General features: G+C 62.3%; 50 protein-coding genes (2 of these 50 cut by a window edge). 16 read left to right on the top strand and 34 right to left on the bottom strand.

Annotated elements, in window-relative coordinates; all coding sequences use genetic code 11:
* From IAE36_RS03535 to IAE36_RS03560, 6 genes are all read right to left on the bottom strand, one after another.
* Positions 1–555 carry the 5' portion of an alpha/beta hydrolase gene (locus tag IAE36_RS03535; RefSeq protein WP_201210224.1) on the bottom strand. Its footprint begins 300 nt before the window's first position, so the window shows 555 of its 855 coding nt (coding positions 1–555); its start codon is at positions 553–555; its stop codon lies off the left edge, out of view.
* Positions 552–1,340, bottom strand: a complete 789-nt coding sequence (locus tag IAE36_RS03540; protein WP_201162970.1) for an alpha/beta fold hydrolase — start codon at positions 1,338–1,340, stop codon at positions 552–554. Before IAE36_RS03540 ends, IAE36_RS03535 begins: the two co-directional genes overlap by 4 nt.
* Positions 1,341–1,432: 92 nt before the next feature.
* On the bottom strand, positions 1,433–1,816 hold the full coding sequence (locus IAE36_RS03545) for a hypothetical protein (protein ID WP_201210226.1): 384 nt from the start codon (positions 1,814–1,816) through the stop codon (positions 1,433–1,435).
* 112 nt (positions 1,817–1,928) lie between these two features.
* Positions 1,929–2,387 carry a phosphohistidine phosphatase SixA gene (sixA, locus tag IAE36_RS03550; protein WP_060481488.1) on the bottom strand — a complete coding sequence of 153 codons (459 nt, stop codon included), beginning with the start codon at positions 2,385–2,387 and terminating at the stop codon, positions 1,929–1,931.
* Positions 2,384–2,731 carry a DUF4389 domain-containing protein gene (locus IAE36_RS03555; RefSeq protein WP_028632238.1) on the bottom strand — a complete coding sequence of 116 codons (348 nt, stop codon included), beginning with the start codon at positions 2,729–2,731 and terminating at the stop codon, positions 2,384–2,386. The genes sixA and IAE36_RS03555 overlap by 4 nt, the downstream gene beginning before the upstream one ends.
* 36 nt (positions 2,732–2,767) lie before the next feature.
* On the bottom strand, positions 2,768–3,793 hold the full coding sequence (locus tag IAE36_RS03560; RefSeq protein WP_028632237.1) for an NAD(P)H-dependent glycerol-3-phosphate dehydrogenase: 1,026 nt from the start codon (positions 3,791–3,793) through the stop codon (positions 2,768–2,770).
* 181 nt (positions 3,794–3,974) lie between these two features.
* Between IAE36_RS03560 and IAE36_RS03565 the strand changes: the two genes are divergently transcribed.
* From IAE36_RS03565 to fabB, 5 genes are all read left to right on the top strand, one after another.
* Complete coding sequence (locus IAE36_RS03565) at positions 3,975–6,089, top strand: TonB-dependent receptor plug domain-containing protein (protein WP_201210228.1); 2,115 nt, start codon at positions 3,975–3,977, stop codon at positions 6,087–6,089.
* Complete coding sequence (locus tag IAE36_RS03570) at positions 6,089–6,979, top strand: ABC transporter substrate-binding protein (RefSeq protein ID WP_201210230.1); 891 nt, start codon at positions 6,089–6,091, stop codon at positions 6,977–6,979. Before IAE36_RS03565 ends, IAE36_RS03570 begins: the two co-directional genes overlap by 1 nt.
* Positions 6,976–8,907, top strand: coding sequence for an ATP-binding protein (locus IAE36_RS03575; RefSeq protein WP_201210237.1), 1,932 nt, complete (start codon positions 6,976–6,978; stop codon positions 8,905–8,907). Before IAE36_RS03570 ends, IAE36_RS03575 begins: the two co-directional genes overlap by 4 nt.
* 207 nt (positions 8,908–9,114) lie before the next feature.
* Positions 9,115–9,630, top strand: coding sequence for a 3-hydroxyacyl-[acyl-carrier-protein] dehydratase FabA (gene fabA / locus IAE36_RS03580; RefSeq protein WP_008089108.1), 516 nt, complete (start codon positions 9,115–9,117; stop codon positions 9,628–9,630).
* A gap of 11 nt (positions 9,631–9,641) precedes the next feature.
* A complete protein-coding gene (fabB, locus tag IAE36_RS03585) occupies positions 9,642–10,862 on the top strand; it encodes a beta-ketoacyl-ACP synthase I (protein ID WP_060481494.1) in 1,221 nt (406 codons plus the stop codon).
* A 62-nt stretch (positions 10,863–10,924) separates the two neighbouring features.
* On the opposite strand, the gene IAE36_RS03590 is transcribed toward fabB, so the two are convergent.
* The 3 genes from IAE36_RS03590 to htpG form a co-directional block, all read right to left on the bottom strand.
* The gene (locus tag IAE36_RS03590; protein ID WP_201210239.1) at positions 10,925–11,929 is read right to left on the bottom strand and encodes an amidohydrolase family protein; all 1,005 of its coding nucleotides are present in this window, start codon (positions 11,927–11,929) and stop codon (positions 10,925–10,927) included.
* An 85-nt stretch (positions 11,930–12,014) separates the two neighbouring features.
* A complete protein-coding gene (locus IAE36_RS03595; protein WP_201210241.1) occupies positions 12,015–12,740 on the bottom strand; it encodes a dienelactone hydrolase family protein in 726 nt (241 codons plus the stop codon).
* A 64-nt stretch (positions 12,741–12,804) separates the two neighbouring features.
* Positions 12,805–14,709 (bottom strand): molecular chaperone HtpG, encoded by a 1,905-nt coding sequence (gene htpG / locus IAE36_RS03600; protein ID WP_201210243.1) that lies wholly within the window; start codon positions 14,707–14,709, stop codon positions 12,805–12,807.
* A 306-nt stretch (positions 14,710–15,015) separates the two neighbouring features.
* Between htpG and IAE36_RS03605 the strand changes: the two genes are divergently transcribed.
* The gene (locus IAE36_RS03605; protein ID WP_028632229.1) at positions 15,016–15,288 is read left to right on the top strand and encodes a hypothetical protein; all 273 of its coding nucleotides are present in this window, start codon (positions 15,016–15,018) and stop codon (positions 15,286–15,288) included.
* Positions 15,289–15,354: 66 nt separating this feature from the next.
* On the opposite strand, the gene IAE36_RS03610 is transcribed toward IAE36_RS03605, so the two are convergent.
* The 11 genes from IAE36_RS03610 to sdhC form a co-directional block, all read right to left on the bottom strand.
* Positions 15,355–16,104, bottom strand: coding sequence for a DUF599 domain-containing protein (locus tag IAE36_RS03610; RefSeq protein ID WP_028632228.1), 750 nt, complete (start codon positions 16,102–16,104; stop codon positions 15,355–15,357).
* 213 nt (positions 16,105–16,317) lie between these two features.
* A complete protein-coding gene (gene brnQ / locus IAE36_RS03615) occupies positions 16,318–17,631 on the bottom strand; it encodes a branched-chain amino acid transport system II carrier protein (protein ID WP_028632227.1) in 1,314 nt (437 codons plus the stop codon).
* A 383-nt stretch (positions 17,632–18,014) separates the two neighbouring features.
* The gene (gene sucD, locus IAE36_RS03620) at positions 18,015–18,899 is read right to left on the bottom strand and encodes a succinate--CoA ligase subunit alpha (RefSeq protein WP_016393102.1); all 885 of its coding nucleotides are present in this window, start codon (positions 18,897–18,899) and stop codon (positions 18,015–18,017) included.
* Positions 18,899–20,065, bottom strand: a complete 1,167-nt coding sequence (gene sucC / locus IAE36_RS03625) for an ADP-forming succinate--CoA ligase subunit beta (RefSeq protein ID WP_028632226.1) — start codon at positions 20,063–20,065, stop codon at positions 18,899–18,901. Before sucC ends, sucD begins: the two co-directional genes overlap by 1 nt.
* A gap of 172 nt (positions 20,066–20,237) precedes the next feature.
* Positions 20,238–21,674 carry a dihydrolipoyl dehydrogenase gene (gene lpdA / locus IAE36_RS03630; protein ID WP_028632225.1) on the bottom strand — a complete coding sequence of 479 codons (1,437 nt, stop codon included), beginning with the start codon at positions 21,672–21,674 and terminating at the stop codon, positions 20,238–20,240.
* A gap of 96 nt (positions 21,675–21,770) precedes the next feature.
* Positions 21,771–22,991 (bottom strand): 2-oxoglutarate dehydrogenase complex dihydrolipoyllysine-residue succinyltransferase, encoded by a 1,221-nt coding sequence (gene odhB, locus IAE36_RS03635; protein ID WP_201162981.1) that lies wholly within the window; start codon positions 22,989–22,991, stop codon positions 21,771–21,773.
* 42 nt (positions 22,992–23,033) lie between these two features.
* A complete protein-coding gene (locus tag IAE36_RS03640; protein ID WP_201162982.1) occupies positions 23,034–25,865 on the bottom strand; it encodes a 2-oxoglutarate dehydrogenase E1 component in 2,832 nt (943 codons plus the stop codon).
* Positions 25,866–26,108: 243 nt separating this feature from the next.
* Positions 26,109–26,813 carry a succinate dehydrogenase iron-sulfur subunit gene (locus tag IAE36_RS03645; RefSeq protein ID WP_028632222.1) on the bottom strand — a complete coding sequence of 235 codons (705 nt, stop codon included), beginning with the start codon at positions 26,811–26,813 and terminating at the stop codon, positions 26,109–26,111.
* An 11-nt stretch (positions 26,814–26,824) separates the two neighbouring features.
* On the bottom strand, positions 26,825–28,597 hold the full coding sequence (sdhA, locus tag IAE36_RS03650) for a succinate dehydrogenase flavoprotein subunit (protein ID WP_028632221.1): 1,773 nt from the start codon (positions 28,595–28,597) through the stop codon (positions 26,825–26,827).
* A gap of 3 nt (positions 28,598–28,600) precedes the next feature.
* Positions 28,601–28,969 carry a succinate dehydrogenase, hydrophobic membrane anchor protein gene (sdhD, locus tag IAE36_RS03655; RefSeq protein ID WP_028632220.1) on the bottom strand — a complete coding sequence of 123 codons (369 nt, stop codon included), beginning with the start codon at positions 28,967–28,969 and terminating at the stop codon, positions 28,601–28,603.
* Positions 28,963–29,349, bottom strand: coding sequence for a succinate dehydrogenase, cytochrome b556 subunit (sdhC, locus tag IAE36_RS03660; RefSeq protein WP_174435875.1), 387 nt, complete (start codon positions 29,347–29,349; stop codon positions 28,963–28,965). Before sdhC ends, sdhD begins: the two co-directional genes overlap by 7 nt.
* 352 nt (positions 29,350–29,701) lie before the next feature.
* On the opposite strand from sdhC, the gene gltA reads away from it, so the two are divergent.
* A complete protein-coding gene (gene gltA, locus IAE36_RS03665) occupies positions 29,702–30,991 on the top strand; it encodes a citrate synthase (protein WP_028632218.1) in 1,290 nt (429 codons plus the stop codon).
* 103 nt (positions 30,992–31,094) lie between these two features.
* On the opposite strand, the gene IAE36_RS03670 is transcribed toward gltA, so the two are convergent.
* The 9 genes from IAE36_RS03670 to IAE36_RS03710 form a co-directional block, all read right to left on the bottom strand.
* Positions 31,095–31,700, bottom strand: coding sequence for an START domain-containing protein (locus IAE36_RS03670; protein WP_201210305.1), 606 nt, complete (start codon positions 31,698–31,700; stop codon positions 31,095–31,097).
* Positions 31,701–31,733: 33 nt separating this feature from the next.
* Positions 31,734–31,988 carry a YkgJ family cysteine cluster protein gene (locus IAE36_RS03675; RefSeq protein ID WP_201162983.1) on the bottom strand — a complete coding sequence of 85 codons (255 nt, stop codon included), beginning with the start codon at positions 31,986–31,988 and terminating at the stop codon, positions 31,734–31,736.
* A 128-nt stretch (positions 31,989–32,116) separates the two neighbouring features.
* On the bottom strand, positions 32,117–32,569 hold the full coding sequence (locus IAE36_RS03680) for a hypothetical protein (RefSeq protein WP_201162984.1): 453 nt from the start codon (positions 32,567–32,569) through the stop codon (positions 32,117–32,119).
* A 64-nt stretch (positions 32,570–32,633) separates the two neighbouring features.
* Positions 32,634–34,076 (bottom strand): aminotransferase-like domain-containing protein, encoded by a 1,443-nt coding sequence (locus IAE36_RS03685; RefSeq protein WP_201210246.1) that lies wholly within the window; start codon positions 34,074–34,076, stop codon positions 32,634–32,636.
* Between the two features lie 194 nt (positions 34,077–34,270).
* Positions 34,271–35,083: an OmpA family protein gene (locus IAE36_RS03690; protein ID WP_028632213.1), complete on the bottom strand. Its 813-nt coding sequence runs from the start codon at positions 35,081–35,083 to the stop codon at positions 34,271–34,273.
* Entirely contained in the window at positions 35,080–35,433 is a 354-nt protein-coding gene (locus IAE36_RS03695) for a DUF4398 domain-containing protein (protein WP_201210248.1), read from the bottom strand. The genes IAE36_RS03690 and IAE36_RS03695 overlap by 4 nt, the downstream gene beginning before the upstream one ends.
* Before the next feature lie 9 nt (positions 35,434–35,442).
* On the bottom strand, positions 35,443–36,264 hold the full coding sequence (locus IAE36_RS03700; RefSeq protein ID WP_028632211.1) for a substrate-binding periplasmic protein: 822 nt from the start codon (positions 36,262–36,264) through the stop codon (positions 35,443–35,445).
* 73 nt (positions 36,265–36,337) lie between these two features.
* Positions 36,338–37,267, bottom strand: coding sequence for an electron transfer flavoprotein subunit alpha/FixB family protein (locus tag IAE36_RS03705; RefSeq protein WP_201210249.1), 930 nt, complete (start codon positions 37,265–37,267; stop codon positions 36,338–36,340).
* Entirely contained in the window at positions 37,268–38,017 is a 750-nt protein-coding gene (locus IAE36_RS03710; protein ID WP_016498683.1) for an electron transfer flavoprotein subunit beta/FixA family protein, read from the bottom strand. It lies immediately after the preceding gene.
* A 553-nt stretch (positions 38,018–38,570) separates the two neighbouring features.
* Here IAE36_RS03710 and IAE36_RS03715 point away from each other — a divergent pair.
* Positions 38,571–40,235 (top strand): electron transfer flavoprotein-ubiquinone oxidoreductase, encoded by a 1,665-nt coding sequence (locus IAE36_RS03715; RefSeq protein WP_028632209.1) that lies wholly within the window; start codon positions 38,571–38,573, stop codon positions 40,233–40,235.
* A gap of 62 nt (positions 40,236–40,297) precedes the next feature.
* Here IAE36_RS03715 and IAE36_RS03720 read toward each other — a convergent pair whose 3' ends face one another.
* The 3 genes from IAE36_RS03720 to IAE36_RS03730 form a co-directional block, all read right to left on the bottom strand.
* Entirely contained in the window at positions 40,298–41,635 is a 1,338-nt protein-coding gene (locus IAE36_RS03720; protein ID WP_201210251.1) for an MFS transporter, read from the bottom strand.
* Between the two features lie 72 nt (positions 41,636–41,707).
* A complete protein-coding gene (locus IAE36_RS03725) occupies positions 41,708–42,181 on the bottom strand; it encodes a histidine kinase (protein ID WP_201210253.1) in 474 nt (157 codons plus the stop codon).
* Positions 42,182–42,348: 167 nt separating this feature from the next.
* Positions 42,349–42,876 carry a sigma-70 family RNA polymerase sigma factor gene (locus IAE36_RS03730; RefSeq protein ID WP_328822852.1) on the bottom strand — a complete coding sequence of 176 codons (528 nt, stop codon included), beginning with the start codon at positions 42,874–42,876 and terminating at the stop codon, positions 42,349–42,351.
* A gap of 161 nt (positions 42,877–43,037) precedes the next feature.
* Here IAE36_RS03730 and IAE36_RS03735 point away from each other — a divergent pair, with 161 nt between their 5' ends.
* The 3 genes from IAE36_RS03735 to IAE36_RS03745 are packed head-to-tail and all read left to right on the top strand — an operon-like array spanning position 43,038 to position 47,603.
* Positions 43,038–44,216, top strand: a complete 1,179-nt coding sequence (locus tag IAE36_RS03735) for an efflux RND transporter periplasmic adaptor subunit (RefSeq protein WP_201210257.1) — start codon at positions 43,038–43,040, stop codon at positions 44,214–44,216.
* Positions 44,217–46,181, top strand: a complete 1,965-nt coding sequence (locus IAE36_RS03740; RefSeq protein ID WP_201162993.1) for a MacB family efflux pump subunit — start codon at positions 44,217–44,219, stop codon at positions 46,179–46,181.
* A 3-nt stretch (positions 46,182–46,184) separates the two neighbouring features.
* Positions 46,185–47,603 (top strand): efflux transporter outer membrane subunit, encoded by a 1,419-nt coding sequence (locus tag IAE36_RS03745; protein WP_201210259.1) that lies wholly within the window; start codon positions 46,185–46,187, stop codon positions 47,601–47,603.
* 37 nt (positions 47,604–47,640) lie between these two features.
* Here IAE36_RS03745 and pvdP read toward each other — a convergent pair whose 3' ends face one another.
* Positions 47,641–49,263 carry a pyoverdine maturation tyrosinase PvdP gene (pvdP, locus tag IAE36_RS03750; RefSeq protein WP_201210261.1) on the bottom strand — a complete coding sequence of 541 codons (1,623 nt, stop codon included), beginning with the start codon at positions 49,261–49,263 and terminating at the stop codon, positions 47,641–47,643.
* Positions 49,264–49,439: 176 nt separating this feature from the next.
* Here pvdP and pvdM point away from each other — a divergent pair, with 176 nt between their 5' ends.
* From pvdM to IAE36_RS03775, 5 genes are all read left to right on the top strand, one after another.
* The gene (gene pvdM, locus IAE36_RS03755; protein WP_201210269.1) at positions 49,440–50,792 is read left to right on the top strand and encodes a pyoverdine-tailoring dipeptidase-like protein PvdM; all 1,353 of its coding nucleotides are present in this window, start codon (positions 49,440–49,442) and stop codon (positions 50,790–50,792) included.
* Positions 50,793–50,800: 8 nt separating this feature from the next.
* A complete protein-coding gene (pvdN, locus tag IAE36_RS03760) occupies positions 50,801–52,081 on the top strand; it encodes a pyoverdine-tailoring periplasmic protein PvdN (protein ID WP_201210271.1) in 1,281 nt (426 codons plus the stop codon).
* An 82-nt stretch (positions 52,082–52,163) separates the two neighbouring features.
* Positions 52,164–53,030, top strand: coding sequence for a dihydropyoverdine dehydrogenase (gene pvdO, locus IAE36_RS03765; protein WP_201210307.1), 867 nt, complete (start codon positions 52,164–52,166; stop codon positions 53,028–53,030).
* A 113-nt stretch (positions 53,031–53,143) separates the two neighbouring features.
* Positions 53,144–54,805 (top strand): cyclic peptide export ABC transporter, encoded by a 1,662-nt coding sequence (locus IAE36_RS03770; protein ID WP_201210273.1) that lies wholly within the window; start codon positions 53,144–53,146, stop codon positions 54,803–54,805.
* A gap of 103 nt (positions 54,806–54,908) precedes the next feature.
* Positions 54,909–57,383 carry a TonB-dependent siderophore receptor gene (locus tag IAE36_RS03775; protein ID WP_201210275.1) on the top strand — a complete coding sequence of 825 codons (2,475 nt, stop codon included), beginning with the start codon at positions 54,909–54,911 and terminating at the stop codon, positions 57,381–57,383.
* A 198-nt stretch (positions 57,384–57,581) separates the two neighbouring features.
* On the opposite strand, the gene IAE36_RS03780 is transcribed toward IAE36_RS03775, so the two are convergent.
* Positions 57,582–57,671 carry the 3' portion of an alpha/beta hydrolase gene (locus IAE36_RS03780; RefSeq protein WP_201210283.1) on the bottom strand. It continues 882 nt past the right edge of the window, so 90 of the gene's 972 nt are visible here — the last part of the coding sequence; the start codon falls outside the window, past its right edge; it ends in the stop codon at positions 57,582–57,584.

The following is a 57,671-nucleotide window of genomic DNA, read 5'->3' on the forward strand; positions in this document are numbered from 1 at the left end:
GAGCAGCTCGGCGGCCTCGCGGCTGACGGCCACCATGCCTTTCATCCTGGCGTGCACGCCTTGCTCCTGGGTGGCATACACCGACTTGCGCTTGCCATCGAGCCGCAGTTGCGCCTGCAACGCCATGCCCAGTCGCTCGGCGGCATCCTGTTCACCGCCGGTGGGCGGGATTACGCCGTCGATCAGGGCAAGGTGGCTGACCCGGTCGGGCAAGGCAGCGGCCAGTTGCACGCAGATGATGGCCCCCAGCGAATGCCCAAGCAGCGCGAACCGCTGCCAACCCAGCTGCTCAGCCACCCGCAGCACGTCATGGGCGTAGTCTGCCAGCGCATAACCGGCACCCGGGGGGCGATGCTGCGAGTACCCATGGCCTGCCAGGTCCAGCGCCACGATGCGCAGGCCCTTCAGCCGTGGGGCCAGGTGCGCGAAGCTGTTGGCGTTGTCCAGCCACCCATGCAGGGCAATGACCGGCAGGCCGTCCTCGGGGCCGAACAAATGGGCGGCCAGCTCGATATGGCCGAGGCTCAGGCGAACCTCTTCCACCGCCGCGCTCATGCCTGCCCCCAGCGGTCGAATAGCCCCTTCAACAGGCTGGCGGTGTCGGCGGGCCGCTCGAGCGGGAACATGTGCCCACCTGGCACGCTGTGAAACTCCCCCCGCGGCATGCCACGCACGGTGAAGGTATGGTGGCGGCGGATGACGTCGCTGCGCTCACCGCACACCATCGCCAGCGGCACCTGCAGCTGGCGAGCAGGCGCCGGGCTGGTATGGGGGATACTGCGGTAGATGCTGATTTCGGTGGCGGGGTCAAAGCGCAACTGCAGTTTCTGCTGCTGCTCAAGAAGCCCGTGCTCGATGTACGCGTCCAGGCACTCCGGGTCAAACTGGCGGAACAGCGATTTGCCGGCGAAATACTGCCGCGCGCTGTCCCGGTCATCGAACTCCGAACGGCGGCCCAGCGTACGCCCTGCGGGGGTGATGCGGTCGATGAACCCCAACCGCTTGGCGATGCGCAGCAGCCACTGATCGGCACGGGTAAGCACGGGTGAGTCAAGCATGACCACACCGCGGTACAGGTCGGGCCGGCGCAGGGCCGCGTGCAGGTGCAAAACGCCCCCCAGCGAGTGGCCCACCCCCCACACCGGTTGCGGTTGCAACGCCAGGTGATGCAACAGCTCGTCCACCAGGTTCTGCCAGTTGTCATCCACCGGAAAGCGCGGGTCGTGGCCATGCTGGGGCAAGTGCTGCACATGGTAGTCCGGCGCCAGGGCAGCGAACAGCTTGCCGTAGGTGGCCGATGGAAAGCCGTTGGCGTGGGCGAAGAAGATCGGCTGCGACATGGCGCGTATCCGGGCGATGGGTGATGGCCCATTGTCGGCACCCGCGCACGTTCAGGCAACGTTCGGATAGGTCATCGGCAAGGGCAATCAGGTCACGCCGAGCGGTCGAAGCTCGCCAGCGAGCGGCGCAGGCAAGCCTGAATGCAGGCCTGCTGGCTTTCCAGCGCCTCGCGGGCCAGGCGCTGTTCGGCGGCGTCGAGCCCCAGCCGACGCAGTGCTAGGCAGCTGATCTGCAGCAAATGGGCAACATGCAGGCAGGCCTCCTGCAGGGCCCGCAGGTCAGCTTCGATAAGCTCGCGGGTCGCAGGTTCCAGGCTGGCGGCGCTGACCTTGCGCATCAGCTGGTAGAACCTGGCATCGGCCACCTCCCGCAGCAGGCTATGCTGGGCAAAATCAAGCGCAACGCCCTGCTCTACCTTGGCCACGGTGGACTGCAGGTCCAGCGAATTCAACAACTCCCAGATATCGCCTGTCATGCAAGCCGCCTTGAGCGCGAAATGTGCGGCCAAGCTAGCAACAGGCCAGCACTCGGGGCAACTGACAGAAATGCCAGTTGCCGACTCAAGAACGTTCACCCATGGCGCCCGCTCACGCAGGCGAATGGATGCCCTTGAGCGTCATCAGCCCGGCCAGTGGCCAGTCGCCTTCCAGTTCAGCCAGGCTGGCTGTGCTCATGGCCGCGGGACGCTGGTGAGCCCCCTGCTCGAGCATCGTCACCAGGTGGCCGACCAGGGGCTGGTGGCTGACCAGCAACACATGCTGCAAGCCCAGCTGCTCGATTTCGCCGATCACCTGCTGCACGTCGCTTTCAGGGGTCAGCCAAGGCACGGTGCGGACCGGTTCGGTGAAGCCGAGGGTGCCGTGCACCAGCGCAGCAGTTTGCTGGGCCCGTACATACGGGCTGGCGATTATTGCCTGCAAGGGTTTGCCCAACAGGCGTGCGGCGCTGTGCAGCACCTGCTCGCGGCCATGGGCCGTCAGGCGCCGTTCGGCATCCGTGTTGGCCCGTGGTTCGGCTTCGCCGTGGCGCAATACCCACAGGTTCACAGCTTCGGTTCCTCATCGCGAACCGGGTGCGGGGCCGGCGGCACGCTGTGCGCGGCCTCGCCTTCGGGGGCACGCGGGGCTGGCCAGTCAGCGAACGGCCAGGGCTTCTGGTCGGTGTGGAAAGTGCCGAAACGGCCGATCTGGGCCAGGAACTGGCTGAGGCTGTCGCCGAAATTCATCAGGCTGGCGCTGGGGGCACCATAGATCAGGCGATAGACCAGCTGCACCAGCACCAGGCCACCGAGCAGCAGCTCGGCCAGTTGCCACACCACTGCAAACACCAGCATCCACACCACCCGCAGGATGATGGACTCGCGCTGGGCGCGTTCGGGGGTATCGTTCATGTTTCGCTCCTTGCTGCGACGAAAGCCACCTGCGGCTCAGTTGAAGCCGCTGATGGAAATGAAATCGACATCGGTCTTGGGCTCGGCGCGCATCAGGTGCTCGATGACCTGATCCAGCGTACGGCCTTCGAACAGAATGGCGTGCAGGCCCGCCACCAGCGGCATGTAGATTTGCGCCTGCTGGGCCTTGGCCTTGAGCACCTTGAGGGTGTTCACGCCCTCGGCCACTTCGCCCAGGCGGTTGACCGCCTCTTCAAGGCTAAGGCCCTGGCCCAGGGCATGGCCAACCTGGTAATTACGGCTTTTGGGCGAGGAACAAGTGACGATCAGGTCACCGACACCCGCGAGCCCGAGGAAAGTCATGGGGTTGGCACCCTGGCTTACCGCAAAACGGGTCATCTCGGCCAGGGCGCGGGTAATCAGCATGCTCTTGGTGTTCTCGCCCATGCCCAGGGCCACCGCCATGCCGGCGATGATGGCGTAGACGTTCTTCAGCGCCCCGCCCAGTTCGACGCCAAACCGGTCGCCACTGGCGTAGACCCGGAAGGTACGCCCGTGCAGCACCTCCTGTACCTGCTGGCACAGCAGCTCGTCTTCACTGGCCACTACCGTTGCGGTCAACGCATGCTCGGCGATTTCCCGGGCCAAATTCGGGCCGGACAGCACGCCGATACGTGCCTGAGGGGCGATTTCTTCGACGATCTGGCTCATCAGCTTGAACGTCTGCGCCTCGATGCCTTTGGTCAGGCTGACCAGGCCCTTGCCGCTGAGCAGCTCGGCATGGGGGGCCAGCACGCTGCGCAAGGCGCTGGACGGCAGTGCGACGAAGATCAGGTCGCAGGCCTGCAACGTAGCCAGCAGGTCATTGACCGGTTCAACGCCGTCCTGCAGGCGAATGCCCTTGAGGTAGCGCGGGTTCTCGCGGTTGGCGCGCATGGCCTCGGCCTGGGCCGGGTCGCGCATCCACTGGCGCACCGGCACGCCATTTTCCGCCAGCAGGTTTGCCACGGCGGTGCCGAAGCTGCCGCCCCCCAGAACTGCAACAGGTTGCTGTTCAGTCATATCCAATCCGTTAAAGCCAAAAAGTAAGTGGCGACGGGCGCATTATACGGCTCGCCAGGCCCGCGCCAAGGCGGGTGGCGATAATCCCACAACCGGCGTACAACCCGGCGCAGATCACTGGCAAAACGCCAAAGGTCAGTTACCATGCCTGTTTAATTCAACTCTGATACAAGGCCGCTCCGTGTTCCCTGGCTCGCCCCCGTACCCGCACCTGCTCGTACTGACCGCCCTCTTCGGTGCGCCAGCCGTGGCCGACGACCTGTTCATCGACAATACCGACCTGCCACAGGTTCTGACCGCGACGCGGCTGAAACAATCCCCCGCGGCGGTGCCAGGCAGCATGACCGTGCTGGACAGCGAACTGATCCGCGCCAGTGGTGCACGGGATATCCCCGAACTGCTGCGCCTGGTCCCGGGCATGATGGTGGGTTACGGCGCGGGCAACCAGCCCACGGTCAACTACCACGGCAGCAACGCCAACGAGGCGCGCCGCATGCAGGTGCTGATCGACGGGCGTTCGGTGTACCGGGCCGGGCTGGCCACGGTGGACTGGAGCGATATACCGCTGGCCATGGAAGACATCGAGCGCATCGAGGTGTTCCGCGGGCCCAACACCGTCAGCTATGGCGCCAATGCACTGATGGCCGTGGTCAACATTCTCACCCGCAACCCGGCAGACAGCCATGGCACGCGCCTGAAAATGACCCGTGGCCAGAACGGTATCAATGATTTCTATGCCAGCCACGGCTTCGGCTGGGACGGCGGCGACATGCGCGTGTCGCTGTCGGGGCAGCAGGATGACGGCTTCGACCACAACCAGTTCGGCCAGGATTACCGGGACAGCCGCCGCGCCACCCGCTTCAACCTCAGCGCCAGCCACACCCTGGCGCCCGACCAGACCCTGGAATGGCAACTGGCAGCCAAGGAGGGCAGTAACCAGCGGCCCTATACGTACCAGCCCGTGTTCCCCTACGTCACCCAGCGCGGCGACAATGCCGATGTCGACGCCAAGGACTACGCAGGGTCAGTCCGCTGGAACATCGACTTCAACCCGGACCACAGCCTGTACGTTCAAGGCTCGGCGCAGCACTTCGACCGCCAGCAGGTCTGGCGGGCGTGCGATGCGGCGTTGTCGTTCAGCCCCGAGCTCACGCGCCTGTGGCAGCTCAACCCCAACTACGCCGAGCAGGTGGCCCGTGGCGCCAACAACCCGCCCCCCAGCAGCAACCCGCAGGAGCAGGCGTTGGTCGAGGCCATCAAGGCGCAGTGGCAAACCGGCGGTGGCAAGAATGTGGTCTGCGGCGACGTCGACCAGAGCACCCGCGAAACCCGCTACGACCTGGAAATCCAGGACACCCTGAGCCTGACCGACAACCTGCGCCTGCTCAGTGGCATGAACTACCGGTATGATCGTGCCGACTCCCAGACCTACTTCAACGGCAGCGTCGATGACCAGACCTGGCGCCTGTTCGGGCAACTGGAATGGCGCGCCGACGAGCACTGGATCGTGCAGGGTGGCGCCATGCTGGAGGACTCGCGCCTGTCTGGCAGCTCGCTTACGCCGCGGGTGGCGGTCAATTACCTGATCACCCCGCGCCACGGCCTGCGGGCGGTGTACTCGGAGGCGGTGCGCTCGCCGGACATGTTCGAGAACAACGTCAACTGGAGCTACACAGTCACCAACCTCAGCCCGTATGCCTTTGGCCAGCAGCGCGGCCAGTACTTCGTCAAGACGCGCGGGCCTGGCGACCTGGAGCAGGAGCGCATGCGCTCACGCGAGGTGGGCTACAACGGCTACTTCAGCGATATCGACCTGAGCATGGATGTGAAGCTGTTCTACGACGAGATCACCGGGATGATCAGCGAGCCGCTGAAGAATAACCAGTACATCGCCAGCAATGCCAACCGCGCCCGCTTCAGCGGTAGCGAGGCGCAGCTTGACTGGCGCCCTACCCTGCGCGACCGGCTGCGGCTGACCTATGCCCATGTGGACGCCTGGGCCAGCAACCCGGATGACCGCCGCCTGAGTGCGCACAACAGCGGGTCGGCTGGCTGGATGAGGAACTGGGGCGATGGCTGGTCCAGTGCGGTGTTCTACTATGGCGACGATGCGCTCAACCAATACCGTTACGAACGCCTGGACCTGCGCCTGGCCAAGCGCTGGCGGGTCTACGGCAACAGCCTCGAGCTGGCCGCACTGTGGCAACAGCGTCTGGACGACGAGCCGACCACCGCCGTGCAGAACCGCTACGACAGCCGCCATCGGCTGAGCGTGAGCGCGGAGCTGGAGTTCTGATGGCCCTGCTGCTGCGCCTGATGCTGCTGTGTCTATGGCCAATGGGGCCATTGTCCGCCGGCGAAATCCTGCTGGTCGGGGCCCAGGACCAGCCGGGTATCCGCAGTTTCATTGCGGCCCTGGAAAGCCGCCGCCCCCATGACCACGTGCACTTTCAGTCGGCCACCGACCTGCCGCGCCCAGGCAGCCTGAAGCCGGATCAGCGCCTGGTACTGCTGGATAACGATGCACTGGAATGGCGCTTGTCGGAGAGCGCCGGCCCGCCGGCACTGGCGATGCGCGTAGGGCGGGTACAGGTTGAACAGCGCCTGGGAAAGTCCCGCCCCGGGTTTCTCACCTTGCTGTGGAGCGACCCGCCGCTGGGCCGGCAACTGCGCCTGGCCCATTACCTGTTACCGCAGGCCCAGCGCGTTGGGGTGCTCTACGGTGAACACAGCCGCTTTTTGCTTGACGAACTGCGTCAGGCTGCCGGCCCTTTGGGGCTGGAGATCGTCGCCCAGGCGTGGCCAGACCCGCTCGACAGCCGCCCGCTTCAACACGTGCTGGCCAACAGTGATGTGCTGTTGGGGCTCGACGACCCTGACCTGTATAACTCCAAGACCGCGAAAAACCTGCTGTTGAGCAGCTACGGCCGGCAAATGGCACTGATTGGCCCGAACGCCGCATTCGTGCGCGCCGGCGCCCTGGCCAGCACCTACAGCGACCAGGACGACTGGATCGCGGTACTGGACCACCTGCTCGACCAAGCGCCTGCACGGTGGCCGCGCAGCCTGTACCCCCACCGGTTTGGGGTCAGCGGCAACCAGCAGGTGGCACGCGCCCTCGGCCTTGAACCCATCGACGTCAACGTTGCCGCCAAGGCGCTGGCCGAAGGAGCCCCCACGCCATGAGCAAACGCCTGAGCTGGGACATCCACACCCGCACCCAGATCATCAGCCTCGGCCCTGCCCTGTTGCTGACCCTGCTGCTGATCAGTTTCTTCACGTTCGTGCGCATCCAGGACTTGCGCCAGGAGCTCAACCACACCGGCCAACTGATCGCCAACCAGTTGGCACCGGCGTCGGAGTACGGGGTGATTTCGGGTAACAACGAAGTGCTCGAAAGCCTCATGCGCGCCACCCTGACCATCCCGCACGTGCGCTTTCTGGAAGTGCAGGACAGCCGTAACCATATCCTGGTCTACGTTGAGCAGTCGGACGAAAGCATCAACCGCGCGCAGCGGGTGGAAGTGTTCCAGGCGCCCATCCGCCTGCAGCAAATCCGCTTGGAGAACGACTTCCTGCAGCAAGGCCCGAGCGCTGCACCGGCCATTGGGGATGACTACCTTGGCCGGGTGATCGTTGGCATGTCGGACGATGCCTTCAGCCAGCGCCAGCAGGAAATCGTCATAAAGGCGGCTGTACTGGCCCTGTTCGCCCTGCTGTTCACCTTCCTGCTGGCCCGGCGCCTGGCGCTGAACCTGGCCAAGCCGATCAGTGACATGGGCCATGCGGTGAAAGCCATTCAGCAGGGGCAGTACGACACACCTGTGCCGGTGGTGGATGACAGCGAACTCGGCCACCTGGCCCGCCACATCAACAACCTGGCCCACGCCTTGGAACAAGCCAGCGCCGAGCAGAAACAGGCCATCGCCGAGCTGATCCAGGCACGGGAAGAAGCCGAGCAGGCCAACCGCGCCAAGTCGGACTTCCTGGCCATGATGAGCCACGAACTGCGCACGCCCATGAACGGCGTACTGGGCATGCTGCAACTGCTCGAAACCACCCCGCTGAGCAACGAGCAGGCCGACTACACGGCGGTGGCCAGCGAATCCACCGGGCACCTGCTCAAGGTCATCAACGATATTCTCGATTTCTCTCGGATCGAGCGCGACGCGCTGCAACTGGAGCACATCGATTTCAACCTCGGCGAACTCATCAGCAGTTGCGTGCAGTCATTCCAGCACACTGCCCAGCAACGAGGCCTGGGCCTGCAACTGGAACTGGCAGCCGATACGGCGCAGTTGCAGGTGAACGGTGACCCTACGCGCATCCGCCAGATCCTGCTGAACCTGATTGGCAACGCGCTGAAGTTTACCGAACATGGCCATGTGCAGGTGCAGGCGCGCTGGCAAGCCCTGGATGACCAGCTGATCTGGCTTACCTGTGACGTACGCGACACCGGTATCGGCATCGACAGCGAACGCCTCGAACTGATGTTCGTGGCGTTCCAGCAGGCCGACAGCTCGATCTCGCGCCGTTACGGCGGCACCGGGCTGGGCTTGTCCATCGCCCGAACGCTGGCCGAACGCATGGGTGGCAACCTGCGTGGCCAGAGCGGCGAGGGCCGCGGGTCCACCTTTACCCTGGAGATGCCCCTCACCCTCACGACGCGGCCTGAGGCAACGGCGGCAGCACCCGAACGAGGCCAACAGCAGTGGGGTGAAGGGCGCCAGGTGCTGCTGGTCGAGGACAACCTGGTCAACCAGAGCGTCACCGAGGCCATGCTGCGCAGCCTGGGCCTGGACGTAAGCACGGCCGACGACGGTCAACAAGCCGTCGCCCAGGTAGAACAGCAACGGTTCGATGCGATCCTGATGGATTGCGGCCTGCCGTTCATGGACGGTTTCGAGGCTACCCGCCGTATCCGCCTGCTGCCCAACGGCAAAGCCCTACCGATCATCGCCCTCACGGCCAATGCGCTACAGGGCGACCGCGAGCGATGCCTGGCTGCGGGCATGGACGATTACCTGAGCAAACCCTTGCGCCGCAGTGAACTGCAGCAGGTGTTGCAGCGTTGGCTGCCGGGGGAGGCAACCGCGACTGGCGATAAATGCTAAAGTGCGGCAGTCTTAAAGACTGGACAGGACGTTCTTCGGACCTGAAAATAGACGTTTCAGTGCACACCTGTACTTCTTTCGACAGGCGCACTGTGACTTTCACCACAACGCAATAGTCTACCTGTAGGCTGCCGCCCCGGACGCGATGCGTAACGGGCCGGCCGGGAAGATTCATCCCCTGCCGCAGGGGGTTATTGAGGAGCTCGCATGACCAAACAACACGCCTTTACTCGGGAAGACCTGCTGCGCTGCAGTCGCGGTGAGCTGTTCGGCCCAGGTAATGCGCAACTGCCCGCGCCGAACATGCTGATGGTCGATCGCATCACCCACATCAGTGAAGAAGGCGGCAAGTACGGCAAAGGTGAATTGGTCGCCGAGCTGGATATCACCCCGGACCTGTGGTTCTTCGCCTGCCACTTCGAAGGTGACCCCGTCATGCCAGGCTGCCTGGGCCTTGACGCCATGTGGCAGTTGGTCGGTTTCTTCCTCGGCTGGCAGGGCCTGCCAGGCCGCGGTCGTGCGCTGGGCTCGGGCGAGGTGAAATTCTTCGGCCAGGTGCTGCCCACCGCCAAGAAAGTCACGTACAACATTCACATCAAGCGCGTCCTGAAAGGCAAGCTGAACATGGCCATCGCCGATGGTTCTGTCAGCGTAGACGGCCGCGAGATCTACACAGCCGAAGGCCTGCGGGTCGGCGTGTTCACCTCCACTGACAATTTCTAAGGGTTATTCGCATGCGCCGCGTCGTTATCACTGGTCTGGGCATCGTATCGTGCCTGGGCAATGACAAAGCTACCGTCACCGAAAACCTGCGCAACAGCCGTTCGGGTATCCGTTCCAACCCGGAATACAAGGAAATGGGGCTGCGTAGCCAGGTTTCCGGGTCCATCGACCTCAACCTCGAAGAACTGATCGACCGCAAGGTCTTCCGCTTCGTCGGCCATGCCGCTGCCTATGCCTACCTGGCCATGCAGGACGCAATCAAGGATGCCGGCCTGACCGAAGAGCAGGTTTCCAACCCGCGTACCGGCCTGGTGGCAGGCTCCGGCGGTGCATCGACCCTGAACCAGATGGAAGCGCTGGACACCCTGCGCGAGAAAGGCGTCAAGCGTGTGGGCCCGTACCGGGTTACCCGCACCATGGGCAGCACCGTGTCGGCGTGCCTGGCCACCCCGTTCAAGATCAAGGGCCTGAACTACTCGATCTCGTCGGCGTGCGCCACGTCCGCGCACTGCATCGGCACCGCGCTGGAGCAGATCCAGTGGGGCAAGCAGGACATCGTGTTCGCCGGTGGCGGTGAAGAAGAGCACTGGAGCCAGTCGTTCCTGTTCGATGCCATGGGCGCCCTGTCGACCAAGCGCAACGACACCCCCGAACAGGCCTCCCGTGCCTACGACGCCGACCGTGACGGCTTCGTCATCGCCGGTGGCGGCGGCATGGTCGTGGTCGAGGAGCTGGAACACGCCCTCGCCCGTGGCGCCAAGATCTACGCCGAGATCGTCGGTTACGGCGCCACTTCCGATGGCTACGACATGGTCGCGCCAAGCGGTGAAGGCGCCATTCGCTGCATGCAGCAGGCACTGGCGACTGTCGACACCCCAATCGACTACCTGAACACCCACGGCACCTCCACCCCCGTAGGTGACGTTGCCGAGATCAAGGGTGTGCGGGAAGTGTTTGGCGGCAATGCGCCGAAAATCAGCTCGACCAAGAGCCTGTCGGGCCACTCGCTGGGCGCTGCCGGTGTACACGAGGCGATTTATTGCCTGCTGATGATGGAAAACAACTTCATCGCCGGCTCCGCCAACATCGACGAGCTGGACCCTGAGGTTGCCGACCTGCCAATCCTGCGCAAAACCGAAGAAAACGCCAAGATCGACACGGTCATGAGCAACAGCTTCGGCTTCGGCGGCACCAACGCCACCCTGGTGCTCAAGCGCTGGGAAGGCAAGTAAGGCGCTGCTGAGGTAGATGCAAAACGCCCCGACTGGTTCGGGGCGTTTTTGTTTTCAGGCGTTTACTTGGGCTTGGGTAACACCGCCAGAAAGTTATCGCGCGCGACCTTGTTGGCCACAGGTTCGGGCAACGCGTCCAGAAACGGTTTGAACCCGTGCATCTGCTCGCCAAGGCTCCCGAACCGCCCGACTACATTCGACCCCAGCATGAACCGGTCGGGGTATTTCTGCACCAGCGCCAGCCATGGCTGCTGCGGCTTGCCCTGCTCATCCAGCAGGTAAGGCTCAAGCACGCTCCAGGACAGGTCCACATAGAGGTTGGGGTAATCCTCCAGCAGCCGGGTCAGTACGGGGAGCAAGAAGTCCATGCGGGTCTGATGCCGGTGGATCTCCATGCTGCTGCCGGCATGGGCCCAGATGAAGCGTGTGTGGGGGTGATCGCGCAGGGGCTCCTCGATCTCCGCCAGGTACAACGGGTTACGCTCGCGCTTGGAGGTGATGTTCGAGTGCAGCAGTACCGGCAGGTCGCGCTCGGCGGCCAGGTGATAGATGCGCGTCATGGCCTCGTTATTGGCCCGCGGCGTCTCGCCACTGGTCAGCGCGGTCAGGTCGTCATGGCGGGTGAACACTTCGCCGATGCCCTGCCACAAGCCTGGGTACAGGTCGAGCATGCGCTCGATGTGGCTCACGGCATTCTTGTCGACCGGGTTGATACCGGTCAGAAAGGGATGAAAGCGCTGACGCTGTTCAGGGGGCAGTTTCTGGATGGCGGCTGCCACGTAGGTGTCCGTGGCACTGTACCAGTAGGCATCGGCGTCATCGCCGGCGTAATAGCGTGGCCGCTTGGGCTCGTCCTCGTGCCATTTCTTGGCAACCGGAATGCCGGAAATCATCGATTGGTCGATATCTGCGGCATCCATGGCCTTGAGCAGCGCCGGCATGCCCTCGGTTTCCTGGAAGAAATCCACATAATGCAGGTGAGCATCGCTGTAGCGGTACTCACGGGCCTGTGCCGCCTGGCATAGCCAGGCAGCTACAACGGCGCAGGCCAGCGCTTTGGCGTTCATGGTCAGCTTCCTTGTACGGGGACGAACCGAATAGACCCGCCAGCAGGCGGGACGGTTCAGCGCGCCCCTCCTACAAGCCCGTGCACTAGGGGTGGAACACTTCACTCAGCAGATTATGCATCGACCGGAACGCCCGCTCGGCGGTGCGCCTGTCATATTGCATCTTGCCTGGCACGTTGGCGCCCGGGTCAGTGAAAGAATGAACCGCACCGCCATAGCTCAGCAGTTGCCAGTCCACCTTGGCTGCATCCATTTCCGCCTCGAACGCAGGCAACTGTTCCTTAGGTACCAGCGGGTCTGATGCACCGTGCAACACCAGCACCGAGCCCTTGATGTTCTTTGCGTCATCCGGGTTGGGGGTGTCGAGGGTGCCGTGGAACGACACCGCAGCACGCAAATCGGCGCCTGAGCGCGCCAACTCCAGCGCACAGCAACCGCCAAAACAGAAGCCGAACGTGGCGGCCTTGCCAGGTGCCAGCAACGCCTTGGATTGCCCCAGTAGCTGCGCCAACGCCTCCTGCATGCGCTTGCGCAGCTCGGCCCGGTCATTTTTCAGCGGCATCATTGCAGCCCCTGCCTCGTCGGCATTCGACGGGCGAATCGACTGGCCGTACAGGTCCGCGAGCAGCACCACGTAGCCCTGCTCAGCCACCTCCTTGGCGATGCGCTCAGCCCCTTCGGCAATGCCCATCCAGTTCGGCGCCATCACCAGCCCTGGGCGGCCCAGGGCGCCCGGCTCATACACCAGGCGGCTTTCGTAGGTTTTGCCGGCCAGGTGATACACCAGCGACTCGACGATTACCTTGCTCATCCTTTACTCCTCAGGCGTGCACCATGAAAAAAGCCCGCCGAAGCGGGCTTTGCCATGCATCAATTCAAGCAGACAATTCGACCAGCAGCTTGTTCAGGCGCCGTACATAGGCGGCAGGGTCCTTCAGGCTGTCACCCGCGGCAAGCGCGGCCTGATCGAACAGGATGTGCGACAACTCGGCGAAACGGTCCTCGCTCTGTTCGTGGTCGAGCTTCTCGATCAGCGGGTGTGTCGGGTTGAATTCGAAGATCGGCTTGGAATCTGGCACTTTCTGGCCGCTGGCTTCCAGAATCTGGCGCATTTGCAGGCCCAGGTCCTGTTCTCCGATCGCCAGGATTGCCGGCGAGTCCGTCAGGCGGTGGGATACCCGCACCTCGGCCACGCTTTCACCCAGGGCAGCTTTCAGGCGCTCCACCAGGCCTTCCTTGTCTTTGGCGACTTCTTCCTGGGCCTTTTTGTCTTCTTCCGAATCCAGCTTGCCCAAGTCCAGGTCACCACGGGCCACATCGACGAACGCCTTGCCATCGAATTCGGTGAGGTAGCTCATCAGCCACTCATCGATGCGGTCGGTCAGCAGCAGCACTTCGATGCCTTTCTTGCGGAAGACCTCAAGGTGTGGGCTGTTCTTGACCTGCGCGTAGGATTCGCCGGTGAGGTAGTAGACTTTGTCCTGGCCGTCTTTGGCACGCGCCAGGTAATCGGCAAGGCTGACGCTCTGCTCGCCGCTTTCGTCATGGGTGGAGGCAAAGCGCAGCAGGCCGGCGATTTTCTCCTTGTTGGCGAAATCTTCGGCCGGGCCTTCCTTGAGCACCTGCCCGAAGTTTTTCCAGAAGCCCTTGTACTGCTCAGGCTCGTTCTTGGCCAGTTTTTCCAGCATGTCCAGCACGCGCTTGGTCAGGGCCGTCTTCATCGAGTCGATGATCGGGTCTTTCTGCAGAATTTCACGCGACACGTTCAGCGACAGGTCGTTGGAGTCGACCACACCTTTGATGAAGCGCAGGTACAGCGGCAGGAACGATTCGGCCTGGTCCATGATGAACACACGCTGTACGTACAGTTTCAGGCCGCGGGGCGCTTCACGCTGGTACAGGTCGAACGGCGCACGGGCCGGCACGTACAGCAGCGAGTTGTACTCGAGCTTGCCTTCAACCTTGTTGTGGCTCCAGGCCAGCGGGTTTTCGAAGTCGTGGCCGATGTGCTTGTAGAATTCCTGGTACTCCTCGTCCTTGATCTCGGTACGCGGACGGGTCCACAGGGCGCTGGCACGGTTGACGGTTTCCCACTCTTCAGCCGGCTGCTCTTCGCCTTCGGCCGCCGCCTGCTCCTTGGGCAGCTGGATTGGCAGCGCGATATGGTCGGAGTACTTCTTGACCACGTTGCGCAGGCGCCAGCCATCGGCGAACTCCTGCTCGTCCTTCTTCAGGTGCAGGACGATGCGGGTGCCGCGCTCTGGCTTGTCGACGGTGGCCACTTCAAAGTCGCCCTCGCCCTTCGAGGACCAGTGCACACCTTCGCTGGCCGGTTGGCCAGCGCGGCGGCTGTAGACATCGACCTGGTCGGCAACAATGAACGCCGAGTAGAAGCCAACGCCAAACTGACCGATCAGGTGCGAGTCCTTCTTCTGGTCACCGGTGAGGTTCTTCATGAAGTCGGCAGTGCCCGACTTGGCGATGGTGCCCAGGTGCGTGATGACATCTTCACGGCTCATGCCGATGCCGTTGTCCTCAAGGGTGACAGTGCCGGCGTCTTTGTCGAAGCTCAGGCGGATCCTCAGGTCGGCATCGTTTTCGAACAGCTCGGGCTTGGCCAGTGCTTCGAAACGCAGCTTGTCGGCCGCATCGGAGGCGTTGGAGATCAATTCACGCAGGAAGATCTCCTTGTTCGAGTACAGGGAATGAATCATGAGGTGCAGCAGCTGCTTCACCTCGGTCTGGAAGCCCAGGGTTTCTTTTTGAGTCTCCACACTCATGGTCGTCACACTCCGATCTGATGGCAGTAGTCGCCAAGCGGCCCGGTTGGCTGCGTTGGCGGCGGATGACATGCAGATGGGGGCTGCCCGGATGATTTCAAGGGCTTTTGCGGTGCGAACCTTGAATGCACCTGCGCCAGGGGAGCGAGGCGCCCACCCCCGCGCGCCATGGCAGGACCCTTTAGAGAGTAGAAGTGCCTGCACCTCAAAAACATGTTTATACCTGTGAAATTACCGTGGAACTTATTTCAGAAGGCCCCACTCGAAGGAACAAGCCAACTTATTCCACCAAGGAGAAACACCCCCATGCGTAAACCATTTGCTTTTGCTCTGATGCTGGCTGCTGCCATGGGCCTGGCCGCTTGCGATAAAGCGAGCGAAGACAAAGCCCAGGACGCACAAGAACACCGTGAACAAGCCCAGGAAAAAATGGGTGATGCTCAGGACAAGATGAACGACGCTGCCAAGGAAAACGCCGAAGCCGCCAAAGACCAGGCCGAAGCCAACCAGAAGGCTGCTGAAGAGGCCGCTCCGGCCACCCCGGCGACCACTGTTCCGGCCGAACCTGCCAAGCAGTAATCGCGCCGTAAAAAAAACCCGACATTGTCGGGTTTTTTTATGCCTGAAATTATTAGGCTAACCGTTTCAGTCATTCACATTTGAACGCTGCCCGGGTACTTCGGTCGCTGAACTTTCCGTGGGCGTAAATACCATCACGTCCAGTACATCGGAATGGAACTCGCGGCGATACAGAATTAACACCACCCCCACGCTAATACCCATGAACAACCACGGGCTGATGAACCAGCTCAACATCGCCATGCCGAAATAATACGACCGCAGGCCGAAGTTGAATTGGTTGGCAGCCAGCGACAGCACCCGCGCCGCACGCGCGGCAAACGCCTTGCGCTCCATTTCATTGACCTGGCGTTCGCCGATCATGGGTGCCGAGCCCACCAGCACCGCGGCGAAGTTGTACTGCCGCATGCACCAGCTGAAGGTGAAAAAGGCATACACGAACACCGTCGCCAGGCACAGCAACTTGATTTCCGACATCCCTTGGGAGGCCTGCTGAACCAGGGGCAAGTCAGCGAGCAGCGACAGGGCTCGGTCGGACGCGCCCAGCACCGTCAGGATGCCGGCGAGGATGATCAGGGTGCTGGAGGCGAAGAACGAGGCGTTGCGCTCAAGGTTGCCGATCACGCTGGCATCGGCAATACGGTTGTCACGCAACAACATGCGGCGCATCCAGTCTTCACGGTACAGGTGCAACACACTGGCAAGGCACGCGGTGTCCCGCCCCTTCCAGAGGGCATAGCGTGTGTAGCCGCCCCAGCACAGCACAAACCAGCAGGCCGCCAGGAGGTTGTTCAAATTGCTTGAAATGAAAGTCATGCCGGGTTCCCGAAATGCCAGGTGCCAAAAGGATAGGGACCGCATTTCGACGCTGGCAAGCGGCAAAAGGCACAGGGCGACAGCGAAAAACACGCGCACTCACCCTACAGCCAAACAAAAGCCCCGCATCCTTGCGGATACGGGGCTTGGGTGTTTGATACCGAGGCGGCAGGTTCAGGCTTTTGGCCCATGCCGCCAGCGGGCTTCAACACATCACGCCAGGGCCTCGCGAGGCTTGCCCAACATGCGGTCGCACACCACAGCACCCACCAGGGTAACGACCGAAGGTACCAGCCAGGCAAGGCCTTGATCGCTGAGTGGCAGGTTGGCCATGAAGTCGGGCAACACATGGGCCGCGCTGCTGCCCTTGATGGCATCAACCATGCCGAACAGCAGCGATACCAGCATTACCGGGGCCAGGATACGCGTCGGCGAGTTCCACAGGTCCTTCACGAAGCTCAAGCCCACCACCACGATGCACGGCGGGTAGATGGCCGTGAGCACAGGGATGGAGAACATGATCAGCTTGGTCAGCCCCAGGTTCGACACCAGCAGCGAGAAACCAGCCAGAATCACCACCAGCGCACGGTACGACAACGGCAGCATCTGGCTGAAGTATTCGGCACACGCGCACGTCAGGCCGACGGCTGTCACCAGGCACGCCAGGGCGATCAGCACGGCAAGGAAGCCGCTGCCCAGCGAGCCGAAGGTGTGCTGTACGTAGGCATGCAGTACCGCCGCACCGTTGCTGGCGCCCGCGGCAATTTCATGGCTGCCGGCGCCCAGGCGGAACAGGCTGATGTACACCAGGGCCAGGCCGACACCGGCAATCAGGCCGGCGATGATGGCGTAGCGGGTGATCAGCTTAGGCGACTCGACGCCGCGTGAACGGATGGCGTTGACGATGACGATGCCGAACACCAGGGCACCCAAGGTATCCATGGTCAGGTAACCATCAGAGAACCCCTTGGAGAACGCGGCGGCGGCGTAGGCCGGCTGCGCTTCACCGATGGTACCGGCTGGCAGCGCGAACGCGGCGATGCCCAGTACCGCCAGGGCAATGATCTTCAGTGGCGCAAGGAAACGCCCCACGGTATCAAGCAGCTTGCCCGGGTACATGGACACGGCCAGTACCACGGCGAAATACACCAGGCTGTAGATGAACAGGGCCAGCGGGCTTTCACCGGTCAATGGCGCAACGCCCACTTCGAACGACACGGTCGCGGTACGCGGCGTGGCGAACAACGGGCCGACCGACAGGTAGCAAACAGCGGCCAGCAGGCCACCGAAGAACTTGCCGATCGGGCTGCTCAGGGCATCCATACCGCCGCCGACCTTGGCCAACGCGACCACGGTGATGACCGGCAGGCCCACCGCCGTCACCAGGAAGCCCAAGGCGGCCATCCAGACGTGCGGGCCCGATTGCAGGCCGACAATAGGCGGGAAGATGATGTTGCCGGCGCCTACGAAAAGCGCAAACGTCATAAAGCCAAGCGCCAGGATATCCTGGCCTTTGAGAACTTTCATTTAAGGTAGTACCACACTGCTGGAATCGGGGTTCGAGAGGGGACTTTCCAATGGGTGAGGAAAATGCTGCCCGGCGTGATAGGCCAGACCCGTTAAGCGTGTCGTTCCCTTTTGGGGCACGGGCACAGAATAGGCGCGTAGATTAACCGTTTTGCCGCGCAAACGCACTGGAACAGTGCTGCTTGTCCGATGTGCGTACGTGTTTGTCGTCTGTGCGTCCGGGGACAGGGGGGATTATCCTCAGATTGAAATATTCGTCTGTAAGGTAATTCCTATGGGGACGATTGGGAGGCTTGTGCTGGCCTGGCAGTGATAAGGCCCGCCCCCAAAACGACAAAGGCCACCCGAAGGTGGCCTCTGTGCGCGTGGGGGGTGTTGCAGTATTACTTCTTGGCTTCCCAGCCAGTCAGCTCGGCCAGGGCCTTGCCGATGTCAGCCAGGGAACGCACGGTTTTCACGCCTGCGTCCTGCAGGGCTGCGAATTTCTCGTCCGCAGTACCCTTGCCGCCAGAAATGATGGCGCCAGCGTGGCCCATGCGCTTGCCTGCCGGCGCAGTCACGCCAGCGATGTAGGAAACGACAGGCTTGGTGACATTGGCCTTGATGTAGGCCGCAGCTTCTTCTTCAGCCGAACCGCCGATCTCACCGATCATGACGATCGCTTCGGTCTTCGGGTCTTCCTGGAACAGCTTCAGGATGTCGATGAAGTTGGAGCCCGGGATCGGGTCGCCACCGATACCCACGCAGGTCGACTGGCCGAAGCCGGCGTCGGTGGTCTGCTTGACCGCTTCATACGTCAGGGTGCCGGAACGCGAAACGATACCGACCTTGCCTGGCAGGTGGATGTGGCCTGGCATGATGCCGATCTTGCACTCGCCCGGGGTGATGACACCTGGGCAGTTAGGGCCGATCAGGGTCACGCCCAGCTCGTCGCACTTGACCTTGGCATCGAGCATATCGAGGGTAGGAATACCCTCGGTGATGCAAACGATCAGCTTGATGCCACCGAAGGCTGCTTCCAGGATCGAGTCCTTGCAGAACGGTGCCGGCACGTAGATGACCGAAGCATCAGCGCCGGTCGCTTCCACGGCTTCCTTCACGGTGTTGAACACCGGCAGGCCCAGGTGGGTGGTGCCACCCTTGCCCGGGGTAACGCCGCCGACCATCTTTGTGCCGTAGGCAATGGCTTGTTCGGAGTGGAAAGTACCCTGCGAGCCGGTGAAGCCCTGGCAGATGACTTTGGTGTCTTTATTGATCAGGACGCTCATTACTTGCCCTCCGCAGCTTTGACAACTTGTTGAGCAGCGTCGGTCAGGCTGGTTGCAGCAATGATGTTCAAACCGCTTTCTGCCAATACTTTAGCGCCCAGTTCGGCGTTGTTGCCTTCAAGGCGAACCACGACCGGAACCTTGACGCCGACTTCCTTCACTGCACCGATGATGCCTTCGGCAATCATGTCGCAGCGAACGATGCCGCCGAAGATGTTGACCAGAACGGCCGCGACATTGCTGTCGGACAGAATGATCTTGAACGCTTCGGTAACGCGCTCTTTGGTAGCACCACCGCCTACGTCGAGGAAGTTGGCTGGCTTGCCGCCGTGCAGGTTGACGATGTCCATGGTACCCATGGCCAGGCCAGCACCGTTGACCATGCAGCCGATGTTGCCTTCGAGGGCAACGTAGTTCAGTTCGAACTTGGCAGCGTGGGCTTCACGGGCGTCGTCCTGGGACGGGTCGTGGAAGGTCTTCAGCTTCGGCTGACGGTACATGGCGTTGGCGTCGATGTTGATCTTGGCATCGAGGCAGTGCAGGTCGCCGTCGGCCTTGATCACCAGCGGGTTCACTTCCAGCAGGGCCAGGTCATGGTCCTTGAACAGCTTGGCCAGGCCTACGAAGATCTTGGCGAACTGTTGAACTTGCTTGCCTTCCAGGCCCAGCTGGAACGCCAGCTCACGGCCCTGGAACGGCTGAGCGCCGACCAGCGGGTCGATGGTGGCCTTGAGGATTTTCTCAGGCGTGTCGTGGGCGACTTTCTCGATGTCCACGCCACCTTCGGTGGAGGCCATGAACACGATACGGCGGCTCGAGCGATCGACTACAGCGCCCAGGTACAGCTCTTTGGCGATGTCAGTGCAGGATTCGACCAGAATCTTGGAGACGGGTTGACCGTTGGCATCGGTCTGGTAGGTAACCAGATTCTTGCCCAACCACTGTGCAGCGAACGCCTTGGCGTCTTCTTTGCTGCGAACCAGCTTGACGCCGCCCGCCTTGCCGCGACCACCCGCGTGAACCTGGGCTTTTACAACCCACTCGTTCCCGCCGATCTTGTCGCAGGCTTCTGCCGCTGCTTCAGGGGTGTCGACTGCGAAACCCTTGGAAACTGGCAGGCCGTACTCAGCGAACAGCTGCTTACCCTGATACTCGTGAAGATTCATGCTTTTTACCGTCTTCGTTAGGTACTGCGCTTCGGCGCTGCGCCATCACTGGCGCCGCACCACCTGTGACCGTTGACCCCGGGTTATCCCATGTGATCCGGTCCGGCGGACTTTCCGCGGTGAGTCATGCACGCAAGACTCACGACGGGCAGCCCGCCGTGGTTTCTTATGATTAACGCTTCTTACGGTTGGCTACGTGAATGGCACCGCCATTCACGGCCAGCGCTGCTTCATGCAACGCTTCGGACAGGGTCGGATGGCTGAAGACCATCATGCCCAGGTCCTCGGCACTGGTGCCGAATTCCATTGCGATAGCGCCCTGCTGCACCAGTTCGGCAGCCGACGGGCCAATCACGTGAACACCCAGTACGCGGTCGGTCTTGGCATCGGCGATGACCTTGACGAAACCACCGGTGTCGTTGGCAGCCATCGCACGGCCGCTGGCCGCGAACGGGAAGGTGCCCACGTTAACCTCAACGCCTTCGGCCTTCAAGGCCTGCTCGGTCTTGCCGACCCAGGCGATTTCCGGGTGGGTGTAGATCACCGAAGGGATCAGGTCGTAGTTCATCTGGGCTTTGTGGCCCTTGATGCGCTCAACCACCATGATGCCTTCTTCCGAAGCCTTGTGCGCCAGCATCAGGCCACGCACCACGTCGCCGATGGCGTAGACGCCCGGTACGCTGGTGGCGCAGTAGTCGTCGACATAGATGTAGCCACGCTCATCGATGTTCACGCCGCTGTCGGAGGCCAGCAGGTCGGTGGTCACCGGGCGACGGCCGACCGCAACGATCAGCTTGTCGAAGGTGATCTTCTGCTCGCCTTCGGCATTGGTGTAGGTCACCTCGACTTCGTCGCCGTTCACCTTGGAACCGGTAACGCGGGCACCCAGCTTGATGTCCAGGCCTTGCTTGGTCAGCGTCTTCTGGGCTTCCTTGGACACCGCCGTGTCGGCAGCCATCAGGAAGGTGTCCAGGGCTTCCAGCACGGTGACTTCAGCACCCAGGCGGGCCCATACCGAGCCCAGCTCCAGGCCGATCACACCGGCACCGATAACGCCCAGGCGCTTCGGTACGGCCTGGAATTCCAGGGCGCCGGTGGAGTCGACGATGACGTTCTGGTCAACCGGGGCTGGCGGAATGTCGATCGGGCGAGAACCGGAGGCCAGGATCACGTTATCGGCTTCGACGATTTCAGTGGTGCCGTCGGCCTTGGTCACTTCGACCTTTTTGCCAGCCAGCAGCTTGCCGTGACCCTGGATGGAGGTGACGCCGTTGGCCTTGAACAGGGTGGCGACGCCGCCGGTCAGGTTCTTCACGATGCCAGCCTTGCGGCCAACCATCGCAGCCACGTCCATCTTCACTTCGCCAGTGGAGATACCGTGTACGTTGAAGCTCTCTTTGGCTTCCTTGTATTTCCAGGAGCTGTCCAGCAGCGCCTTGGAAGGAATGCACCCTACGTTCAGGCAGGTGCCGCCCAGGGCCAGCTTGCCCTCGGCATCGGTGTACTTCTCGATACAGGCAGTCTTCAGACCAAGCTGGGCGGCCTTGATCGCAGCCACGTAGCCGCCAGGACCTGCACCAATCACTACCACGTCGAATTTCTGGGTCATAAAAGATTCCTTGTTAGCTTCAAGCGGCACGCTGCAAGCCGCAAGACAGGCAGGCTTCGACTTGAAGCTTGCCGCTTGCAGCTTACAGCTGCGCGATTAGATGTCCAGCAGCAGGCGGGACGGATCTTCCAGCAGGTTCTTGATGGTCACCAGGAAGGTTACGGCTTCCTTGCCATCGATCAGGCGGTGGTCGTAGGACAGCGCCAGGTACATCATCGGGCGGATCACCACCTGGCCATTGATGGCCATCGGGCGCTGGATGATGTTGTGCATGCCCAGGATCGCAGCCTGCGGCGGGTTGACGATCGGGGTCGACATCATCGAGCCGAAAGTACCACCGTTGGTGATGGTGAAAGTGCCGCCGGTCATCTCTTCGATGGACAGCTTGCCGTCACGGGCCTTCTTGCCGAAGGTGGCGATGCCGTTTTCGATCTCTGCCAGGCTCATCGACTCGGCGTTGCGCAGTACCGGAACCACCAGGCCACGGTCGCTGGAAACCGCCACACCGACGTCGGCGTAACCGTGGTAGACGATATCGTTGCCGTCGATCGAGGCGTTCACGGCCGGGAAGCGTTTCAGCGCTTCGGTGGCCGCCTTGACGAAGAACGACATGAAGCCCAGGCGCACGCCGTTGTGGGTCTTCTCGAACAGGTCCTTGTACTTCGAACGCAGGGCCATGACTTCGGTCATGTCGACTTCGTTGAAGGTGGTCAGCATCGCCATGTTGGATTGGGCTTCGACCAGACGCTCGGCAATCTTGGCGCGCAGGCGGGTCATCGGCACGCGCTTCTCGGTGCGGTCGCCAGCAGCGGTCACCACCGGTGCCGGGGCAGCAGCAGGCTTGGCAGCCGGGGCTGCGGCCGGCGCGGCCTTCTTGTTGGCGACGGCAGCAACGACGTCTTCCTTGGTCACACGGCCGCCTTTGCCGGTACCGGCCACAGTGGCCAGGTCGATGCCGTTTTCTTCGGCCAGCTTGCGCGCAGCCGGGGCAGCAACCGGGTCGTCTTCACCGGCATCGGCAGCAACGGCGGCCGGTGCGGCGGCGGCCGGGGCAGCAGCAGGCGCTGCGGCAGCGGCGCCACCTTCAACGATCGAACCCAGCACTTCGTCGGACAGGACGGTATCGCCCTCGCCCTTGACGATGGCACCCAGCACGCCGTCGGCGGTGGCCAGCACTTCGAGCACGACTTTGTCGGTCTCGATGTCGACGATCAGTTCGTCACGCTTGACAGCCTCGCCCGGCTGCTTGTGCCAGGTGGCAACGGTGCCGTCGGCAACCGATTCCGGGAAGGTTGGGGCTTTGATCTCGATAGCCATTATCAGTGTTTCCTTAAATTCGGTTTCAAGTGCGCGAAGGCGTTAAACAGTGAAGGCGTCTTGCAGCAGTTTTTCCTGCTGTTCGGCGTGCTTCGAAGCGTAACCACAGGCAGGTGCGGCAGAGGCATCGCGACCCGCGTACTCCAGGGCCAGTGCCTTGTTATGGCGGCCGAGGATGCGACGCATATGGTGCTGGCTGCTGTACCAGGCGCCCTGGTTCATCGGTTCTTCCTGGCACCACACCGCATGCTTGAGGTTGGTGTAAGGCGCCAGGATCTCGACCAGGTCGTCTTCAGGGAACGGATACAGCTGCTCGATGCGCACGATCGCGATGTCTTCGCGGCCTTCGGCGCGGCGTTTTTCCAGCAGGTCGTAGTAGACCTTGCCGCTGCACAGCACCAGGCGCTCCACCTTCGCAGGCTCGAGGGTGTCGATTTCCGGGATGACGGTCTGGAACGAACCATCGGCCAGGTCTTCGAGGGTCGAGACGGCCAGCTTGTGGCGCAGCAACGACTTGGGCGTCAGCACAATCAGCGGCTTGCGCAGCGGACGGATGACCTGACGACGCAGCAGGTGGTAGATCTGGGCCGGCGTGGTCGGTACGCAGACCTGGATGTTCTGCTCGGCGCACAATTGCAGGTAACGCTCCAAGCGCGCCGAGGAGTGCTCAGGCCCCTGCCCTTCGTAGCCATGCGGCAGCAGCATGGTCAGACCGCACAGGCGGCCCCACTTGTGCTCGCCACTGGTGATGAACTGGTCGATCACCACTTGCGCACCGTTGGCGAAGTCGCCGAACTGGGCTTCCCAGATCACCAGCGCGTTCGGCGTGGTGGTGGAGTAGCCGTATTCGAACGCCAGTACTGCTTCCTCGGACAGGAACGAATCGTACAGTTCGAAACGTGGCTGGCCCGGGTACAGGTTCATCAGCGGGATGTAGGTGCCCGCATCCTTCTGGTTGTGCAGCACCGCATGCCGGTGCGAGAAGGTGCCGCGGCCGATGTCCTGGCCGGTCATGCGGATGGGGTGGCCTTCGAACTGCAGGGTGGCGTAGGCCATGGTCTCTGCATAACCCCAGTTGATCGGCAAGCCACCGGCCTGCATCTTCTGGCGGTCTTCGTAGATCTTGGCGACCTGGCGCTGCACCACGAAGCCTTCAGGCAGCTCCAGCAACTTGGCCGACAGTTCCTGCAGGGTCTTGAGGTCGAAGCGGGTGTCGTGGCGTGCGGTCCAGGCATGGCCCAGGTAAGGGCGCCAGTCGACGAACAGCTCGCGGTTCGGCTCCTTGACCAGGCTCTTGACCACGTGCAGGCCGTTGTCCAGCGCACTGCGGTAGTCGTCGATCTTGGCCTGGGCGCGATCGGCATCGATACGGCCGGCCTGGATCAGCGCTTCGGCATACAGCTCACGGGTGGTGCGCTGCTTGCTGATCTGCTGGTACATCAGCGGCTGGGTGCCGTTCGGCTCGTCAGCCTCGTTGTGGCCGCGGCGACGGTAGCAGACCAGGTCGATGACCACGTCACGCTTGAACTGCATGCGGTAGTCGACCGCCAGCTGGGTCACGAACAGCACCGCTTCCGGGTCGTCGCCGTTGACGTGCAGGATTGGCGCCTGAATCATCTTGGCCACGTCGGTGGCGTACTCGGTAGAGCGCGCATCCAGCGGGTTGCTGATGGTGAAACCCACCTGGTTGTTGATCACGATGTGCACGGTGCCGCCGGTCTTGAAACCGCGGGTCTGCGACATCTGGAAGGTTTCCATCACCACGCCCTGGCCTGCAAATGCAGCGTCGCCGTGGATGGAGATGGGCAGCACCTTGTCACCCACGCTGTCGTTGCGACGGTCCTGACGGGCACGCACCGAACCTTCGACAACCGGCGAGACGATTTCCAGGTGGGACGGGTTGAACGCCATGGCCAGGTGCACTTCGCCACCCGGGGTCATCACGTTCGAGGAGAAGCCCTGGTGATACTTCACGTCACCGGAGCCCAGCTCGTTCATCTTCTTGCCTTCGAACTCGTCGAACAGCTCGCGCGGGTTCTTGCCGAAGGTGTTGACCAGCACGTTAAGGCGGCCACGGTGGGCCATGCCGATGACCACTTCCTTGGTGCCGTAGGAACCGGAGCGCTGGATCATCTCGTCCAGCATCGGGATCAGGCTTTCGCCGCCTTCCAGGCCGAAACGCTTGGTGCCTGGGTACTTGGTGCCCAGGTATTTTTCCAGGCCCTCGCCAGCGGTCACACGCTCGAGCAGGTGGGACTGGATATCAGCGGAAAACTCGGGCCGGCCACGCACGCTTTCCAGACGCTGCTGGAACCAGCTGCGCTGCTCGGAATCGACGATGTGGGTGAACTCGGCGCCAATGGTGCGACAATATGTCTTCTGGAGCGCGTCGAGGATGTCGCGTAGGCTCGCCTCCTCTTTGCCGATGAACAGGTCGCCGGCACGGAAGGTCGTATCAAGATCGGCATTGGTCAAGCCGTAGTGATTGATCGACAGGTCTACAGGCGCTGGACGCTGCCACAACCCCAAGGGGTCAAGCTTGGCAGCCTGATGGCCGCGCATCCGATAGGCCTGGATCAGTCGCAGCACTTCAACCTGCTTCTTCTCGTGTTCACTGCTCACGCTCCCGGCAGACACCGGCTGGGCGCGGCGCTGGTTCTTCGCCAGCAATACGAAATGGTCGCGGATCGTCGAGTGCGAGACATCGGTAGCGGTGCTGCCGTCGGCGGGCAACTTCTGGAAGTAGGTGCGCCACTCTTCTGGCACAGCGTTAGGGTCGTGCAGGTAGAGTTCGTAGAGCTCTTCCACATATGCAGCGTTACCACCTGAAAGGTGGGCGCTTTCCCACATGCGCTGCATCACGCTTTCTTGCATGCTTGGTCACCCTCGGTTAGGGGACTGATCGGCGAGAGCCATAGCAAACCTGGAAAAGTCCGAAAACAGCGACTGAACCACGCCACCTGGATCCTGCTGATTTTCCGGGTACCAGCCCGGAAAGCCCCTGCTGGTCTCATCTTCATAGGTAATGAACAAGGGCTTTGTGAGCCCCGGCTCGGGTTTTACCTCAGTGCGGGCTCAGCGCCCGCACCTCGGCATACTGCAGGTACAACGGGTATATCAGGTGCCGCTTTGCAGCAGCATGTTACGTACGTGACCGATTGCCTTGGTAGGGTTCAGACCCTTCGGGCAAACGTTTACGCAGTTCATGATCCCGCGGCAGCGGAATACGCTGAACGGGTCATCCAGGGACGCCAGGCGCTCCTGGGTCTTGGTATCACGGCTGTCGGCCAGGAAGCGGTACGCCTGCAACAGCGCAGCTGGGCCCAGGAACTTGTCCGGGTTCCACCAGAACGACGGGCAGGACGTGGAGCAGCAGGCGCACAGGATGCACTCGTACAGGCCGTCGAGCTTCTCGCGCTGTTCTGGCGACTGCAGGCGCTCGATGGCCGGGGCCGGCGTGTCGTTCTGCAGGAACGGCTTCACCTTCTCGTACTGCTTGTAGAAGATGCTCATGTCGACGACCAGGTCACGAATGACCGGCAGGCCCGGCAGCGGGCGCAGCACCAGCTTGTTGCCCTTGACCACGCCCGACAGCGGGGTGATGCAGGCCAGGCCGTTTTTGCCGTTCATGTTCATGCCGTCGGAACCGCACACGCCTTCACGGCAGGAGCGACGGTACGAGAAGCCCTCGTCCTTTTCCTTGATCAGCGCCAGCACGTCCAGGACCATGAGGTCCTTGCCGCCGGTGTCGACGTCGAACGACTCCATCTTGGGGGCCGTGTCGGTGTCGGGGTTGTAACGATAAACTTCGACTTTCAACATAGCAGCCACCCTTAGTAAGTCCGGATTTTTGGTTCGAAGGCCGGTACGGTCTTCGGCGCAAAGTTGACGCCACGCTTGGCAACGCGCTTCACACCCGGGTAGTACAGGGTGTGGCACAGCCAGTTTTCGTCGTCACGGTCTTCGAAGTCTTCACGGGCGTGAGCGCCGCGGGACTCTTTACGGGCTTCGGCCGCGATGGCGGTAGCTTCGGCAACTTCCAGCAGGTTCTGCAGCTCCAGCGCTTCGATACGCGCGGTGTTGAAGGCCTGGGACTTGTCGTTGATCTTGACGTTGGCAATCCGCTCGCGCAGGCCGGCCAACTGCTCGATACCTTTGAGCATGTACTCGCCAGTACGGAACACACCGAAGTAGTTCTGCATGCAGCTCTGCAGCTCGCGCTTGAGGCTGGCAACGTCTTCGCCAGTGGAGCGCTCGTTGAGCTTGTTCAGGCGGCTCAGGGCAACATCGATATCGGTGTCGCTGGCGTCGAGGTGCTCGATGCCGTCGCTCAGTGCCTTCTCCAGGTGCAGGCCGGCCGCACGGCCGAACACCACCAGGTCGAGCAGCGAGTTGCCGCCCAGGCGGTTGGCACCGTGAACCGATACGCACGCCACTTCACCTACGGCGAACAGGCCAGGAATGATGTGATCCTTGCCTTCATCGTCCATGGTGATGGCCTGGCCATGAATGTTGGTGGCAACGCCGCCCATCATGTAGTGGCAGGTTGGAACGACCGGAACCGGCGCGACCACAGGGTCGACGTGGGCAAAGGTCTTGGACAGCTCGCAGATGCCTGGCAGGCGGCTGTGCAGCACTTCCTCGCCCAGGTGGTCCAGCTTCAGCAGTACGTGGTCCTTGTTCGGGCCCACGCCGTTGCCGGCGATGATCTCTTTGACCATGGAACGGGCAACCACGTCACGGCCGGCCAGGTCTTTGGCGTTCGGCGCGTAACGCTCCATGAAACGTTCGCCGTGGGCGTTGATCAGGTAACCACCCTCGCCGCGGCAACCCTCGGTGACCAGTACACCGGCGCCGGCGATGCCGGTTGGGTGGAACTGCCACATCTCGATGTCCTGCACGGGTACACCGGCACGCAGGGCCATGCCGATACCGTCGCCGGTATTGATCAGGGCGTTGGTGGTGGAGGCGTAGATACGGCCCGCACCGCCAGTGGCCAGTACGGTGGCCTTGGACTTGATGTACAGGGTTTCGCCGGTTTCAATGCAGATCGCGATCACACCAACGAAGGCGCCTTCCTGGTTTTTTACCAGGTCAACGGCGTAGTACTCGTTGAGGAAGGTGGTGCCGGCTTTCAGGTTGCCCTGGTACAGGGTGTGCAGCAGCGCGTGACCGGTACGGTCGGAAGCGGCGCAGGTACGGGCGGCCTGGCCACCTTTACCGAAGTCCTTGGACTGGCCACCGAACGGACGCTGGTAGATACGGCCGGTTTCGGTACGCGAGAACGGCAGGCCCATGTGGTCCAGCTCGAAGACCGCGGCCGGGCCTTCCTGACACATGTATTCGATAGCGTCCTGGTCACCGATGTAGTCGGAACCCTTGACGGTATCGTACATGTGCCAGCGCCAGTCGTCGTTCGGGTCGGCCGAAGCGATGGCGCAGGTGATGCCGCCCTGGGCGGATACGGTGTGCGAACGGGTCGGGAACACCTTGGTGACCACGGCAGTCTTGTGACCGCCCTGTGCCAGCTGCAGCGCTGCGCGCATGCCGGCGCCGCCGCCACCGATGATGATGGCGTCGAAGGAAATGGTTGGAATGCTAGCCATGGATCAGATACCCCAGAGAATCTGCACACCCCAGACGAAGTAAGCGAACATCGCAACGCCGCATACCGCCTGGAACAGGAAACGAATCGCAGTTGCCGACTTGCCGAACGACATAGGCGTCAGGTAGTCGGTGGCAATGGTCCACATGCCGACCCAGGCGTGAGCGCCGAGGGCAACGAGGGCCAGCAGACTGAAGATCCGCATCGCGTTGTTGGAGAACAGACCATGCCACTGGGCGTAGTCGATACCGGGGTGAGCGACCACGTAGCCGATCAGGAAAATGAAGTAAGCCGCGAGAACGACCGCAGAAACGCGCTGCGCCATCCAGTCGTAGAGGCCCGAACGCGACAGGTTCGTGACGTTGGTTACCATACCCAAACTCCCACCAGTACGATCACCACCACGGAGATGACAATCACGATTTTCGAGCCCAGTTTGCCGCCTTCCAGCGTCTCACCGATGCCCATGTCCATGATCAGGTGGCGCACACCGGCCACCAGGTGATACAGCAGGGCGGACAGCAGGGCCCAGGTCACGAACTTGGCCAGCGGGCTGGTCAGACACGCCTTCACCTCGCCGAAGCCTTCCTCGGAACCCAGCGACTTGCCCAGTGCATACAGCATGATGGCAAGGCCGAGGAACAGGATGACGCCGGAGATACGGTGCAGAATGGACGTGTACGCAGTGACGGGGAGCTTGATGGTCCTTAGGTCTAGGTTTACAGGTCGTTGGCTTTTCACGGCTTTTTTCACACTGAAGAGCCCCTAGCGAATCAGGGCAAAGTTGTTGGTAAGTGTACTGGTCAGGTACCCACCACCCAGGGAACGGCGACCCCCAGCAGTTCGGGCTTGCAAGCCCCTGGCGGTCGGGTGCCGAGTATAGACAGTTAGGCTGCTCATGACAACGTGACGGGGTAGCCCGAATAGCGCATTGCCTTTGCCGCGCAAAAGGCGTAAATGGGCCGAAAATTCCCGAAAAATCAGGCTCCAGCCCTTGATTCAACAAGCCTTTAGGCAAATTGACATCTGAATTTATCCCTCTATAGTGGTGCGGGCCCTGCGTGGGGGGTCTGTCTGATGATTTCAAGCATTAATAGGAGGCCACATGGCTGACAAAAAAGCGCAGTTGGTCATCGAGGGCGCAGCCCCCGTCGAGCTGCCCATTTTAACCGGCACCGTTGGTCCTGATGTAATCGACGTCCGCGGGTTGGGGGCCACAGGTCACTTCACCTTCGACCCTGGTTTCATGGCGACCGCATCGTGCGAGTCGAAGATCACCTACATTGATGGCGACAAGGGCGTACTGCTGCACCGCGGCTACCCCATCGAGCAACTCGCCGAACAGTCCGACTACCTCGAAACCTGCTACCTGCTGCTCAATGGCGAACTGCCAAACGCCGAGCAGAAGGCCAAGTTCGTCAGCAACGTCAAGAACCACACCATGGTTCACGAACAGCTGAAAACCTTCTTCAACGGCTTCCGTCGCGACGCTCACCCGATGGCGGTGATGTGCGGCGTGGTCGGTGCCCTGTCGGCCTTCTACCACGACTCCCTGGACATCAATAACCCGCAACACCGCGAAATCTCTGCGGTGCGCCTGGTCGCCAAGATGCCGACCCTGGCCGCGATGGTTTACAAGTACTCCATGGGCCAGCCGATGATGTACCCGCGCAACGACTTGTCGTACGCGGAAAACTTCCTGCACATGATGTTCAACACCCCGTGCGAGATCAAACCGATCAGCCCGGTGCTGGCCAAGGCGATGGACCGGATCTTCATCCTCCACGCCGACCACGAACAAAACGCCTCCACCTCCACCGTGCGCCTGGCGGGCTCTTCGGGTGCCAACCCGTTCGCCTGTATCGCGGCCGGCATCGCCGCGCTGTGGGGCCCTGCCCACGGCGGCGCCAACGAAGCCGTGCTGACCATGCTCGATGAAATTGGCGATGTCTCGAACATCGACACCTTCATTGCCAAGGCCAAGGACAAGAACGATCCGTTCAAGCTGATGGGCTTCGGTCACCGCGTTTACAAGAACCGCGACCCGCGCGCCACCGTGATGAAGCAGACCTGCGACGAAGTGCTGCGCGAGCTGGGCATCAAGAATGACCCGCAGCTGGAACTGGCCATGCGCCTGGAAGAGATCGCACTCACCGATCCGTACTTCATCGAGCGCTCGCTGTACCCGAACGTCGACTTCTACTCGGGCATCATCCTGAAGGCGATCGGCATTCCGACCAGCATGTTCACCGTGATCTTCGCCCTGGCGCGCACCGTAGGCTGGATCTCGCACTGGAAAGAGATGCTCTCCAGCCCGTACAAGATCGGCCGCCCACGCCAGCTGTACACCGGCGAACCGAAACGCGACATCGTTGCATTGCAGGACCGCAAGTAAGCCCTAGAGGCTGAAACCAAAAGGGCTGCCCATGGGCAGCCCTTTTTATTACACCGCCCCAACCTGATGCCCGAAACACATCGGACCCGGCCAGATTTGGCGGTCAGTTTTTCTCAGCGCGTTCGCGCAGGGCCTTCAGGGTATTGAACGGCGCATCCACCACGAACTTGTTGGCCAACCACGACGGCACGCTACCCCCTGGCTCGGTGTGCACCTGGTACGTCACCTCGGTGCTAATGCCCTGAGGCACCAGCTTCCAGAAGCCCTCGACCTGGGCCACCCGCACGAAGCCCTTTTCTTCCGGCACATAGGTCGGCTCCTCCTTGAGGTTACGCAACAGGCTGCCATCGGCCTGCTTGACCGTGGTCACCTGCAGCACCGAGTCCCGCGGCGTCACCGGCCAGGGCGTATTGAACTGGGTGTAGGTCCAGGTCTTGTCACCCTCGTGCTTAAGCACCTTTTGCGCCTTGCATTCATGAATCCATGCACAGGCCCCCGCCACGTCTTCCTGCAGCGCCTGCACCTTGGCCAGGGGTGCCTTGATGACGGTGACACCCCGGTAGGCCTTGTACTTGGAGCCAGGCACTTCACTGAGGGATACCTTGATCCCGTCCTCATCCTTGGCCACCTGCCAATTCTCGGCCCAGGCAACAGGCGACAGCAGAGCACTGACACCACACAGCAATGCAATACGCTTCAACGATCTCATCATGTTTATCCTTGTTGTCGAGGATCCAGCCTGTCACGCCGCCGTCATGCGCTCCCACCAGCCGAGAATTCTGATGGCCTCTTCACTGTCCCGGCCACACACCTCAGGGTCAGCCTTGAAACCGCCGCACACCGATGGCCGCTCAGGCTTGCCGAACAAGTCGCAGAGGTTTGCAGCCGTCAGGTGCAGGCAACGCTGGCCAGCGGGCTTGCCGTCAGGCATGCGCGGCATGGCGGAGGTGATGGAGGGCGCGATGCAGCAGGCACCGCAGCCCTCACGACAGGTCATGGCTTGCAACACAATCAGAACTCCATGGCACACAACGGGGCGATCACCCCCTGAATACTAGCGGCTCAAACGCACGTTTGAAATTGCTGGCTTGATGAAATCTGCAGTGACCGGGCAGTCAGCAGGGCTTACTGGCGGTACTGGAAGTCGATGGCCGCACCTTCCACATCCCGACGGCTGTCGTTGCGCAGCTGCAACTGCATCTCGTTGCTGATCAAGCGGCCATTGAGCTGGAACGGGCTGTCGGCTTCGGGCTTTTCAGCGAACATGGGCGGCAGCAAAGGCTTGCGCTTCTTGATCGGCGACGGGTTGGTGCCCACGTTGGGCGTCAGGTTCTCCACCATCTCGGTAGGCAGGCTCAGGTCGAGGTTGGCCTTGGGCAGCGGCTTGGCCACGGCCTTGGCCTGCCTGGCCTTCTTACTGGCGGGCTTGCGCACAGCCTGTTTTTTCACCGCCTTGGACGGCGCCTGGGCCTTGCCAGCCTGCGTCTGGGCAGCCGGCTGGGCAGCCAGCACCACGCCAGCAGGCCAGCACAACGGTGCAAGGCAGAAAACCAGGAAAAAACGGCGCAGTGCAATCATGGCAAATGGACAGACCGACATGGTAAATGCGTATGCTCCCTGTTCCGCAGCCGCCTGACAAGCCTTACAAAAGTGTGGTTGCCGGCTCCCTGCACAATTGTTGTGCCAGCAGGCCCAGTGTGATGACTGCCCGCTCGGCTTCCTTGTTCCATGGGATGCCGCAGTTTAGCCGAATGCAGTGATTGAACTGCTCGGTATTACTGAAGATGAGCCCCGGTGCAATGCTGATCCCCTGCTCCAGCGCGCGTACGTGCAGGTCCTGGGTGTTTACCCGCCCAGGCAGGCTTACCCACAAAATGAAGCCACCGGTGGGCCGCGTCATCTGGGTGCCTTCAGGGAAATGCTGCTGCACCGCCAGCTGATAGGCACTGAGGTTCTTGCGGTACTCCTGACGAATGAACCGCAGGTGCCGGTCGTAACCACCGTTCTCCAGGTAGGCGGCCACAGCCATCTGCGTGACGCTGCAGGCCGAGTGCGTGGTAAAGGTCTGCAGCCGCTGGATTTCGTCCTGGTAACGCCCGGCAATCATCCAGCCAACGCGCACGCCGGGTGACAAGGTCTTGGAGAAGCTGGAGCAGTAGATCACCCGGTCAAGCCGATCATAGGCCTTGAGCGCCTTGGCCTTGCCCTGATCGAACATCAGCTCGCCATAAATATCGTCTTCGATGATCTGGATATCGAAATCCGACGCCAGGCGCAGCAACTGCTTCTGTCGCTCCTCCGGCACGGTGCCACCCAGTGGGTTACTCAGCCGCGCAGTGAGCACCAGCGCCTTGATCGACCACTGGTTGGCGGCAAGCTGCAAGGCCTCCAGGCTGATGCCGGTAGACGGATCACTGGGTATTTCGATCACTTTCAGGCCCAACAGGTCAGCCAGTTGCAGCAAACCGTAGTACGTGGGCGATTCGGCGGCAATCAGGTCACCTGGCCGCGTCAGCACACGCAGGGACATTTGCAGGGCGTCTACGCAACCGTGCGTAACGATAATCTCACGCGGGTCGACCAGCACACCCGCATCGCGCATGCGAATGGCAATTTGCCGGCGCAACGGCTCGAAACCTGGGCTGAACATGTAGCTGAACGCACGCGGGCTGTGGAAGCGGGTGACCTTGGCAATCTGCTGGTGCAATGCCCGCACCGGCAGGTAATCGACATGGGGCACGGCAGCACCGAACGGGAACACGCCATCACGACGCGCCTCGGCCAGCACCTGCTGGATGATACTGGCGCGGGTGACCAACCCTGGGCGCTCCACCCGGGCAATGTCCGGGGTCTGGGCAGTCAGGGCCGGGGTCTGGTGCACATAGTAGCCAGACTGCGGCCGCGCACGGATCAAGCCCTGGTCTTCGAGGTTGGCGTAGGCCTGCAGCACCGTGGCATGGCTGACATTCAACTGGGCGCTCATCTTGCGCACCGAAGGCACACGCTCGCCCGGCTGGTACACACCACGGCGGATGTCTTCGGCCAGTTGCTGGGCGATACGCTGGTACAGCAGCAGGTTGGTCAAGGCAACACGCTCATTGTTCTTGTACGACTGACAGTAGAGGATACCGTAACAGTTGCAAAGTGTACGGGGACAGAATGCAACTTAATCGACAATACAGCTTGTTGGGGCGAGTGAGCCCAAGCTGAGATCGGATGAGCGCTGCCAGCTGCTCGTCATGACCGGGAGGGCTGCTCTGCAACCCTTTACAAGCTCAATCAGCGCGCTGGCGCCAGCTTGCCCTTGTCGTCAGAAAACACGATCTCCACACGACGGTTCTGCGCCCTGCCCCGCTCCGACGCGTTCACCTCTACGGGGTACTGGTCGCCGTAGCCTTCAACCAGCAGGCGCTTTTCATCAATACCAAGGTCGGCAAGCATATCTGCCACGGCCTGGGCGCGGTCGCGGGAGAGTTTGAGGTTTTCTTCGGGCGTACCCGTGCTGTCGGTGTAGCCCTCGATGCGCACGACGCGACGCGGGTTGAGCTGGAGGAACTGCACCAGCTTGAGCACCGTGCGGCTGGCGGAATTGCGCAGGTCGGCACTGCCCGTGTCGAACAGCACATCGCCCAGCGTCAACACCAAGCCACGGTCACCCTGCTCCGAGGCCAATGCAGCGATCTGCGACTCCACCCATTGGCCCTGCTGCTGCACACTGGCCAACTTGGCCTCGCGCAATGCCAACTGCAGACGCTGGCGCTCCAGGTCAAGCTTGGCCAGGCGCTCCTGGTTCAACGCCAGTTTGGTGTGCTCGCGGGCGATCTGGCTGTAGCGCTGGCTCAGGTAGGCGTAATGGCGCACGTCCGAGCCGCTGCCGATGTACGTGGACAAACGCTCGGCGCGGGCCAGCGACTCACCCGCACGGATCACATCACGCGGGGCGCTGCGCAGCACATCGGAATCGTCCTTGACCTGCTGGAACGCCACGGTCGCCTCGTCCAGCGCAGAAGCACTGCGCTGGCTGGCGCACCCGGTAAGCCCTGCCGCCAGCATCAGCAGCGCCAACGTGGCCAATGGCTTGCGAGCGATCATGGCTGCACCTCCAGCTGTTTGCGCAAGCGCTTCACCCGGGTCTGCAACAACTGCAGCTGTTCATCGCTCTTGAGGTTGAGCACCTGTGCTTCGGCCAGCCTGGCATCCAGCTCGGCTTGCTCGGCGCGCATGCGCGCGTCACGGAAGTCCTGGGTGAGCATGTTGGTGCGGGCTCGGCCCAGCTTGTCTTCAGCCAGCTTAAGCGGTTCGACCTGGTCAGTAGCGCCCACGGCGTTGGCCTGTTCCAGCGCCTTTTCGGAAAGGCGCATCTGTTCTTCAGGGGCCGGATCATTGGCGCAGCCAGCCAGGCCCAACACGGCCATGGCAAGGATGAATGCTTGGGTTCTCACGCGATCTTCCTAGTGTTTGGGGGCGTCCGCAGGCACCTGCAATTGCGCTTTCCAGCGCTCGAGGTTGGCCTGCAGCACAGCGTCGGACTTACCGGAGATCGGCAATTCTGTCAGTTTTTTCGCCAATTGCCCACGTAACCAGCTGTCATTGCAGGCAGAATTGTGCGAAAGCGCCAGGTACAGGCCAGGCCTGTCCACCGGCAGGCCCCGTGCAATCAGGTGGTTGCTCATGCCGAGCCCCTGGGCCATGGCCATGCCGGAGTAACGACCGGCCAGCACATAGTCGACCTGGCCAAGCACCAGCTTCTGGAAAGCCTGGGTAAGGTTCTGAGCGGGCACCAGGCGCAACTGGGCCTTGGCGAACGCACTGAAAGCAGGTGTGAGGCGGGCCCGCTCCGACAAACTGCCCTGGTACTTGGCCAGGTCAGCGGGGCCGTCGAAGGTGAGCTCGGCGTCATGGCGCGTCCACACCAGGTATTCGTTGAGCTGCAGTGGCGGGTGAATGTAGTCCAGCGCCGTCAGTTGCTCCACTTGCATGGGCGCGTCAAGCAGCAGGTCCATGCGCCCGCTGCGCACCTCTTCCAAGGCCTGATCGCGACGGCCCGCACTCAGCACTTCCACCTTCACCCCCAGCTCACCGGCCACCTGGCGCAGCAGGTCGACGTTGGTGCCGATCAGGTGCCGGGGGTCTTTCGGATCCTGCCACGAATAAGGCGGCGCATCAGGGCTGCCGGTCGCCACCAGGCGCTCGCACTTGCCAGCCGCCATGGCCAGCGGCGTTATCAGTGCCGCCATGCAGGCCAGCCACCTGCCCTTCCACCGCCGTATCATCGGTTACTCCTCAACCCATAAAAAAACCCGGCCCCTCAACGGGGCCGGGTTCTTTATAAGTGAAGCCAGCGGATCAGACCAGCTTTTCCAGCTCCGGCACGGCTTCGAACAGGTCCGCGACCAGGCCGTAATCGGCCACCTGGAAGATGGGCGCCTCTTCGTCCTTGTTGATCGCAACGATCACCTTGGAGTCCTTCATACCGGCCAAGTGCTGGATAGCACCCGAAATACCGACGGCGATGTACAGCTGCGGCGCGACGATCTTGCCGGTCTGGCCGACCTGCATATCGTTAGGCACAAAGCCCGCATCGACCGCGGCGCGCGAGGCACCCACGGCAGCGCCCAGCTTGTCGGCAAGGCTGTACAGGTGGCTGAAGTTGTCACCGTTGCCCATGCCACGGCCGCCAGAGACGACGATCTTGGCTGCAGTCAGCTCAGGGCGGTCGGACTTGGCCAGTTCTTCACCGACGAAGGTGGAGATACCAGCGTTGTGCGCAGCGCCAACAGCTTCAACAGCAGCGGAGCCACCTTCGGCAGCCACGGCGTCAAAGCCGGTGGTACGCACGGTGATGACCTTGATTGCGGCACCCGACTGTACGGTGGCAATGGCGTTACCGGCGTAGATAGGGCGCTTGAAGGTGTCGGCGGATTCGACCGAGATGATCTCGGAGATCTGGTCGACGTCCAGCAGCGCGGCAACGCGTGGCAGGATGTTCTTGCCGTTGGTGGTGGCAGGTGCCAGCACGTGGCTGTAGCCCTTGGCCAGGTCGACGATCAGCGGCGAGACGTTTTCCGGCAGGACGTGGGCGTAGGCTGCGTTATCAGCAACCAGAACCTTGGCAACGCCAGCGATCTTGGCAGCGGACTCGGCAACGCCGCCGACGTTCTGGCCTGCGACCAGCACATGCACATCACCACCAATCTTGGCGGCTGCAGCGACAGTGTTCAGGGTGGACGGGGCTACGGCACCGTTTTCGTATTCAGCGACAACCAGGATAGTCATTTAGATTACCTTCGCTTCGTTCTTCAGCTTCTCGACCAGTTCGGCCACCGATTTGACCTTGATGCCGGCGCTGCGGGCAGCCGGGGCTTCAACCTTCAGGGTCTTGTTGGTGGAGGCGAGGGAAACGCCCAGGGCGTCGGGCGTGACGGTTTCCAGCGGCTTTTTCTTGGCCTTCATGATGTTGGGCAGCGACGCATAGCGCGGCTCGTTCAGGCGCAGGTCGGTGGTGACGATGGCTGGCAGGTTCAGCGATACGGTCTGCAGGCCGCCATCGATTTCACGGGTGACGTTCAGCTTGTCGCCCGCCACTTCCACTTTGGAAGCGAAGGTGCCCTGGGCGTAGCCGGTGAGCGCCGCCAGCATCTGGCCAGTCTGGTTGTTGTCGCTGTCGATGGCCTGCTTGCCAAGGATAACCAGCTGTGGCTGCTCCTTGTCGACAACGGCCTTGAGCGCCTTGGCCACAGCCAGGGAGTTCAGCTCGTCAGCAGCTTCCACCAGGATGGCGCGGTCGGCACCCAGTGCCAGGGCAGTACGTAGCTGTTCCTGGGCAGTGGTCGGGCCGACGGAGACGACGACGATCTCGGTCGCAACGCCCTTTTCCTTCAGGCGGACGGCTTCTTCCACGGCAATTTCGCAGAAGGGGTTCATGGACATCTTGACGTTGGCGAGGTCGACGCCGGAGTTGTCCGCCTTGACGCGAACCTTGACGTTGTAGTCGACCACTCGTTTGACAGCTACAAGAACCTTCATGGATTCCTCGTTACTCTCCGGTGAATAGATAGTCGCCTGGGGCTGAGCCCGGCGATGCGCGTGGGTACAAGGGCACCTCTAAAAACGTACCTGGGGGCAGCTTCTTCAGCGTGACCAAACAGTCGTATGCGGACCGCTGCGGCAAATACGCGCGGGTCATTTTCTGTCGTGGTGTGTAAACTGCACTACAAACCGCGCCAAAGCCTGAAAACCCTGCTCCACACCTGGTTTTTAGAGGTGTACCTGCGCCCGGCTGCAAGCCTACGGCGAACGTAAAACCGCTCGTATCTTGACCGTAACACCTAATCCGGTCAATACGGCAAACCGGTCACCTTCCAGCCGCTTACCTGTGATTTTACTGGCCTGCGGCAAATTCAAACAAACGTTTGTATTGGACCCGCCAAGTGGTGTAGATATAATGCGCGACCAAGACAAAACGGTGTAGTCCGCCATTTGCCCGGCTACCGCTGCGCGGTTGCCACCACTACAGCAAATGCCCTGTGCACCCATAAGACCAAGCAACACACCCGCCTTGATGAGTAGGAGAGAACCAGTGGAACGCGAATACATGGAATTCGACGTGGTCATCGTCGGCGCTGGCCCGGCAGGCCTGTCCGCCGCCTGCCGCCTGAAGCAGAAGGCCGCCGAAGCCGGTAGCGAAATCAGCGTCTGCGTGGTGGAAAAAGGCTCCGAGGTCGGTGCCCATATTCTCTCCGGTGCCGTGTTCGAACCCCGCGCCCTGAACGAGCTGTTCCCGGACTGGAAAGCCATGGGCGCGCCGCTCAATACCGAAGTCAAGCGCGACGACATCTATGTGCTCAAGGATGCGGGCAGCTCGACCAAGGTGCCAGACCTGTTCGTGCCCAAGACCATGCACAACCATGGCAACTACATCATCTCCCTGGGCAACCTGTGCCGCTGGCTGGCCCAGCAGGCGGAGAACCTGGGTGTGGAGATCTACCCGGGGTTCGCCGCACAGGAGGCGCTGTTCGACGAAAACGGCGTGGTGCGCGGCATCGTCACCGGCGACCTGGGCGTTGACCGTGAAGGCCAGCCCAAGGACGGCCTGTACACCCCTGGCATGGAACTGCGCGCCAAGTACACGCTGTTCGCCGAGGGCTGCCGCGGCCATATCGGCAAGCAACTGATCAAGCGCTTCGACCTGGACAACGCGTCGGACGTGCAGCATTACGGCATCGGCTTGAAAGAGCTGTGGGAAATCGACCCCGCCAAGCATGAGCAGGGCCTGGTGGTACACACAGCCGGCTGGCCGCTGGATGTAATGGCCAAGGACAACACCGGTGGCTCGTTCCTCTATCACCTGGAAAACAACCAGGTGGTGGTCGGGCTCATCGTTGACCTGTCCTACGCCAACCCATACCTGTCGCCGTTCGACGAATTCCAGCGCCTCAAGCATCACCCGGTCATCAGCCAGTACCTTGAAGGCGGCAAGCGCATCAGCTACGGCGCCCGCGCCCTGGCCAAGGGTGGCCTCAACTCACTGCCGAAAATGGTCTTCAACGGCGGCGCCTTGATCGGTTGCGACCTGGGCACCATGAACGTGGCCAAGATCAAGGGCAGCCACACCGCGATGAAGTCCGGCATGCTTGCCGCCGAAGCGGTGGCCGACGCCTTGCTGGCCGGCAGCGAGGGTGGCGATCAACTCAATGGTTACGTCAGCGCCTTCAAGGCCAGCTGGCTATACGAAGAACTGTTCGCCAGCCGCAACTTCGGCCCTGCCATGCACAAGTTCGGCCCCCTGCTGGGCGCTGCCTTCAACTACGTCGACCAGAACTGGTTCGCCGGCAAGCTGCCGTTCACCCTGCGTGATACCAAGCCGGACTACGCCTGCCTGAAGCTTGCAGCCGATTCACAAAAAATCGAGTACCCGAAACCCGATGGCAAGCTGAGCTTCGACAAGCTCAGCTCGGTGTTCCTCTCCAGCACCAACCACGAAGAGGAGCAACCCTGCCACCTGAAGCTGACCGACCCGAGCGTACCGATCGCCAGCAACCTGCCGTTGTACGATGAGCCTGCCCAGCGCTACTGCCCGGCCGGCGTGTACGAGGTGGTCACCCAGGAAGACGGCAGCAAGCGCTTCCAGATCAACGCGCAGAACTGCGTGCACTGCAAAACCTGCGACATCAAGGACCCGGCCCAGAACATCACCTGGGTCACCCCTGAGGGTGCAGGCGGCCCCAACTACCCGAACATGTAACGTTCTTGGGGTGAAAAAAACCGGCTCTTGAGAGCCGGTTTTTTATGTGCACAGGTGAGCGTTCAGCGCCTGCCTGATCGAGCGCCACACAAGACGGGCTTGGGCTCCGCGGCGAACGCCAGCGGCTCACGCGCCCCAAAATACAACGCCGTCAGCAGCCCCACCGCCCCCATTACGGCGCAGAACCCTACACACACCCATGGGCTCCACGGCATCAGCGCGATCAAGGCCAGGGGTGTGGTACTGGCCCACAACGCATACGCCACGTTGTAGGTAAACGAAATGCCCGACACGCGTATCTCGGCCGGGAACAACCCCACCATCACCGACGGGACCACCCCCACAACCCCGCAACCAAGGCCCGCCAGCCCATAGGCCAGCCAGGTCACACCCCACTGCCCCACCAGGCTGGCGTACAAAGCGCCGATGCCCAAAGGCAGCACCAGGCTGTAGACCATCAAGGCACGCCAGGCCCCCACCCGGTCGACCAGCAGGCCGGCCAGCACGCACCCCACATTGAGGAAGACGATACCCACGCTGCTCAAGGCAAAGGTGTGCCCGGCCGTCATGCCGAACCGCTGCTGCATCACTGTCGGCGTGATCACCACCAGTACCACCACTGCGGACGTCAGCACGCAGGTGAGCAGCGCCGCGGGGATCAACGCCTGCCGGTGCTCGCCCAGTACCCGCCGCAGCGGGAAGCTCACCGGCTGCGCCTGGCGCGCCCGCAGGGCCAGAAACACCGGAGTCTCGCTCAGCCAGCGTCTCAGCCATACGCCGACCACGCCAAACACACCGCCCAGCAGGAACGGGTAGCGCCAGGCGTAGGCAAGAATCTCCTCAGCTGTGAATACCTGCGCCAGCAGCGTTGCCGTCAGCGCCCCCAGCAAGTAGCCGAAGGTCAGCCCCGCCTGCAGGAAGCCCAAGGCATAACCGCGCCGGCCCGCGGGCGCATGTTCGGCAACGAACGTCCACGCACTGGGCACTTCGCCGCCCACCGCCGCTCCTTGCAGAATACGCAGGGCCAGCAGCAGCAATGGCGCTGCATAGCCGATATCGGCATAGGTCGGCATCACGCCGATCAGCAGGCACGGCAGGGCCATCATCAGAATGCTCAGGCTGAACACCTTCTTGCGCCCCAGGTGATCAGCAAAATGCGCCATCAGAATGCCGCCCAGCGGCCGCGCCAGGTAACCCGTGACAAAAATGCCGAAGCTTTGCAGCAGGCGCAGCCACTCGGGCATTTCAGGGGGAAAGAACAGTTGGCTGAGGGTCAGGGCAAAGAACACGAAGATGATGAAATCGTAGATTTCCAACGCGCCGCCCAACGCAGCCAGGCCAAGGGTCCGGTGGTCGCCGCGGGTGAACCGGGGTGGGCGAGCGGTATCAAGGGCAGTCATGGCAGGTTTCGCAACAGGATGAAGGGCTGGAGGATAACAAATAGCGGCCCCGTTGCCCTGCCCTTGCCGGCTTCAGCGATGGAACACCGTCTGCGCAAAATTGCCCAGGGGCCTGCCCACCGGCACCGGCACGCCACCCGGCAACCTGAGTGTGCCCACCACCTGCGGCGCGTCGATGATCGACATGAATGACAACAGCGCCTCGTTGTCCGGCACCTGCGGCAGGCTCAGGTTGATGGCCTGGCGTTCGGCCTGGGGCACAGCCGGCACTTTCAGCTGGGTGGAGTGGTAGAGCAAGGCGTGCTGGATCTGCGTGCTCACCCGGCAGAACCGCGCCAGGTCCACACCGGCATGGCTGGCCAGCTCGATGTTGCCCAATAGCAGGTGGAACGGCTGCAAGGCGCACTGCACCAGGCGCTGCAGCTCTTCAAAATGCTCGACCGGGGCAATGCGGTAATAGCCCATGCCGTTGAGCAAGCGCTCCAGTTGCAGGCGCTGGCACGGGTGGGCGTCGGCGATGAGGATGCGCAGGGACTTGTTTGCCATGGTTGGGCCTGGGGCAAGGGGGTAGTGGTTGCATTCCAGACCTGCTGTGCCGATAACGGCTACTGCTAGGGCCACGCCTGCCAGCGGTCTTCATTGATAGAAGCCGGGAAAGCTGCATAAATCAAGTGATTGGCTGTTGGAATTTACATTCGCCTCTAACCCGGCGTTCAGCAATCCCACTCGCGCATGCGCACCCGGCAGTGCCTCATGGCGTTGACAATGTGCTTTTCCACCAGGCTGCGCGAGATGCCCAGGCTTTCAGCGATCTGTTGGTGGGACAGCCCTTCGAGCTTGCGCAGCAGGAAGCTGTCGCGGCAGGGCTTGCTCAACTCATCCAGCGCACGCTGCATCAATGCCAGGCGCTGGTCGAGCTGCATGCCATGGGTCAGTGAGGGACTGTGCCAGCGCTCGTCGTTCTCCAGCACATCCAACGGTTCGGCCTGGCGCACCTGATGCCTCCGATGACGGTCAACTACCAGGTTGAGTGCCGTGCGGTACAGAAACGCACGTGGGTGCTCGATGCGCTCGGAGTCGGTACGTTCCAGTACCCGCAGGTATGCATCGTGGGCAACATCCTCTGCCGCCTGGCGACTACCAAGACGTGCGCAAAGGAAGCTCACCAATTCACGGTAATAATGTTCCACAACGACACCTGGCGCCGCCCTGCCTGGCCGGCGGCAGGGTCGAGGGAAAATGTGATATCAGCGTGCAATCTTACAAATTATAATTATTCTCAGCAACAGAGCCTCCCCCACTGACATCGGGTAAATCCTGCTCACCCAACTTCGTCTCACTGGGACCTCCCTGCGCGCCGCGATTGGCTGCGTGTGGCCAACATCCCTGGCTGGAAGCCCGCATGAGACGCTTATCCAACACTCGCCGCCGCCTCTTCCTCGGTGGCCTGGGCCTGCTTGGCCTGGGCAGCCTGCTGGCCTGGAAGGCCCTGCCCTTCGACAATCAGCCGGTCAACACGGTCGCTGTTACCCGCGCCGACATCGAAAGCAGTGTAACGGCCCTCGGCACGCTGCAACCACGCCGCTATGTGGACGTTGGCGCACAGGCCTCCGGGCAGATACGTCGCCTGCATGTAGAAGCGGGCGACCAGGTTCGCCAGGGCCAGTTGTTGGTGGAAATCGACCCTTCCACCCAGCAGGCCAGGCTCGATGCCGGCCGCTATTCGATCGAAAATCTCAAAGCCCAGCTGGCCGAACAGCGCGCCCAATATCGCCTGGCCCAGCAGCAGCTCAAGCGCCAGCGCGACCTGGCCGCCGCCGGCGCCACCCGCGAGCAAGACCTGCAGACCGCCGATGCCCAGCTCAAGGTCACCCAGGCGCGCATCGACATGTACCAGGCGCAGATCCTTCAGGCCCAGGCCAGCCTGCGCAGCGACCAGGCCGAACTGGGCTACACGCGCATCTATGCACCCATGGACGGCACCGTAGTGGCCGTGGATGCCCGTGAAGGCCAGACCCTCAATGCCCAGCAACAGACCCCGCTGATACTGCGCATCGCCAGGCTTTCACCGATGACCGTGTGGGCGCAGGTTTCCGAAGCCGACATTGGCAAGGTCCAGCCCGGCATGATGGCCTACTTCACCACCCTCTCCGGCGGCAAGCGCCGCTGGACCAGCACCGTGCGGCAGATTCTGCCGATCCCGCCCAAACCGCTGGAACAGTCAAGCCAGGGCGGCGGCAGCCCAGTCAGCGCCACCGCTGGGACCACGGGTGCCCAAGTGGTCCAGTACACCGTGCTGCTCGATGTGGACAACCCGGATGGCGCCCTGATGGCCGAGATGACCACCCAGGTATTCTTCGTCGCCGGCCAGGCCAGCCAGGTCCTGACCGCACCGCTGGCGGCCCTCGACGACAGCAACGGCGACGGCCTGCGCCTGGCTCAGGTGCTCACCCGCGACGGCAAAGTCGAAGCGCGCAAGGTGCGCACTGGTCTCAGTGACCGCCTGCGGGTACAGATTCTGGACGGCGTCAGCGAAGGCGAACGCCTTGTCATCGGCGCGCCTGCCGCCAGCGGAGGTTGAATGCCTGCTCCCCTGATCGAGCTCAACGATATCCGCAAAGTCTATGGCGGCCTCGACACCCCGAGAGTCGACGTGCTGCGCGGCATCAGCCTGACCGTGCACCCCGGCGAATTCCTCGCCATTGTCGGCGCCTCGGGCTCCGGCAAGTCGACCCTGATGAACATCCTTGGCTGCCTGGACCGCCCCTCCTCCGGCAGCTATCGCTTCGCCGGCAAGGACGTGGCCGAACTGGGCAGCGACGAACTGGCCTGGTTACGGCGCGAAGCGTTCGGCTTCGTGTTCCAGGGCTACCACCTGATTCCTTCCGGCTCGGCCCAGGAAAACGTCGAGATGCCAGCCATTTATGCTGGCACCCCCGCCAGCGAACGCCACGCCCGCGCGGCCGCCCTGCTCACTCGCCTGGGCTTGGCCAGCCGCACAGGCAATCGCCCGCACCAGCTGTCCGGCGGCCAGCAACAGCGAGTGTCGATTGCCCGGGCGTTGATGAACGGCGGCCACATCATCCTTGCCGACGAACCCACCGGTGCCCTGGACAGCCACAGCGGCACCGAGGTGATGGCGCTGCTCGACGAGCTGGCCAGCCAAGGCCATGTGATCATCCTGATCACCCACGACCGCGAAGTGGCGGCACGTGCGCAGCGGGTTATCGAGATTCGCGATGGCCTGATCATCAGCGACTCGGCAGCCGGGCTGCCCAGCGCCGAAACGCCAAAAGGGCTGCAGGCCGACGCCCTGCGCCAGCGCCTGGGCCACGGCGCAACCCTGCGCGGTGCCTGGAAAGGTGAGTTGTTGGAAGCCCTGCAGGCGGCCTGGCGGGTGATGTGGATCAATCGGTTCCGCACCGCCCTGACCCTGCTTGGCATCGTCATTGGCGTCGCTTCGGTGGTGGTCATGTTGGCCGTGGGCGAAGGCAGCAAGCGCCAGGTAATGGCACAGATGGCCGCCTTCGGTTCGAACATCCTTTACCTCAATGGCCGCCATGCCACGCTGCGCGAGCCCGCGGGGATAGTTACCCTCGACGATGTCGCAGCCATTGCGCAACTGCCCCAGGTCACCCGGGTCATGCCGGTAATCGGAAACGACGTGATGGTGCGCCACGGTAACAACAACCAGAAATTCTACGTGGGCGGCAATAACATCGAGTTCCCCCACATTCTCAACTGGCCGGTAGTGCGGGGCAGCTTCTTCAGCGATAGCGACGAACGCACCGGCGCCGCCGTGGCGGTCATTGGCCAGAAGGTACGCGACAAGCTGCTCGAACCCGGCAGCGACCCGATCGGCCAGTACCTGCTGCTCGGCAACGTGCCCTTCCAGATCGTCGGCGTGCTGGCTGAAAAGGGCGCCAGCTCCGGCGACCAGAATAGCGACGAACGTATCGTTGTGCCCTACTCGGCAGCGTCCATTCGCCTGTTCGGCACCCAGGACCCGGAGTACGTGATCATTGCCGCCCGCGACTCGGCCCGGGTGGCCGAGACCGAGGCGGCCATCGACCACCTGATGCGCCAGCGCCACCAAGGCAAGCAAGACTTCGAACTGACCAACGACGCCGCGCTGATCCAGGCCGAGGCGCGCACGCAGAACAGCCTGTCGCTGATGCTCGGTGCCATCGCCGCGATTTCCCTGCTGGTCGGCGGTATCGGCGTGATGAACATCATGCTCATGACCGTACGCGAACGCACCCGCGAAATCGGCATCCGCATGGCTACCGGCGCCCGCCAGCGCGACATCCTTCGCCAGTTCCTCAGCGAGGCGGTGATGCTGTCGATGGTCGGCGGCCTCACCGGCATCGTCCTGGCCCTTGGCATCGGCGCAGGCCTGATGCTTGGCGGCGTCGCCGTGGCCTTCGCCCTGCCCGCCATTCTTGGCGCCTTTGCCTGCGCCGTGGTAACCGGCATCGTGTTCGGCTTCATGCCTGCCCGCAAGGCGGCCCGTCTCGACCCGGTCAAAGCCCTTACCAGCGAATAATCCATGACATTGCCAAGCCGCATCAGCCTTTTGACCCTCAGCCTGGCCCTCGCCGCCTGCAACACACCCGCGCCGCCCGCCAGCGGCATCGCCCCACCTGGCACCTGGCAGGGGGAAGCCGGTGATCCCTCGCTCGCTACGCCCCAGGCCCAATGGTGGCAAGCCTTCGCCAGTCGCGAACTGGACCACCTGGTCGAACGCGCCCGCCTCAACAGCCACGACCTTGGCGCCGCCACTGCCAGGGTGCGCCAGGCCCAGGCTCGCGCCGTGATCGCAGGGGCACCGTTGCTGCCGGAACTGGCCCTCGGCTTGAATGGTAGCCGCCAGCATTTGATGCGTGGTGAGGGCAGCGATCAACTTGACGCCAGCAGCAACGAACGCACCAGTACCTCGTTCGGTACCCATTTGAGCGCGACCTACGAGATCGATTTCTGGGGCGGCCTGCGCGCAGCCCGCGACAGCGCCCGGCTAGGCCTCGACGCCAGCCGCTTCGACCGCCAGACAGTGGAGCTGACCCTGGTCAGCGCCGTGGCCGACAGCTACCTGCAAGGGTTGGCGCTGGACGAGCAACTGCGCATTGCCCACCTGAACCTGCGCAACGCCCGGGATGTGCTGGGGCTCGTCGAAGCACGCCAGCGTTCTGGTTCTGCCACGCGCCTGGAGCTGGCGCAGCAGCGCAGCCTGGTGGCGGCTCAGGAACGGCAGTTGCCGTTGCTGGAGCAACGTCGGCAGGACAACCGCGTGACCTTGGCCACCCTGCTTGGCGACCCGGTACAGAACCTGCCTGGCAGCAATGAACGTATCGAAGCCGTGCGCTGGCCTACGATCGGCAGCGGCATGCCCAGCGAGCTGCTGACCCGCCGCCCCGACATCGCCGCAGCCGAAGCAAGACTGGCAGCGGCCAGTGCCAACGTACAGGTGGCCAGGGCCGCCATGCTGCCCAAGTTGACCCTCGGCGCCGAGCTTGGCACAGGGGCGCGCACCTTACCCCACGTCTTCGACAGCCCCTACTACACGCTGACCGCGGGCCTGGTCGCGCCGATATTCAACAACGGCCGACTGCGCGCCTCACGCGATCTGGCCAAGGCCGAGCAGGAGGAGTTGCTGGAGGGATATCGTAGTAGCATCCTGGCCGGTTTCGCCGATGTCGAGAAAGCGCTCAATGCCATCCAGGGTGTCGACCGCCAACGGCAGTGGCAGGACGAGGAAGTGCAGCAGGCACGCCTGGCCTTCGACCTGGCACAGCAGCGTTATGGTGCCGGGGCCGAGACGCTGCTAACAGTGCTGGAGACCCAACGCACCCTTTATGAAGCCCAGGATCAGCAGGCCCAGTTGCGCCTGGCACGGTTACAGGGGAGCGTGGCGCTGTACAAGGCGCTGGGTGGCGGCTGGCAGGTAGAAAAAGTACAAACGGGGGAATGAGCCCAGGGGCTGCCAGCACCTCGGCATGGTCGAACCGTCAGGCCAGCAACCCCTTCAACGACAGGTGCCGGGCATACCATGGCCGCTTCGGCACCTGGCGCATGAACCCTGCCAGCTTCCCTTCGTCTTCGCTGAAGATGATGCGCAAGGCCAGCTTCATGGTCTCGACATCCATTTCCACCGACTTGCCCGGCCTGACGCCCGGCACCGTGCTGCAACCATGGGTATCCGGCCCCAGCCACGGATCGTCCACTTCCACCCAGCGCCCCGGTGCGAACCATGGCACGCCGTTGACCTGCAAGCGGCTGACTTCCCCTGGGTGGAAACGCTCGTGGGCCGCAAACCAGTCCTCCAGCCGATCATCAATCCAGCCATGGAAACGCCAGAACACCGGATGCACATGCGACGAGAACGGGTCGCCCAGAAAGTCGTTTTCCGCTGCATACCAACGTGGTGCAAAGTCGTCCAGCTCACGGGCCAGCGGCACCGGCGCGCCATTGGAGGGGTCGCGCGGCACCGACGCCCAGCGCATGTGCAGCCAGTCGTGCAGGCCCAGCTCCATCTCCGACCCCAACTGCCCCAAGGTCATTCGCGACAGGTAGCGCGGGTCGCGGTACTGAGACTCCCAGACCGCGAAGTTGCCATGGAACGTCTCGGCCCGCTTGATGCCGTTTACCCACTCGCTGAACGCGTCGTCCCCCGGAGCCAACCAGGTCGGCGGCACCGAACAGCCGTCGAGGTTGTCGAAATAGCGGGCAAATCCCAGGCGGTCGCGCTCGAGCTCCGGCTGCGGCAACGGAAAGCGCTGCCATGACGGCAGCGGCTGCAGGGCACGGGCCGCAGCCAGCATGTGCCGGTGCATGAAGAAGAAGTCCTCGCCTGAACCGTTGCGGTCCTTGAGCTTCCCCCGGGCATCGCGCTCCTGGTCACGGGGGCCGGGCTGCCAGCCCAGCCCGCGCAAGGCATTGCGCTTGTCGTCCGGCAAGCTGTGCCATTTGTCCCGCGAGGCATGCCAGAGCTGGTGGAACAGACGGTGCTCCGGCGAAATCAGCCAAGCCAGCAGGGGCGGCTCCAAGGCGATGGTCTGGCGCGCCTCGGGGACGCGCTGGCGAATAGCCACGAAACGGTTGTCCTGCAGCGGCAGTGCCAGCGGCCGGTCCAGCGCTGCGATGCGCCCACTCAAGGTCTCGCTGCCGGCATTGCCGAACCCGCCCCACACTTCGTCGAACGTGATCGCCATCTCGTAACCCGGGTGGCTACCATCCTCGGGTTTGAGCCGCCAATACAGGCGGTTGGGTTCGGACTCGATCAAGTCACCTATCAACTGATAACGAGGCGGCTGCGCGCTGCGCAGACGTTGCGCGCTGTCCAGGCAACCGCGTACGCCGCGACCACGCGCGGCAATGTCGATGAACAGTTCCAGCGCCTCGGAGGGCAAACCTGCCAGCCCGGCATCCGCGCCCTCAAGGCGCAAGCTCCAGATACCGCGCAAGCGGTTACCCAGGCGCTGACCGGCGGTGTCGGCAAGCTCCACGCTGGCCTCCCCGGGCGTCACCGGAAATTCCTCCCTGGTCAGCTCGCGGTGCCCGTAGTAGGCCGCTGGCAGGGCCGCGCCCGCCAAGGCCACACCGGCCATGAACCCTCGTCGAGAAATCGTCATTACCCTTCCCGTGTCCGCCATGAAGCAGGCGCTATCCCAGCAAGAACGTATGTTGCCCGGCATAATTTAGCGGCGGCGCAATACACACGCCCGCCCCGGTAAATTTCCGCCCATGCTGCTCGTCCCTCCCAGATAGCCCAAGCCCCCGGCATTCGCGGACCTGAATCGAGATGGCAATGACAAGACCTCGCTGGAAGAAAACCTTGTACATCGGCGTGCCCCTGGCCCTGCTGCTCGGCGCCGGCGGCTATCTGGCCTGGAACCAGTGGCTGAGCCCTGCGCCCCACTTTCCGCGCGAAGTGATCAAGCAAGCCGATGAATTGCAGGAGCGGCTGATTTCCTTCGACAGCCATATCACCCTGCCGATGGACTTCGGCACCTACGGCCAGGAAGCCGACAAGGATGGGGACGGCCAGTTCGACCTGGCGAAGGCCGCCAAGGGCAGGCTGTCGGGCGCGGCACTGACCATCTTCGGCTGGCCGGAAATCTGGAATGGCCCCAACGCACCGCATCGGCCGACCGCAGGCTTTCTCGATGAGGCCCGCAACCAGCAAGAAGTGCGTTACAAGATCATCTCCGGCCTCGTCCGTGATTTCCCCAACCAGGTTGGCATCGCCTACACCGCCGAAGACTTCCGCCGCCTGCACGGGGAAGGGAAGTTCGCCATTTTCATCAGCATGCTCAATGCCTACCCACTGGGGAACGACCTGAACCTGCTGGACAAGTGGGCAGCACGGGGCATGCGCATGTTCGGTTTCAGCTACATCGGCAACAACGACTGGGCCGACTCGTCCCGCCCGCTGCCGTTCTTCAATGACTCCCCCGATGCCCTGGGCGGCCTCTCACCTATTGGCAAGCAAGCCGTACAACGGCTCAACGACTTGGGGGTGATCATCGATGTCTCGCAAATGTCCACCCAGGCCCTGGAGCAGGTCAGCGCCCTGACCCGCGCGCCCATCGTCGCCTCGCACTCGGCGCCGCGGGCCATGGTCGACATTCCACGTAACCTCAGCGACCGCGAACTGCAACTGATCAAGAAAAGTGGCGGCGTGGTGCAGGTCGTCGGGTTCTCCGGCTACTTGCGGCCGCTCACGCAAAAGACCCAGGACAAGCTCAACGCGCTGCGCGCCAAGTTCGACCTGCCACCACTGCCCAACCTGGCGATGGCGCTGATGCCAGGTGACCCGATCATCGCCGCCTGGCCCGAGCAACGTTTCGGCAGCTATGCCAGCCAGCTCTACGCCATTCTCGATGAAGAGCCCAAGGCCAGCCTCAAGGACCTGGGCGATGCCATCGACTACACCGTGCGCAAGATTGGCATCGACCACGTCGGCATTGCCTCGGACTTCAACGAAGGTGGCGGCGTGCGGGGTTGGGACGATGTCAGCCAGGTACGCAACGTCACAGCCGAACTGATCCAGCGTGGCTATTCCGAAGCCGATATCGCCAAGCTCTGGGGCGGTAATTTCCTGCGTGTCTGGGCCCAGGTGGAAAAAGCCGCCAGCCCTTCCCTCTCCTCAACCCGGTAAGCGCAACCATGAGCGACCGTCGCACCTTCCTCAAACACGCCAGCCTGCTTGCCGTCGCCCTGCCCTTGGGCAGCAGCCTTGACCAGGCCTTGGCCAGCCCCGCCAGCGCGCCGAAGGCAGGTGACCGATGGGCGCAATTGCGCCAGCTGTTCAACCAGGACCCGGCGTACCTGCATCTCTCCAATTTCCTGATCACGTCCCACCCCAAGCCGGTGCAGGACGCCATCGACCGCTACCGTATCAGTCTCGATCGCAACCCAGGCCTGGTAATGGACTGGGATCGCCAGGAACCCTGGCAGCACGAAGCACGTGTGCGCGAATGGGCCGGCAAGTACCTGCAGGCACGTCCCGGCCAGATCGCCCTGACCGGCAGTACAACCGAAGGCCTGGCAGTCATCTATGGCGGTCTGCACGTGCGTCCAGACCAGGAGATCCTGACCACCGAGCACGAGCATTCTGCTGCCGAAGCGATTCTCGACTTCCGCACCCAGCGCCAGGGCACCCAGGTTCGTCGAATCCGTCTGTTCAAGGCTCCGGCCAAAGTCAGCACCGACGAGATCGTCGGTAATATCGACCGCAACATCCGCCCCAACACCCGCATCCTGGGCATGACCTGGGTGCAATCGGGCAGCGGCGTGAAGCTGCCCTTGGCCGACATCGGGGCGGTAGTCGACCGGCATAACCGCGACCGTGCAGAAGCCGATCGCATTCTTTATGTCGTCGACGGTGTACATGGCTTTGGCGTGGAAAATGTGAGCTTCCCGCAGATGAACTGCGACTATTTCATCGCCGGTACCCACAAGTGGATGTTCGGCCCGCGCGGCACCGGCATCGTCTGCGCGCGCAGCGAGCAGCTCAAGAACATCACGCCTCTGATCCCAACCTTCTCACAGGACAACGACTTCGCCACCAGCCTCACCCCTGGCGGCTACCATGCCTTCGAACATCGCTGGGCACTGGACGAGGCCTTCAAACTGCACCTGCAACTGGGCAAGGCCGACGTCCAAGGGCGTATTCACCAGCTCAACAGCTATCTCAAGCAACGCCTCAGCGAACACGCGCAGGTGGAACTGGTCACGCCACTGTCACCCGAGCACAGCGCTGGCTTCACCTTCTTCCGCGTCAAGGGCCGCGACAGCGACAAAGTCGCCGCTGCCCTGCTTCAGCGCAAAGCGATCGTCGATGCGGTGTACCGCGATGTCGGCCCGGTTGTGCGTACCGCACCGGGCCTGCTCAATGACGAGTCCGAGATTGATCGCTTCATGACCCTGCTCAGCGCCCAGCTATGACCTCCGATCACCTTGAACGAGAAGCCTCATGAATCCGACCCTGCCTACTTCCCCACATGGCCCGCTGTGCATCTTCGCCCCAATGACTTTACTCGCCCTGCTTTCCGTTGCCGTGCCGGCACAAGCCGACACACCCGCGCCGGGCACTGTCTTCAAGGACTGTGCAAAGGGTTGCCCCGAGATGGTCGTGCTGCCTACCGGTTCATTCATGATGGGCTCCCCCGACGACGAAGTCGGTCGCCAGGACGATGAAGGCCCTGTGCACCAGGTCACCTTCAGCAAACCCTTCGCCATCAGCCGCTTCCAGATCACCTTTGGCGAATGGGATGCGTTCATCAAGGCCACCGGCTACACGATGCCCAGCGGCGACGACCGCCCCGGCCGCCTGTGCCAGGCCGGCACGCCAACCCAAGGCGGCCGGCCCACCTACGGCGGCAACCACCAAGTCACCAGCAAACACCCGGCCGTCTGCATGAACCTCAAGGAGGTCCAGGCCTACGTCGCCTGGCTGTCGAAAAAAACCGGCAAGCAGTACCGGCTGACCAGTGAATCGATCCGTGAGTATGCCGCCCGCGCTGGCAGCACCGGCCCTTTCCCGTTCCCCTTCGATGAGGGCAAGGAGTACAGCATCGCCAAGCACGCCAACACCTACGGCCCGACCGACGGCTACAGCTACACCGCGCCGGTGGGCAGCTTCCCGGCCAACGCCTTTGGTGTGTATGACATGCACGGCAACGTCTACGAATGGACTGCCGACTGCAAGCACGACAACTATGTCGGTGCGCCGACCGACGGCAGCCCCTGGGTGGAAAAAGACTGCAAGTTCCAGAGCATTCGTGGCAACGACTACGGTGAAGCCCCTGTGTTCTCCCGCTCCGCCAACCGCAACGACCTCTATCCCAACGAGCGCGGCGACTGGATCGGGTTTCGTGTAGTGCGCGACTTGTAACCGACCAACCCGGCCCTGTCGCGGCGACAGGGCCTGCCAGCCCGCTAAATTACCCCCTCTATCAGTCGTTCTACAGGGAGCCTTAGCCACTTCCACAAGCGGACCCCTGCCCCATGACTCAGCCACCCCGAGGCGCGCTCAATGAGCTATTCGCCCTGTTAAAACCCTTTCGGGCCATCGTCATCACATCCATCCTGCTGGGTATGGTCGGTGGCCTGAGCGTTACCCTGCTTCTCGCCACCATCAACAGCACCCTGCATTCGGAAAGCGGCCTCACACAAAACGTGGTCGCATTGTTCGCCGCCTTGTGCCTGCTGGCCCTGACCAGTTCAATCCTGTCCGACATCGGCACCAACTACGTCGGCCAGCACATCATCGCCACATTGCGAAAACAATTGGGCGAGAAGGTGCTCTCCGCCCCGATCAGCCAGATCGAACGCTACCGTACTCACCGCCTGATCCCGGTGCTGACCCACGACGTCGACACCATCAGCGACTTTGCCTTTGCCTTCGCACCACTCGCCATTTCGCTTACGGTGACGCTGGGCTGCATGGGCTACCTGGCCATGCTGTCGCTGCCGATGTTCCTGATGATGGCAGTAGCCATTGTGATCGGCACCACGATCCAGTACATCGCTCGGGCACACGGCATTAAAGGCTTCCTTGCCGCCCGCGACGCGGAGGACGAGTTGCAGAAGCACTACAACGCCATCGCCGAGGGTGCCAAGGAACTACGCATCCACCGCCCGCGCCGGCACCGCATGTTCGTTTCAGGCATTCAGAGGACCGCCGACAGCATCTGCGCAACCCAGGTACGCTCGGTGAACATTTTCGTGGTCGCCAAAACCTTCGGCTCGATGCTTTTCTTCGTGGTGATCGGCCTGGCACTGGCCCTTCAAGCCTACTGGCCCACTGGCGATGCCGCGGTAATGAGCGGGTTCGTACTGGTGCTGCTGTACATGAAAGGCCCGCTCGAACACTTGGTTGGCACCCTGCCGATCATCAGCCGCGCGCAGATCGCCTTCCGTCGTATCGCCGAGCTGTCCGAACAGTTCTCGTCACCCGAGCCACACCTGCTGCTCAGCGCGCCAAGCGCCAAGCCCGCCCGCGTTCACAGCCTCGAACTGGACAATGTCAGTTTCAGCTTCCCGCCCGTGCCAGGGGCCGATCCGTTTCGCCTTGGCCCGGTCAACCTTCGTATCGATGAGGGTGAAATCACCTTCATTGTGGGTGAAAACGGCTGCGGCAAGACCACATTAATCAAGCTCCTGCTCGGCCTCTACACGCCGGACCAGGGCGAGATCCGCCTGAACGGCGCGACTGTGGAGGCCAGCAACCGCGATGACTACCGCCAGCTATTCACCACCATATTCGCGGACTACTACCTGTTCGACGATGTGGTCCAAGGTGACCAACGTATCCCGGAGGATGCCAACAAATACCTCGAACGCCTCGAAATCGCGCACAAGGTCAGCGTTCAAGATGGCAGTTTCACCACCACCGACCTTTCCACCGGGCAGCGTAAACGTCTGGCCTTGGTCAATGCCTGGGTGGAAGAGCGCCCTGTGCTGGTGTTCGACGAGTGGGCCGCCGACCAGGACCCCGCGTTCCGCCGGGTGTTCTACACCGAGCTGCTACCCGATCTGAAACGGCTGGGCAAAACCATCATCGTCATCTCGCACGACGACCGCTATTTCGACGTCGCAGACCAGTTGGTTCGCATGGTCCCGGGGCGCGTCGTGAGTGACCGAATCGTCTCAACCCCACAAATGTGAAAAATTCGTCAGAATTTTTTCCGGTTCCAAATGAGAAGCGCGTCACAATAGGAATCAGAACAATTCTTAAATGCAACCACAACATTTGACGGACTGTAGCGCAATGACAAGCAAGATTGACAAAGGCATTGGCAACACTCGCACTTCCTCCTCTAGCCCCTTGACCCTGCGTGCGTTGAGTGCCGCGATCATGCTGGCCTGCGCTAGCCAGGCCCATGCCGAGGCGATAAACCTCGACATCCCGGCCCAGCCCTTGGACACGGCCCTGCGTCAGCTGGGAGCGCAAACCCAGCTCCAGTTCGTGTACAGCCCCGAAATGCTGCGCGGGCTGCGCAGTAGCCCGGTGAAAGGCTCGATGGAGGCCAACGACGCCCTGGGCCAGCTGCTGCGTGGTACGGGTATTCGTTACCGCCTCGAAGGCAACACCGTGATCCTGCCACCACCGTCCGAGCGTGACAGCTCCAGTGTGCAACTGGATGAAACTTCGGTAACCGCCAACACCTTGGGAGCCAGCACGGAAGGTACCAGTTCCTACACCACCGGTACCGCGAGCATCGGTGGCAAGACTCAGAAAACCCTGCGTGAAACGCCGCAGTCGGTTTCGGTCATGACCAAGCAGCGCATCGAAGACCAGAACCTCACCAGCCTGACCCAGGTGCTGGACCAGACCACCGGCATCACGGTAGTGGGCGGCAATGACTCCAAGAACGAGTTCTACTCGCGCGGTTTCGTCATTCGCAGCATCCAGACCGACGGTGGCGCGCCGATGTTTCGCAACGAAACCTTCGACACAGTGCCGGACATGACCGCCTATGACCATGTTGAAGTCCTGCGCGGTGCCGATGGGCTCTTCGGCGGGACCGGCGACCCAGGTGGTAGCATCAACCTGGTACGCAAGCGTGCGCTGCCCTACAACCAGTTGAAAATCAGCCAGTCGGCAGGTAGCTGGGACAATTACCGTACCGAGATCGACTTGACCGGCCCGCTGGCCTTCGACGGGGCCCTTCGCGGCCGTGTGGCGATGTCGTACGAAGACAAGGACTACTTCTACGATCGCGCCGACAGCGAAAAGCACGTCATTTTCGGCACCCTGGAAGCAGACCTGACCCCAGATACCCTGCTCACGGTAGGTGGCTCCTACGAATGGCGTGACATGGACGGTTATTGGGACCGTGGCCTGGTGCGCTACAAGGATGGCACCGCGATCAGCACCTCGCGCAGCAAATCGCTGGCCGCTGGCTGGTCGTCGAACAACTACAAACGCACTGAATACTTTGCCAAGGTCGAACACGCCCTTGACGAGAACTGGAAGGTCAATACCAGCTACACCAAGACCAAGTTCGACTCCACCCAGGATATCGGCGAAGTGGCTTGGGCAGCTGACCCGGAAAACCCGCGTTCTGCCGACGGTTCGGTGTTCGGTCGCCTGATACGTGGCTACACCAACGAGCAAGACCTGTTCGATGCCAACGTTTCCGGTAAATTCCAGGCGTTTGGCCTGACCCATGAGCTGCTCATCGGTGCCGACTATTCGGAAGTGTCCCGCACCTACTCCGATCACAGCGATGCCACCGTGCCATTCGATGTCCTCAACGACAATGCAGGTTCAATCGCCAAACCTGCCAAACCGGATATCTATTACTACAACCCGGATTGGAACCAGCGCAAATCCGGCGCCTATGCCAGCTTCAAGGCGCAACTGGCCGAGCCACTGCACCTGACAGTGGGCGCCCGTTACTCGGACTACCGTGACTACGTCCGGACCGTGGTTCCTCGCTTCAACATGGATACGCCAGTCAAGGAAAGCAACCGCGGCGAGGTCACGCCCTTTGGCGCCTTGGTCCTGGACGTGACAGACCAATGGTCGCTGTACACCAGCTACGCCAAGATCTTCAACCCACAAACTGCCTACAAGTCGATAGACGCACATCCCCTGGATCCCATCGAGGGTGAAACCTACGAATTCGGTACCAAAGGCGAGCTCCTCGGTGGCCGCCTGAATGTTTCCTCGGCGCTGTACTACACCAAGCGCGAAAACGAAGCGGTCAGCGTGGGCGGCGGGTACTACGCCGCGCTCGGGGAAGTGGTGAGCAAGGGTATCGACACCGAGATATCGGGTGAGCTGGCGCCAGGCTGGCAGGCGATTGTGGGTTACACGTTGAATATCAACAAACAGCGCACAGCGGGCAACCCAAACAACAACGGCAAACCGATGAGTTCACAGACGCCCAAGCATCTGTTCAAGTTCTTCACCACCTATCAGCTGCCGGGTGAGTTCGATCGCTGGAAAGTCGGCCTCGGTGCGACCATTCAGAGCGATACCTACAAAAGCGGTACCGTGCAACGCCGTATGCCTGACGGCAGCTTGAAAGAAGGTGAAACCTACGCCTTCGAGCAAGCGGGTTATGCAGTCTGGAACAGCTTGGTCGAGTACAAGATAGACGACCACTGGACGGCCCAGGTCAATGCCAACAACATCTTCGACAAGACCTACTATCAGACGGTTGACGCAAGCGACGGCGGCAACTGGTACGGCGCACCCCGTAACTACATGCTGACCCTGCGCGGCACTTTCTGATGCACTTTCCGGGCATGGCGGCCACCGCCATGCCCGCTTCTTACTCGTCACCGGGCCGTGAGGCGGCTCGATGTGCGAACCACCTCAGAAGCCGAGCCAGACACCTGATAGCCCTTGACCGAGCTGCCGGGCAGTCCATCGCCGCTAGGCATGAAGAACAAAAAAGGCCGCATGGCGGCCTTCGAACAGCATCCTGCCTCACCTCGCCTGCTTGTCCAGCATTTCCCGAAGCCGATCGGCCAGCGCCTGGTGGATCTCACCAATGCCTGCCACCACCGAACGCAGCCG

Source organism: Pseudomonas sp. S36 (assembly GCF_016647875.1).
Classification (GTDB): domain Bacteria; phylum Pseudomonadota; class Gammaproteobacteria; order Pseudomonadales; family Pseudomonadaceae; genus Aquipseudomonas; species Aquipseudomonas parafulva.

What these genes read in the sequence shown, in the direction of transcription:
- IAE36_RS03770 (WP_201210273.1), top strand. Translation starts at nt 53,144, where the DNA reads ATGACTCAGCCACCCCGAGGCGCGCTCAATGAGCTATTCGCCCTGTTA.
- IAE36_RS03555 (WP_028632238.1), bottom strand. Translation starts at nt 2,731, where the DNA reads ATGAACGATACCCCCGAACGCGCCCAGCGCGAGTCCATCATCCTGCGG.
- IAE36_RS03605 (WP_028632229.1), top strand. Translation starts at nt 15,016, where the DNA reads ATGCGTAAACCATTTGCTTTTGCTCTGATGCTGGCTGCTGCCATGGGC.
- IAE36_RS03570 (WP_201210230.1), top strand. Translation starts at nt 6,089, where the DNA reads ATGGCCCTGCTGCTGCGCCTGATGCTGCTGTGTCTATGGCCAATGGGG.
- sucD (WP_016393102.1), bottom strand. Translation starts at nt 18,899, where the DNA reads ATGAGCGTCCTGATCAATAAAGACACCAAAGTCATCTGCCAGGGCTTC.
- IAE36_RS03725 (WP_201210253.1), bottom strand. Translation starts at nt 42,181, where the DNA reads ATGGCAAACAAGTCCCTGCGCATCCTCATCGCCGACGCCCACCCGTGC.
- pvdM (WP_201210269.1), top strand. Translation starts at nt 49,440, where the DNA reads ATGACAAGACCTCGCTGGAAGAAAACCTTGTACATCGGCGTGCCCCTG.
- fabA (WP_008089108.1), top strand. Translation starts at nt 9,115, where the DNA reads ATGACCAAACAACACGCCTTTACTCGGGAAGACCTGCTGCGCTGCAGT.
- lpdA (WP_028632225.1), bottom strand. Translation starts at nt 21,674, where the DNA reads ATGACCCAGAAATTCGACGTGGTAGTGATTGGTGCAGGTCCTGGCGGC.
- IAE36_RS03640 (WP_201162982.1), bottom strand. Translation starts at nt 25,865, where the DNA reads ATGCAAGAAAGCGTGATGCAGCGCATGTGGGAAAGCGCCCACCTTTCA.
- IAE36_RS03670 (WP_201210305.1), bottom strand. Translation starts at nt 31,700, where the DNA reads ATGAGATCGTTGAAGCGTATTGCATTGCTGTGTGGTGTCAGTGCTCTG.
- IAE36_RS03710 (WP_016498683.1), bottom strand. Translation starts at nt 38,017, where the DNA reads ATGAAGGTTCTTGTAGCTGTCAAACGAGTGGTCGACTACAACGTCAAG.
- IAE36_RS03705 (WP_201210249.1), bottom strand. Translation starts at nt 37,267, where the DNA reads ATGACTATCCTGGTTGTCGCTGAATACGAAAACGGTGCCGTAGCCCCG.
- IAE36_RS03735 (WP_201210257.1), top strand. Translation starts at nt 43,038, where the DNA reads ATGAGACGCTTATCCAACACTCGCCGCCGCCTCTTCCTCGGTGGCCTG.
- IAE36_RS03720 (WP_201210251.1), bottom strand. Translation starts at nt 41,635, where the DNA reads ATGACTGCCCTTGATACCGCTCGCCCACCCCGGTTCACCCGCGGCGAC.
- IAE36_RS03745 (WP_201210259.1), top strand. Translation starts at nt 46,185, where the DNA reads ATGACATTGCCAAGCCGCATCAGCCTTTTGACCCTCAGCCTGGCCCTC.
- IAE36_RS03540 (WP_201162970.1), bottom strand. Translation starts at nt 1,340, where the DNA reads ATGTCGCAGCCGATCTTCTTCGCCCACGCCAACGGCTTTCCATCGGCC.
- IAE36_RS03560 (WP_028632237.1), bottom strand. Translation starts at nt 3,793, where the DNA reads ATGACTGAACAGCAACCTGTTGCAGTTCTGGGGGGCGGCAGCTTCGGC.
- sdhD (WP_028632220.1), bottom strand. Translation starts at nt 28,969, where the DNA reads ATGGTAACCAACGTCACGAACCTGTCGCGTTCGGGCCTCTACGACTGG.
- brnQ (WP_028632227.1), bottom strand. Translation starts at nt 17,631, where the DNA reads ATGAAAGTTCTCAAAGGCCAGGATATCCTGGCGCTTGGCTTTATGACG.
- pvdO (WP_201210307.1), top strand. Translation starts at nt 52,164, where the DNA reads ATGACTTTACTCGCCCTGCTTTCCGTTGCCGTGCCGGCACAAGCCGAC.
- gltA (WP_028632218.1), top strand. Translation starts at nt 29,702, where the DNA reads ATGGCTGACAAAAAAGCGCAGTTGGTCATCGAGGGCGCAGCCCCCGTC.
- IAE36_RS03740 (WP_201162993.1), top strand. Translation starts at nt 44,217, where the DNA reads ATGCCTGCTCCCCTGATCGAGCTCAACGATATCCGCAAAGTCTATGGC.
- IAE36_RS03675 (WP_201162983.1), bottom strand. Translation starts at nt 31,988, where the DNA reads ATGACCTGTCGTGAGGGCTGCGGTGCCTGCTGCATCGCGCCCTCCATC.
- IAE36_RS03575 (WP_201210237.1), top strand. Translation starts at nt 6,976, where the DNA reads ATGAGCAAACGCCTGAGCTGGGACATCCACACCCGCACCCAGATCATC.
- fabB (WP_060481494.1), top strand. Translation starts at nt 9,642, where the DNA reads ATGCGCCGCGTCGTTATCACTGGTCTGGGCATCGTATCGTGCCTGGGC.
- sdhA (WP_028632221.1), bottom strand. Translation starts at nt 28,597, where the DNA reads ATGGCTAGCATTCCAACCATTTCCTTCGACGCCATCATCATCGGTGGC.
- IAE36_RS03775 (WP_201210275.1), top strand. Translation starts at nt 54,909, where the DNA reads ATGACAAGCAAGATTGACAAAGGCATTGGCAACACTCGCACTTCCTCC.
- sucC (WP_028632226.1), bottom strand. Translation starts at nt 20,065, where the DNA reads ATGAATCTTCACGAGTATCAGGGTAAGCAGCTGTTCGCTGAGTACGGC.
- IAE36_RS03595 (WP_201210241.1), bottom strand. Translation starts at nt 12,740, where the DNA reads ATGAGCAAGGTAATCGTCGAGTCGCTGGTGTATCACCTGGCCGGCAAA.
- pvdN (WP_201210271.1), top strand. Translation starts at nt 50,801, where the DNA reads ATGAGCGACCGTCGCACCTTCCTCAAACACGCCAGCCTGCTTGCCGTC.
- IAE36_RS03680 (WP_201162984.1), bottom strand. Translation starts at nt 32,569, where the DNA reads ATGATTGCACTGCGCCGTTTTTTCCTGGTTTTCTGCCTTGCACCGTTG.
- pvdP (WP_201210261.1), bottom strand. Translation starts at nt 49,263, where the DNA reads ATGACGATTTCTCGACGAGGGTTCATGGCCGGTGTGGCCTTGGCGGGC.
- IAE36_RS03645 (WP_028632222.1), bottom strand. Translation starts at nt 26,813, where the DNA reads ATGTTGAAAGTCGAAGTTTATCGTTACAACCCCGACACCGACACGGCC.
- odhB (WP_201162981.1), bottom strand. Translation starts at nt 22,991, where the DNA reads ATGGCTATCGAGATCAAAGCCCCAACCTTCCCGGAATCGGTTGCCGAC.
- htpG (WP_201210243.1), bottom strand. Translation starts at nt 14,709, where the DNA reads ATGAGTGTGGAGACTCAAAAAGAAACCCTGGGCTTCCAGACCGAGGTG.
- IAE36_RS03545 (WP_201210226.1), bottom strand. Translation starts at nt 1,816, where the DNA reads ATGACAGGCGATATCTGGGAGTTGTTGAATTCGCTGGACCTGCAGTCC.
- IAE36_RS03690 (WP_028632213.1), bottom strand. Translation starts at nt 35,083, where the DNA reads ATGATCGCTCGCAAGCCATTGGCCACGTTGGCGCTGCTGATGCTGGCG.
- IAE36_RS03700 (WP_028632211.1), bottom strand. Translation starts at nt 36,264, where the DNA reads ATGATACGGCGGTGGAAGGGCAGGTGGCTGGCCTGCATGGCGGCACTG.
- IAE36_RS03590 (WP_201210239.1), bottom strand. Translation starts at nt 11,929, where the DNA reads ATGAACGCCAAAGCGCTGGCCTGCGCCGTTGTAGCTGCCTGGCTATGC.
- IAE36_RS03610 (WP_028632228.1), bottom strand. Translation starts at nt 16,104, where the DNA reads ATGACTTTCATTTCAAGCAATTTGAACAACCTCCTGGCGGCCTGCTGG.